Raw genomic sequence first — 56834 nt, 5'->3', positions numbered from 1 at the left:
TGAAACAAATTCTTCTGGTATTTATGATTTGGGTTCTGCCACCACTCACTACTCATACGACGCCACTCTTAAAAAAAAGCGAGCCTCTCGTCTGGACAGAAGAGAGACTCGCAAACAACAATGACAGAGATAACAGTGAACCGTTTAAACCAAGAGAATACATCCGCAAAAAATTATATCAGCAAGAGCCGCAAGAGAAGTAAAGCGGGTAATTACCTTCATTACAATCGTCCATTTTATTTTGCAAAGAGATTTGTTTTCTTCTTCATAATTACTACCTGGGTACAAGCTGTTGTTCAACATTTTTTCCTTGTTTATGTCACTTATAAGAGTTGTTATCATCTCAATGCTTTGTTCTCAATTGTATAACAACTGATGAACCTCTCCCCCCTGTACTCTGTTTAGAAGGGAACCTTCTCGGAAAAAGTGTTAAAACAACGTTCTTTGTATATGTAAGCAATTTTCCAAAATCCCAATTATTTATTTATCATGTTAAAAAGCCGAGTTAACACATTGGACAATTCATTAAACGGAACCGGTTTGCTGAAATAATAGCCCTGCATTTCGTCACAACCTTTTTCTAACAAATAACGAACTTGTTCTTCGGTTTCTACCCCTTCTGCCGTTACCCGCAAATTCAACTTATGGGCAAGCAAAATCATCATTTCAACAATTTCCGTTCCTTTACGGTTTTCACTTAAATCACGAATAAACGAACGATCAATTTTAACCGCATCAATTGGAAAACGGTTTAAATAATTTAATGAAGAGTAGCTAACCCCAAAATCATCAATGGCAATGGTAATATTTTTTTGTTTTAATTTTTGCAATATCTCAATCGTCTCTGTTGGATCTTTCATAATCGTTGTTTCTGTAATCTCCAGTTCAAAACAACTCGCATCGGCATTAAATTTCTTAAAAATCTCAGAAACAACCTTCTCCAAATTGCCTTCATTAAACTGTTTTGCGGATAGATTCACAGCCATTTTTATATTGGAAAATCCCATTTGTTCTAATTTCTTTACATCTCTGCATGCTTGCTCGAGTACCCATTTGCCAATATCAACAATTAAGTTCGTTTCTTCAGCAATCGGAATAAATTCTGCAGGACTGACCATGCCTAATTGGGAATGTTCCCATCTCAACAGAGCTTCTAAACTAATTGAGTTCGAGCGAAAATTAATTTTTGGCTGATAGAAAAGAGAAAATTCGTTTTTCTCTAATGCCGTTTGCAAATCAGTTTCAAGACGAAGTTTTTTGGCAAAAATATCGTGAATTTGTGAATTATACTCAACAGCAAGGTTCGTTCCATTCATTTTCGCATAATAAACCGCTTTATCTGCATTGCTTAATAACGTCTCAACTGACAAATTTGCATCCGAAGAGCGGCTGATGGCAATACTCGTTGTAATATTCAACTTTTCTCCGGCAATAAAATAAGGTTCATTTAAAACATCGCTGACACAATTTAGCAGATTTTTGAGCTCTTCTTCATTTACATAAGTATATGCTACGACAAATTCGTCACTGCCAATGCGTGATAAAAATACATCTTCCGAATCGAGCGTTCTTAACCGTTCAGCTACTTCACGCAAAACTAAATCTCCATTAGAATGACCGAGCAAATCGTTAATAAACTTAAACCGATCAATATCAATTAATAAAATCGCTAGCTGTTTTCCGTTGTGAGAAAACAGCTGCTCATTTAATTTTTCTTTTAAAAAGGTACGGTTAGGAAGCCCTGTTAATGCATCATATTGCGCCATAAATTTGATTTTTTGGTCTTTCGTTTTTTGTTCCGTGAGATCACGAATCACAAGAATTTCTGCCTGTTCATCATTATATTGAATCTTTGTTCCTTTTACTTGAACCTCTTTAAACTCTCCTTCTAATGTCTTTAATAGCCATTCATCATCGGCACCATCAACTTTTTTAATAAATTCGTTTAGGTGCCGTCCTTGAACGACATTTTGGTTGGCGGCTCTAATCATATCGATCCCTGCTGGATTCATATACAAAATGGTACCATTCATATGAATGACAACCATTTCGGGAAAAAAATCAATAACTTTTCGATATAACTCTTCGCTTCGCCGCAATTGTTCGTGTACTTTCATAAAATCAGTTAAATCCCGAAGCAGAGAAAGTCCGGCAACTGCATTTCCGTTTTTATCAAAGATCGGAGTAATATTTGCTGATACATAAATAATGCTTCCATCTTTACAAATTTGCGGCATGCGAATCGATGTCACACTCTCGCCATTGGCTATTTTCTTTATACTATTTTTAAATTTTGAACGATACTCTGCTGGAAGAAAAGGGATTTCTTTTCCAACCAACTCTTCCTCCTTCCACCCTAAAAGACGCTCCCACTCGCGATTGACACAAAGAATTCGTCCGTTTAAATCAAACAAAACGAAAGCATCATGAGAATGTTCCATAAATGAATAAAACAGCTGGTTAATTTCCTGCAGACGTTCCTCTTGCTGTACAATTTCTGTCACATCTCTCGTAAAGCAAAGGATGTAGCTAACATTCCCATTCTCATCAGCAATCGGAACAAGAGTCGATTCAGCGATGCGGAAAGAATCAGCTGTATTCATTCGATCTCTGGAAACAACAACACTTTTTGTTTCAAGCACTTTGCGATATTGTTCATTTAAATGAGCAGCGATTTCAGGGGAATAAATATCTTCAATGCACTTTCCCATATCCTCTTCAACTAAATTGGCTAAATGAAGAGCGCTATTGCTTACACGAACATAGCGAAATCTCGGTCCATCTTCCACTTTCATTAAAAATACAATATCAAATAACTTATTCATAATCATAAATAATAGATGTTCATCAATAGTAAACTCACTTGTAAACCCGGTCCACCTCATACTATCAATTCCTTTGTAAGTAAAGATCCGATAGTGGGGTTCTATAACAACTTCCCAATTTCAATATATTTCAAGATAATAATAGATTTGTTTTTTATCACTATATTTAACATATTTAACAAAATTGAATGCTTAAAACTATATTACTAACATTTGAATAAAAACTTCAATAAGCTGATTTACCTAACGAAAACCCATAAAATAGAACAAATGGATTATATATTTCGTTTCTTCTATAATTATTTACTATTTATGTAAAAATTATCATCAACAAACGTAATTAAATCATTAGCAATTTTTCTTTAATAAAAATAACGAACCAATGACAAAAGCATGATAACTGCCACAATTGCCATTACAATAGCAAGCCTTTTCTCTAGTTTATCAAACAATATGAATCCCTCACTTTCAGCCAGTTTATTTACTTGGATGACGCGCGAAAGAATAGGAAAGAAGCATATACTCCTTTTTTTCGACAAATATAGATATGATTCATATTAAATATAACATGCTTTTAATAAAAAAATCCTTTCCTAAAAATGGAGGAAAGGACCTTTAATTGATTGGCGGAACTCATTCATTTCTGCTATACAGCATCGATATTCCTTTTTCCATCTACTTATCATTTTTCCCTTGTAGCTCTCTCCTTCATGCTATTTTTGCACATTCGCCACTATTGCCTTTATTGTGATACATTTCCTTTATGTTCGGCTAATTGATGCGGTAAATTTTGAATGGATTCAATAACACAATCTAATTTTGCTTCAATTCGATGCAAGAGATAAAACGTAACAACAATTGGAAATCCAACATCTGATATCAAAGAGACATACGGTTCCAATTTTTTCTCTCCTTTAACATAAACACTACAAACATAAGTGTTATAAGAAAATATTTCTTCAATACCGAAAAGAATTTGAGAATATTATATTAAGAAGGTCAGCTCGTGGATTTGAGCTAACCTTCTTTTTCGCTTAAGCTAATACCAATTCTGTTACTTCACTTGCGAGCAATCTTGCGCCTTTTTTGGCAACTAAATCACCGCCGCTTGATGTAAAGACATTTGCTGTAATAATTGCATCCATGGCTGCCGAAATAGCTGCTTCATTAATTGGTTCAATCGGATTTTCAATGAAAAGGCGAACAATTTTTCCTTCCTGATTAAAAAACTGAAGTTCTAGAGTTTTCTCCATCATCCCACCATCTTACCTCCTTTTTAGTTCGTTAATAAATGTTTGTCGTTTCGCTCAACTTGTGTTAATGGGTAGATTTGTAATGATGCAATAGCTTGAGCTACAGAGAGAAGCTGTTCAGCTGTTGCGCTCGTTTTAATGTTGTTGAAATTTTTATTCTTATATTTCATTTTGCCGTTCTCATCTGTGCCAAGCTCAAATATTAAACGAAGCTGTGAATTTTGAATCAATGTTTGTGCCATTTTCTCTTCACCTCCTCTCACCTTAACTATCGCTGTGAAATGTAAAAAAGATACCCACAACTTTTTTTCTCGTATGTTCTTCCCATACAAAGTCATATCGATGAACTTCTCCCACCTATACTTCGCTTAGAGGTGGGAGACTTCTCGGTGAACATGTTAAAGAAATAAAAAAGAGCTGACCAAAAGAAAAGTGTCAGACCCAGCAACGCAATATATAGGACATAACGTTAGACAAACGAACGATATATCGCGAAATGCATGTATGGTGAGACACTTATCGGTCAGCCCTTTTATTTAAGTTGTATCCTTATAAATCGGCAGTGTAACATACACCGTCGTACCTTTACCAACCTCGCTATCAATTTTTAAAGTTCCTTTATGTTCCTGAACAATTTTTATACTTGTTGTCAGACCCAGTCCCATTCCTTTCTCCTTTAGCGTAAAAAACGGTTCGCCAATTTTGGCAAGACGCTCTTTTGAAATGCCAACACCCGTATCCTTTATACAAATTTTTCCGAAATTCTCTTCTTCAGTAATTGTTATATCAACAAAGCCCCCATTTGGCATCGCTTCAATTGAGTTTTTAATAATATTAATAAATACTTGGATAAGTTGATTTTTATCCCCATAGATCATTGAATTTAAACCATTATTATTTAATCGAATGGTTACATTATTAAGCATTGCCTCATGCCCAATTAAATTGATAACGTACGCCATTGCCTCGTTCAGCGGGAATGGTTTATAACAAGAGATTTGCGGTTTTCCTAATACTAACAGTTCACTAATAATTTGATTAATCCGTTCGAGCTCGTCCAAAACAATTTCAATATACGGCTCTTCCACCCGTTTTGTCTCTCTCATCATTTGGATAAATCCTTTGATAGAAGTGAGCGGATTACGTACTTCATGAGCAATGCCAGCTGCTAATTCCCCTAAAACAGAAAGTTTTTCTTTTTTTAAGAGGAGGGATTCCGCAAGCTTTTGCTGCGTAATATCCCGGCCAATCGTTAAAATCCCTTTCCGTTCACCATTTTCATAAAAAAGCGGCACTTTAATTACATCGAATGTTTTCGTTTCTCCTTCTAGTGTCACAAACGATTCTTCAAATCTTGATAATTCCCCAGCTTTCCATGCCTCTTCGTCTGTTATCATGCAGTAATTGAAAACTTCTCTAAAAAATGGTACGATTTCTCCAAGTTCTTTATCGGTTTTTCCGAAGTAATCAATGTTCTCCAATTTATAAAGCTTTTGACCAAAGTCGTTCACTTTCAGCCAACGGCCTTGACTATCCTTAAAACAAACAAAATCAGGCATTGAATTGATTAACGTAGACATCAACTCTTCTTCCTCTGCAATTTTCTGCAGCTGTTCTCTTTTTTTTAACATCATATAAAGAAAAAACGCTGAAACAGCAATAAATATACTTCCTTTTCCTATTTCGATGATTAATTTCCCGAAGCCATCGACATTCAAAAAATAAACAAGTGTATCTGTTAAGGTAATCCAAACAACACTAAAAATAATATATATCCGCACAATATTGCGCTTTGTAAACAATTCATCATCGAGCTCCTAACGTGTTTAATATGATTTGTTTCTAAGTAATGAGAAAAGAGCTGACCCAATGCCAAGTGTCGAACCCCACAACACAATATATAGGACATTACATTGGAACAATGAACTATATATTGTGAAATGCACGTGAGGTCAGACGCTTATAGGTCAGCCCCCTTTTCATCTACGTCAGACACCATTACATTTCACGGACCCAATACAAAATTTTCCTAGATAGCTGTTCTGCCTTTTCCTTCGATAATATTCTATCCAATGAAAGAAGAAGGCGTTTTTCCAATTCTTCTGTCTCTTCTTCATAACGGATTAGCTGCGACCACTCTATATCTGGAATCGCGACTACTCTATATTCCTCTTTCTTATTTTCATAAATATAAACATTTGTAACTACTTTCTCGTCTAAAATATTGGCCTTCCGTATCTTCATGCTTATTCTCCCTCTTAAAACTCAATGCAATAAAGCAAAGTTACATATTTCATTTTAGCAACTTTCAATAAAACGTTCAATTTTCAAAATGATGGAAACAGTCATTTTATCAATTGGTTATAAAGTCTAATAAAAATAAATATTTTTTGAAAATTCTGTTGATTTATAGCGATGAAAGTGCGAAAATATAATAAAAAGGAAGTGAGTACGATGAAAATCATAAAAAACATGCTTATGTCTTATTTAACCGTCATTATGATTCTTGCGCTGCTTCCTGCTTTTTTAATTACAAATGATATCAGCTTAATCGAAGAAATGATCTCCTCAATGAATCGATAAAATAAAATACTATCTCATTATACAAAAGCAGCCGTTTTACAAAGGCTGCTTTTGTATGAATCAAACAATAGCTTGTGAAAAATCCGATTTTTATTCGAATTGAATAAGCTATGCTATCATTAAAACAGCATATTTCCAAAAAATAAACGTATACAAGATCGATTAAGTTGACTCCAGCTGCAACCATACAAATTTCACGCTTATATTTCCTTATTTAACATTTTAAAGAATCGTTCTTCATAATAATTCGGAAGTTCATCTGAATCGAATACACCGCTTTTCGCAATCGTCCTCGTCAAGCTTCCAGGTTTCTTGATTCCACGCATCGTCATACACATATGCTCCGCTTCAACTACACAAATGACGCCAAGAGGGTTAACGACTTTTTGAATGGTATTGACTATTTCGTTCGTGATGCGCTCTTGAACTTGCGGCCGGCGTGCAAATACATCGACTAATCGTGCAAATTTACTTAACCCGACAATTCGTTCATTCGGAATATATCCAATATGCACCTTCCCAAAAAATGGAACAAAATGATGCTCACAAACACTGTAAAAAGGAATATCTTGAACAATCACAATATCTTTCGTTCCTTCTGCTGGAAAGGTTTTTTGCAGAATTTCTTCTGGATTTTCATGTAAGCCGCTAAAAATTTCCCGATACATTTTTGCAATACGCTTCGGCGTTTCAATCAACCCCTCACGCTCAGGATCTTCCCCGATTAGTTGAATAATTTCGTAAAAATGACGTTCTATCGGATCATCAGCTACGGACTGGTGTTTTAATTTTGTATTCATAAATTTTTTCTCTCCTATTCTAATGTTTCAATTTTGTACAAACATGTTATCATAATGTATCATTTTTCGCCAAGTATTAAGATATTCGGAAATAAAAATACTTAATATGCAGCATAATAAGAAAGAGGCCGACCTAAAAAGAAAAGTGTCAGCCTCGCAAGTATATAGGTACATCTTTAGTGAGTATGTGGTTATTGTACGTGAGCTTCAGACATTGATGAGTCATGAGTCCCTTACTTGGCAAATACGTGATTTCCAATAACAACCGTTACTTGTTTGGAGCGCAGCCACTGGCTTTTCGCCGTTTTTGGATTATAAAAATATAGCGAACCGTTTCCTAAACCGCGAAAAGCAAGAGCTTCTTCAACGGCACGATATGCTTCACGGTCTGCTGGTTTGTTAATCTCCCCGTTTTGCACTGGAGTGAAAGCATAATAACCGCCAGAGCGCTCATAAATCACTTCTTTAATCGTATTTGGAAAATCAGGGTGATCAACTCGGTTTAATACAACTGTTGCTACCGCCACTTTTCCGGCAAACGGCTCCCCTTTTGCCTCAGCATGGACAAGTCGTGCAAGCAAATCTTTTTCCGCAGCTGAAATGGTGCCAGGTATACGCAAAGTTTCTCCAACGAATAACAAGTCGCTCTGTTTATTATTTGTTCTCTTTAATTCTATTAAAGAAACTCCGTAATCTTTTGAAATCGTCCAAAGCGTTTCTCCTTGTTGCACTTTATGAACGGTTGTTTTCGCCTCAGCCTCTTGTTGGGTAAACATCACGGCGGTGAAACATACCGAAGCTAATGCTAGTGCTTTTAACTTTTTCATAAAATTCCCTCCTAGTCATTCGCTCGTTACTAGACTAGCAAGGATTTTTCATTCTATCATTATCTAAATAATGGAAAATCGCTATATCCCTTGATATTGCAAGTTTTATAGACCGGCTGGAAATTTTTCCGGAGCATCTAAAATGATGAAAAATTCCATTTTTTACATTTTAAAAACAAGTAAATAAGCTATTTTCCGTTTGCTGTTTTCCTATTTTTGCAAAATCAAACCCTCATTTTTCTAATTTCTTTATTTGCTCTGTTTATTTTTCTTCTTTATGTTAATAGTACCGCGGAATACGCAAAAGCGCGCTTTTGGAAAGGAATTTGGAAGTGAAGCAAGCTTTTGAAGAGCTGGTTACTGCCTATCATCCGATGATTATCAGCATTATGAAAAGACTTCATATTACGAAGGAATTTGATGAATATTATCAAATAGGGCTCATCGCCTTATGGGAAGCTTATGAGCAATTTCAAAAGGAAAAAGGAAATTTGTCATCATTTATTTATAAAAAAATATATTGGAAAATCGTTTCCCATTTACGGAAACAGCTAAATACCAAGGTAAATGAATGCACATTTACAGATGAGATGACCGAAATTTTAGCCGCTTCTCCTATTCAGCGGGAATTTAGCGAAAAACAACTAGAAACGATGTTCAAAGATTTAAGTCCGTATCAACGAAAATGGTTAATTGCTTATATATTTCAAGGAAAAAATTTAAAACAAATCGCCTTTGAAGAAGGAGTGTCGATCGGTGCGGTCAAACAATGGCGCGTTAAAGCATTACGAAAACTTCGGCGAAGATGGCATTTGTATGAAGATTTATTTATAACTCCATAACATACATGCAGAAGCTTCAATCCATGTTTAAAAAACCGACTCTATTTCAACGAATAGAGTCGGTTTTTTATCAGCTAGCTGCGCGGCTCTTTTAAGTATTGATAAATGATATCTCCGCCTCGCTGGGCAATGCCGCGGAAATGTTTAAAATCCTCCCGCTTTACAAGAGCGGGGCGAAACGCCAGAAAATCCTCTTTTTTGATTCGCAGCTCAGAAATTTCACCATCGCGCAGCTTGTTCAACAGCTCAGTTGCCAGTTTTTCATCCATCGTTACTCCACCTCATCACTTTGCCGTATAATGTGATTCATCAAATAAAGGAAGAGTAATCGTAAAGGTTGTTCCTACATTTACCTGGCTGGAAACAGAAATGGTGCCGTGATGATTCTGGACGATGTTATACGTAATCATTAAGCCAAGTCCTGTTCCTTCCTTCTTTGTACTAAAGAAAGGCTGTCCGATTTTTTCCAGATGTTCCTCCGGTATGCCGCATCCTTGATCAATAACAGAAATATCGACAAATTTTTCATCTTTTTCTATATTAATAAAAATATGTCCGCCATTTGGCATCACTTCAATGGCATTTTTAATTAAATTAACAAACACTTGTTTTATTTGTACTTCATTACCGTAAATAACAATTTCCTCGTCCGGAAAATGCTTGTCGATAATAATATTATGCATAATTGCCTGTGTTTCAAGCAATAAAGATACTTCCTGAATCAATTTTTTCAATGAAATCAGCTTTAATTCTGTCGAACGAGGTTTAGCAAGAAATAACAATTCATTTGAAATAGTTTCAATCCGCTCAAGCTCAGATTCCATAATATCCCAATAATCATTTTTCGTTTTTAAATCTAATTTCATTAGCTGCAAAAATCCTTTTAACGCAGTCAGCGGATTGCGGATTTCATGAGCAATTCCTGCTGCCAACTGTCCCGCCATTGACAGCTTCTCGGCTTCAATTAATGTTCTTTCCGTGTTTTTTCGTTCTGTAACATCTCTTATGAGCAATTGAAACGCTTGCTTTCCCTTAAAATTCGTAGGAATGATAATCACTTCTGATTGGAATGAATTTCCACATACTGTTTTCCATACGAAATCAACCGGACCAACAGCTTGTGCACTTTTCATATATTCACTTTTCCATATTTCATAATGAACGGGGTGTAAAAAATCATAAATGGATTTTCCGATAATTTCTTTTAAATGATCGGCCTTAAATAAACGCGTGCTTGCTTGATTGGCAAACACAATTTGGTCTCCACATACAATAACTACCGCTTCTAATAAATGATTGACCAACGTTTCATATTGAGCTAATTTCTCATTATACAACACCTCTAAGTCACTTTCTTGAGCAGTTGTTTCCCGCATGACAAGGAGTAATCCTTCTGTCTTATGATGAAACGCGTTTCGCAAGACAGTAGCAGCTACTTGCACATTTTGAAACTTACCAATCTTATTACGAATTCTCAGCTCCAATTCAAAATAATCTTCATTTGCTGCTATAACACTTTCTAATTTCTGCATAAAATGATTATAATCACCAAAATAACAATAATCTTTAAAACAAGTCTGCACTACTTCATTTTGACGATAACCGAGGAGTTCATGAATATGTATAGAAGCATATGTAATATAGCAATCATTTGTTAGACGAAGTAAGTATGGGAGATTAGCTGTCAGTGGAAATGATTGTCTGTTATTGTGTACAAACGTTGTAAACCTGTCTTGCATATGGTTCCCTTCTTTAATTAGATGCTCATTTTTCACATTTGTATTGTAACTTACATAAAAAAAATGCGCTAGTATTTTTCTGACAATTTTTTCTTTATCTTTATTAAATACGCTGTTTCCTTTTGTCCACAAGTGGATAAATACCCAATTTTTCTATGTTAAAACACCATTTTCATTCGTAAACATACAATATGGATGGGTATGTGCCATAGGCCGTATTCACTAAAAAGTAGAAAAGAAAGGAAGATAAACATGAATAGTTGGAATCCTTATATGCACCATCAAATGCCTTATAACGAAAACTTTCATATCGATGAAGATTGGGATGTGCCTCGCAATGTTAACGAATCAGCACAAAATATCGAGCTGTCGACAATGATGGAGAACGTTCCAATACCGACAATGCCATCAGCTTATCCCCAAATGGCACCAATGATAACAATGCCAACAGCTTACCCGCACACGGCTCCAATGATGCCAATGGATTGCGGCTGTTATTATCCATCTGGACATCACTATCCAATGTTCACATGTCCAGAAAGTGGCGTGCCGTGGACCACTCCGATGTTTCCAATGCCGAGTATGGCTGGAACGATGCCAAGTATGACATCTCCGGTGGGCGAAACAGCAATGCCTATGATGGGACCAAACATGCCAGCACCGACAACAAGTTATCCTGCAGCCCCTTCCATGCACGGTCATTTTACTCCAAGTCCTTCTCCGATGATGGAAAGCGGATACACTCCTTACTATCCGTATCGATAAAATCAAGTTACATTAGTGGGGGCTCCCCCACTAATGTTCGTTAATTTAATCATTATTAGAAAAATCAACCATATTTTATGTTCATCACATGAAACTCTAACCTACATAAATAGAGGGATTCAGTAAAAAATGTCCAAAAATTTTTTGAAAATAGGAATAATCCCTCTTTACGAATACAGAAAAATCATGCAGACTATAAAAAAGAGTTTTTTTATAAAAAATGAAGGAGAGAACCAATGAAAAAAGCAGAAGTAGGAAACATTATTGAATTTAAAAACGGATTGCGCGGAATCGTTGAAAAAGTAAATGAAAACTCTGTCATCGTTGATTTAACGTATATGGAAAACTACCGAGAACTAGATTTACAAGAACGCACCGTAGTAAATCACAAAAATTATAAAATTATTGAGTAAATAAAAGAGACTGACCTAAAATGTCAAACCTCACAACACATATATCAAGAATAACACTGGATAAAATAAACGATATATTGTGGAATGTGCGTGAAGTCAGACATTTATGGGTCAGCCTTTTTTCTAGTTCGCTCAATACAATGGCGCAAACAAACGAACTCAGTCAATACCCACTAGTCTTATGGACTCTTATCTATTATCTACTTTTTCTGGATATAAATCATGGTTCAGCAGACGATATTCCGCCATCTTTTCATATTTTGTTCCAGGACGCCCCCAATTGCAATAAGGATCGATAGAAATACCACCGCGCGGCGTAAATTTGCCCCACACTTCAATGTAGCGTGGTTCCATTACTTTAATTAAATCGTTCATAATAATGTTGACACAATCTTCATGGAAATCACCGTGATTGCGGAAACTGAACAAATACAGTTTTAATGATTTGCTTTCCACGCATTTTTTATCAGGGATATAGCTGATATAAATCGTCGCGAAGTCCGGTTGTCCGGTTTTTGGCATCTGTTTCGAAAAACAGGTGGACTATATCATATTCTTATTCAACTGCGATATTGAATAAGAACCCTCGCGCTTCCATCATAACGATGTACTCTACTCTCTTCCTCCAACACTACTTTTACTCGCTTCATGTTGGAGTGATTTCGATAGTCTCTGCACCTTCCTCAAATTTGAGTCATGTTGGAGTGCTCGATCGTTCTGCACCCTCACCAAATTCGAGGCTTGGCTCAGGGTTGGGGAAATATGGTTTCAAGAGATAAAGAAGCTGGTTTTCCTCCTGAATTCTAATCGCATAGCTATCTTGTTTATGAATATTTTGATGACAAGAGGGACATAAGCATTTATAAATTTTTTCGTATCGTTTATTTTTATACATAATCTCCGCTTTCTTCTTATTCGAAACCGAATATCTTTGTTTTTTTCTTGCTACAATGTTATTCCAAACTTCTAAACCAAAGATTTGAATAATTTTTTCTTTTTCAGAATGTTTAGGAAATCCATGAATTTTGCGCCATCTTTCAAGGCTGGACCAATCAATATTTCAATTCTTTGCATAGTTCATTAATGCTTTTTCCCTCATAAATAAACTGACTGGCAAACCAACTTTTATCTCGCCATGGGAATTCTAACAATACAAGTACACCCCTAACAAACATCTGTTCTTTATACTTGTATGATACATGAATCCCCTAATATATTCCATAATTCCCTTTCCCTGAATTCACGAGGTTTAATCGACAGTGTCACCACTGAAGTGTGCCCTTATTGACACAAACTTGTAAACTCCGGACAATTGAACTTCACGAAATAATCACGATCGGGGTGCTTGTTATCAAATACTTCTAAAACTTCTGGACTGTATTCAAACAAATATTTTGTTCCTTGATTGCCTAATAAAGTAATCCCTTGTAGTTCTTCATCTTTTCTTCCTGCCATGTCCCTCTTCCTTTCTTTAGATTCATTTATTTTCATTTATTTAAACGCCGCGTTTGTTGCCCCACACAAGCGCGTGCAGCTGCGGTAAAACGCGTGCGTCGTTCATTTCCTTTGTTTGTACTGTTTTTTCAATAAGCCATTCTAACTTCTCGAGTAACTTTGTTCTTAATGTAAGATCATCTAATTCGGTAACATCATCATTTCCTACTTGCAAATAAAACGGGATATTCGGATAACGAGCATGAACAAATTTCGCATAAGCAAAATCTTTTTCGTCAAATACGACGACCTTTAAGCTGACATTTGCCACACGTCCCCTTTTGTTTAAGCGCTCAATAATATCATCGAGAACAGCAAAGTCCGTATTCATCTCTGAGCTTGGCGGCTTTGGGGAAATCGTTAAATCATCAATATCGTAAAACCAGTCTTGCCAGCGGCTTCCCTGCGTCTCTAAAGCAACGCGAATCTTATTTTCCTTTAAAAGAGAAATCAACTCATCCAACGCTTTAATTAATGCGGGGTTGCCGCCGGAAATGGTCACATGGCTAAAACGGTCTCCGCCAAGCTCGACAAGGCGGTGCCAAACTTCTTCCGCTGTCATCTGGCGAATTTCCTCTTTTGCCGAGCCGTCCCATGTAAAAGCGGAATCGCACCAGCGGCACGAATAGTCGCATCCAGCTGTGCGCACAAACATTGTTTTTTGTCCGATGACCATTCCTTCTCCTTGAATCGTCGGACCAAAAATTTCAAGAACCGGGATTGTTTTTGCCATTATTGTTTCCCCGCTTTCGGACGATACACGACATAGCTTGTCGGTGTTTCCCGGACAAACACTTGCAAGCACTTCGGTTGATTCGGCAGCGTATCAAGATAATTTTGTACAATTTCCCAAATTTTCCGCGCAACGACCTCTGTCGTCGGAAAATCACTGCTGTTTTGATGATTAAATAGTTCCTTATGATCATTCATTAACGTATGATCAAACTTATCATGCACCAGCTTTTTTAAGTGCTGAAAATTGACGAGGAAGCCTGAATCATCTAATTCATCACCGGCAACCGTAATATTAACAAAATACGTATGCCCATGAATGTTTGCACATTTTCCTGCCGCTTCATGCGGAATAAAGTGAGCTGCGGCAATTTGCATATCTTTATTTAGCTCATATTGAAAATGGTGAGACACTTGCGGATAAATTTGCTGAAGCATTATGCATTCCCCCTTTCCTTTTCAGCTAAATATTGTTCTAGGCCGCGTTTGCGCAAAATACATGCCGGACATTCACCGCAACCGTCAGCAATAATGCCGTTATAGCATGTTAACGTTCGATTTCTTACAAACTCAAAAGCTCCGAGCTCGTCTGCTAATTTCCACGTTTCCGCTTTATTGAGCCACATTAATGGCGTATGAATGACAAACTGATAGTCCATTGCTAAATTAAGCGTCACGTTTAACGATTTTATAAACACATCGCGGCAGTCAGGGTAACCGCTGAAATCTGTCTCACACACACCTGTAACTAGATGACGCGCACCGCTTTGTTTAGCTAACACGGCAGCAAATGATAAGAACAATAAATTTCGCCCGTCGACAAATGTCGATGGAAGCTCTCCTTCTTTATGTTTAATCTGTATATCACTTCTCGTTAATGCGTTTGGAGCTAATTGATTTAACAATGACATATCAAGAACAGTATGCTTAATTCCTAAATCTTTGGCAATGGAAGCAGCAACTTCAATTTCCAGTTTATGTCGTTGGTTATAATTAAATGTGACTGCTTCCACTTCTTTAAAAGTTTTTAACGCCCAAAACAAGCAGGTTGTACTGTCTTGACCGCCGCTGAAGACAACAACAGCTTTTTCATTTTTCATCAACAATCGCTCTCCTTTCTTTTTGATAAAAGAAGAAAGAGCGTTCTAAAACAAAAAAACTATACCCTCTAAGGATATAGCGTTCCCTAGTTTTTTATAGAGGGTTGTTCTAGAACCTCTCCCGCACAAAGCTGTACGGATTTCTTCTTCCATTTTTCCTTAGCTAATATATCATACTTCTTATGTATGTACTAGTAAAAAGTGATTCTTATAAAAATTCCTCGAAAACATTTTTCAGTCTGTTTATAAGAAAAACAGCATAAACTTACTTTCCCGCTGTGAGAACTTCAAGTATAAAAAATGTAAACAAATTTAATCAAAACTATAAACATTCTTTATACGTTTAACAAATTGTTTATTTATAATGACGATAATAATTGCATATCCTTTTACATATCCTTTTACATATCCTTTTAGACGAAAAAACAATCGTAACAAGCTACATCCAACAAGGAGGGATGGCGGATGAATACTCGCCCAAGTTTCGATGCTGCTTTACAAACTTTAAAGAAAAAGTTAATGCAAATGGTTGCATTATCACAAGAAGCGCTCAATGCGGCAATGGAAGCATTACAGCAGCAAAATCTGGAAAAAGCAGATGAAATTATTGCAAATGATAAAAGAATTAATCAAATGGAAAAAGAGATTAATGAGCTTGCTATTACGATGATTTTACGTCAACAGCCTGTTGCTTCTGATTTGCGCCGCTTAATTGTTGCGTTAAAAATTTCATCGGATATTGAACGTATTGGCGACATCGCCGTCAATATCGCGAAATCGGTTAAATTTATCGGCAGGACGCCTCATGTTAAGCCAATTGTCCATATTCCAAAGATGGCAAGCATCGTTCAGCAAATGCTTCACGATGCACTTCATGCCTTTCATGATGAAGATATTCAAGAAGCCCGGCGAATCGCGCAAATAGATGATCGCGTTGATGAACTACAAGGACAAATCATTCAAGAACTAGTCGAGTTAATGAGTCAAAAGCCTGAAGCCACCCAGCAAATTACACAGCTATCATTTATTACACGAAATTTAGAAAGAGCGGGAGACCATATAACAAACATTGCCGAAAATATTTTTTATATTGTTAAAGGAGAACGCGTCGATTTAAATTACTAACCGCCAAAAAGCTGACCCTAAAATAAAATGTCAGACTCCACCACCATATATAATGCACTCGAAGTCAGACACTCATGGGTCAGCTCCTTTTTCATCGCAGTTCGCTAAGTAAAAAACTAAAGCGCAACGCATGTTCAATCTCATCTGTCATGGCCAGAAAAAACACATCGCGAATGACTTGATCCTGCGTTGCTAAATATGCATCCCGGTAATCTTCATATGCTTCCAATTCATCTTTCCGCGCAATATTAAGCCCTTCTTTAAATGTGTTAAAAGAAACCGCTTTTGTTTTATATACGGGACGTTTTCCTGTAAGCATCACATATAAATCTGTAAACTGTTTTAAATGCTTTCTCTCATCTTCCAAGGCATGCTGCACATCTTCCCTCGCCTTCTCATTCGGAGCAGCGTTCATGAGCTGTTGATAAAACTGCACAGCCGATGCTTCCCCCTTAATTGCCTCGAGAAGCGTATCCGTAATTTTTTTGTATTGTCCATTATCCCGGACTAATACTGGATAAAAAGGAATGACATACTGATGTTGGTGCGGATAATGGCCAGTGGATGGATAGACGTAGTACATAAAAAACACCTCACCTATGTTTAGTCGTTGATATTATATGCCACAACTAAACAATAGGTGTTTCACTCATACAAAGAGTTTGGTTTGCTTTATTGATCTAATGTCCCCGCTATAACTCGTTTCTTATAATAAAGCAACAAACAGCAAACACCGATGAAAAAAAACGGCGACAAATAAATGTAAGAAAAACCGCCAGAAAACATAATAATAAATGAAAGAACAGCGGTTAGCACAATCGGAGCGGAAAAATCTTCTTCTCCAAATATTTGCCATTCAAATAATCCGAATGCCATTCCAAGAAAATAAAGAGAGCAAACAAAATGGTCTTTTCCATCGCCTAATAATAAATTTCCTAACGAAAGAGACAATCCACCTGGTAACAAAAGAAAAGCCATATCCTTTGGAGAACCGCTCAAAAAATAAAACACATGAATGGAAACTCCTAATAAAAACATGAGCAACGGCCATAAATTTGCCCAATACACATCCACTATACGGAACGTTTCTAAAGCGAAGAACACTCCTATTGCGAGCAAAATGAAATATTTCCAAAAGTTCCCCACAAACATTTAACCTCCAGCACCAAAAAATTTCAATCTTTTCAACATAACAAATTCTTTTTATGTAAATGGTTGAAATATAAGGAGTGTTCACCACACGATAAAAGGATTTCCGATAAAATCTCCCTTCACCTTTGATTATGTGAGGAATTTTCGATAAGGTCAATATACTTTATTACGGAATTTTACAGCATACTAAAAAAATAAGAAACAAAATGCTTATATAACCGAAAAGCGGATATAAAAATGACAATAACGAACTGTAATCGACAAGGCTAATTACATACACAATCAGCAAAAGAACAAAAAGCAGAACGATATTCGAAATGGAAAAGTAACTGTGCAGCTGTCTTTGCAATCCAAATATTCCGCCAATCAATGACGTAAAAATTTCTCCGTAAATAACAACAATGTATAGCCAATAAAAAGAAATGAAAAACGTTTTTACCACTTCTGCCATTGGAATGTCATATTTTAACACATCAGGCAGAACTGATAAAGAAATATGGCTGCTCACCAATACAATAAATAATAATATTCCTCCTAAAACAGAGCCTCTTTTAACGATTTGTTCATCTTGAATTTCGCTGGCAAGCGGAACAAGGACCATTTGTGCCATCGCTAGGTTGAAAGCAACATAGGCAAACGGCGACAAGACCCATTTAAAAGAAGAAGGATAAACAATCGCATCCGTTATTTCTAAATCAAATAAAGCGATTGCTGAAGTGGAAAGGCTAAATAGAAGCAGCATTGGAACAATCACGACATTGACGCTGAACAATCCTTTCAAACCAAAAAGCATGACAACAAATGTCAACAAAATTGTCGCAAAGACGCCAAGCTGCTTCGAAATTCCGAGCTGCTCCTCAAAAACCGCTCCAGCCCCTGACAACATCACTGATGCCGTTCCTAATGCAATGAGCATCATCACAAATGTCACAACTGAACTGATTGTTTTCCCAAACAAATAGTCGTTCAATTCTTTATAAGAAGACGCTTTTATCCTGCTGGCAATCAGCATCATCCGCATGCCGAGCCAAATAAATAAAAAACCGCTAATCAATATGCCAAGCAGCCCAAACGGTCCGTATTGCGTGAAAAATTCGACAATTTCCTTTCCTGTCGCAAACCCCGCTCCCACGACCGTCCCTACATAAACCGCCGCTACTTGTATAGCTCCCGACCATTTTGTTATTGCCAATTTGCTCACTCCATTCCTTGTCCTGCATATAGCCATATATATGAAGAAAAGGAGACGGAAAGACGAGCATAACGAAAAAACTGCCTCAAAAACAAAAAGACTGACACCTCAACGACCATATTTATGGACCAATAAGCCATAAATATTGGAAACATTCGAGGGAGTCAGTCCCTGACAAAATCATTATTGTACAACGATTTTTTCAACTTGATGTTCGTGAATATCTCCTTTTTGCACATGAATTTTTACAAAATAAATTCCCGCCTCAGTGAACTTTTTTACTGCCTTATACTCTCCATTTCCTTCCTCTTTCGCATCAATAAATTCATGTTTTTCCGCATTTTCCTTCCAAACTTCAAATTTTACTTGTGCTTCCGATAAAGGTTGACCGTTAAGCTGAATGTTGGCAATCAGAGCTGTATCGGTATTGAGTTGATAAGTTTGTTCGTTTTGAAGTGCAATCATAACATTCGAATGATGGTGGCCATGGTGTTCCCCTTGATGCTCATTTTTATCGTTTGAACTATTTTCAGAATGAGCTGTTTCGTTTCCGTCTACCGTAATTTCTTTCTTTGGCATATTATGCATGCTTCTGGCAGTAACATGCGCAACGATTGAATAAGTTCCAGGTTCAGTAAATGTTTTCTTAACGGAATATTTCCCTTCTCCGCGATGCTCGCCTAGCAACATTTCATGGTCTTCTTCTCCGTTTTTCCAAATTTCAAATTTCACTTCATCAGCATCGGTTACTTTCTCTTTTCCATATGTAACAAGGCAGGCGATTTCTGTTTCTTTATTTAGTTCAATTTTCTCTTCTGTTTGTATTTTTACATCAAGAAACGCCAATTGCTCCGCTTTTTCATTTTCTTCATTCTTTTGAGCGCAGGAAGATAAAATCCCAATGACAATCATCAGAACAAATGCTATAAGATAACTCTTTCTGTTCATGACTTTCTCTCCTTCTATATTTTTCTATCCTTCACTATATCATATTGTCCTTCTTTCCATTTCCACTTTCACAAATCGTTCAAAAGAATTTCTCATCTTTTTCACAAAAAAATTTTTATAAAGTACTTGAAAGTCAAAAAAGGTCAAAGTATAATAAAGTCAGAAAGGTCAAAGATAGTCAAGGTCAAACAGAGGAGGTTGAGACTTATGCTTTGCCAATCTTGTCAACAAAACCAAGCTACAGTGTTTGTAAATCTACAATTTAACAACGAGAAAAAACAAATGCACCTTTGCCGTGCATGTTATGAGAAACAAAATATTGAAATTCCATCCGGCTTTGGTTTCAGCGGCTTTTCACATTTTCCATTTGACGAATTGTTGAACGGGTTTGCTGAACCAAGCTTATTCGAAGTAAAACAGCCAACTTCTCCACAAATGCAGCATGGAAAAGGCGGCGGCTTTTTAGATAAATTCGGCCGCAACTTAACACAGCTTGCTAAAGCCGGTCTCATCGACCCTGTTATCGGCCGTGATAAAGAAATTGAACGTGTCATTGAAATTTTAAACCGGAGAAATAAAAATAACCCTGTATTAATCGGCGAGCCAGGTGTTGGTAAAACCGCGATTGTTGAAGGGCTTGCATTAAGAATTGCTGAAGGAAACGTGCCGGCGAAACTTTTAAACAAAGAAGTATATTTGCTCGATGTGGCTTCCCTTGTCGCCAATACCGGCATCCGCGGGCAATTCGAAGAACGCATGAAACAATTAATTGCGGAGCTGCAACATCGTAAAAATATTATCTTGTTTATCGATGAAATTCATCTGCTTGTCGGTGCCGGTTCAGCGGAAGGCTCTATGGACGCGGGCAATATTTTAAAACCTGCGTTAGCGCGCGGCGAGCTTCAAGTAGTCGGCGCAACGACATTAAAAGAATATCGCCAAATCGAGAAAGACGCTGCGCTTGAACGACGCTTCCAGCCAGTGATGGTACACGAGCCAACAATCGAACAGGCAATTGAAATTTTAAAAGGTATTCAAGAAAAATATGAACAATTCCATCAAGTAAAATATACAGATGAAGCGATTAAAGCGTGCGTCACATTATCACATCGCTATATTCAAGACCGCTTCCTGCCTGACAAAGCGATCGATTTATTAGATGAAGCAGGTTCTAAAGTGAACTTGCGCACCGGTCCAACGGATGAAAAACAAATTCAAGAGCGCCTTGCTCAGCTGGCGAAAGAAAAGGAAAAAGCTGCGAAAGAAGAAAACTACGAATTGGCAGCAAAACTCCGTGATGAAGAATTGAAGCTGGAAAAACAATTAGAAAATAAAGCAGAAGCAGAAAAAGCCATCGTAGACGTAGCCGACATTCAAAAAATCATTGAAGAAAAAACAGGCATTCCTGTTGGTAAACTTCAAGCAAGTGAACAAGAAAAAATGAAAAACTTAGAAGAAAACCTCGCCAAGAAAGTAATCGGACAAAAAGAAGCGGTGAAAAAAGTGGCAAAAGCGATTCGCCGCAGCCGCGCCGGACTGAAAGCAAAAAATCGCCCAATCGCTTCATTCTTATTCGTTGGACCAACTGGTGTCGGTAAAACAGAATTAACGAAAACACTTGCCGAAGAATTATTCGGTTCTAAAGACGCAATGATCCGCCTAGATATGAGCGAATATATGGAAAAGCACTCCGTATCTAAATTAATCGGTTCACCTCCAGGCTATGTCGGCCATGAGGAAGCTGGTCAATTAACAGAAAAAGTGCGCCGCAATCCTTACAGCATTATCTTGTTAGACGAAATTGAAAAAGCGCATCCTGATGTGCAGCACATGTACTTGCAAATTTTAGAGGACGGCCGCTTAACAGACAGCCAAGGGCGCACCGTAAGCTTTAAAGATACCGTCATTATTATGACAAGCAACGCAGGGGTAACAGACAAAAAGATTACCGTTGGTTTCGGCAAAGAAAACGAAAGCAGCCGGACAAGCCTTCTTGATTCATTAAGCTCTTACTTCAAACCTGAATTTTTAAACCGCTTTGATGCGATTATCGAATTTAAACCGCTTGAAAAAGAACATATGTTGCAAATTGTAGAGCTTATGCTTGACGAACTAAAAGCAACATTAAAAGAAGAAGGCATTGAAGTTGATATTTCTCAAGAAGCGAAGGAAAAACTTGCAGAAATCGGCTATCATCCTGCATTCGGCGCTCGTCCGCTTCGCCGTGCGATCCAGGAACATGTCGAGGATCAAATTGCTGATTTGCTTCTTGAACAAGAAGAAGTCAAACATATTCACATTGCCGTTGAAAACGACCGCATTGTTGCAAAAAAGCAGAGATGAACTAACAAAAGAGGCTGTCTCAAATTCCAGGGTCAGATCCCACAACACAATATATAGATCATATATTGGAATAAATGAACTATATATTGTGAAACAAGTATGAGGTCAGACCCTTATGAGACAGCCTCTTACTTTTTCGTTAATCCATGCATAAGAAATTGAATCGTCCGCTCCATTTCACTCTCATCGTCCCATTCCTTTTTAGGCAGAAATAAAACCCGGCAATCGCCGTAATGGTCATGCGACTGAATATGTTCTCCTTTAATTTGCATGAATCCATCAAGTTAATCATCAACAATCGTTTTTTGACGCTATAACTTTTATATCTTTTAATCGCTTCATTAAGGCGTCATCAGTATTGACAATATCTAATTACGGATTCTCGGCTGCTTTTTCATCATAAACTAAAAATATTATTGTATAAAAATACCGTTGACGAAGCTTTCTAAAACATGTATGATTATGACGGCAATTGAATAGTTTTTCTTTCTCTTCAACTAAGATGAGATAGAGGCTGCAATGAGTAAGAGTAATTTGAAGGAGATTCAGAGAAATCGATGATCTCAAATGAAAGGATTCATTGCCGAAGTTTGCAATGGACTCTGACGTTGCAAACTGGGACTGTCTCCGAATAGGAACAGGACTGTCATCGTTTTGATTAAACGATGGAGAACTATCAGTCTTAAGTTTGATGCGGATGTTTATGCACCCGTAGAAAACTTAGGGTGTATTTTTTTATGCAAAATCGTGCATTGAATCGCAAGAAAGGAGATTGAACGTTGCAACAAAATAAACTAGGAATTTGGCTTCTAACAGCATTAGTCGTTGGCAACATGGTAGGTTCTGGAATTTTTATGCTTCCCCGCACACTAGCTGAAGCAGCAAATCCTGCCGGCGTAGTTTTAGCATGGCTGCTAACGGGAGCAGGAGTGCTTATGACGGCTCTCGTGTTTGGAAGTTTAGCGATTCGCAAACCGGAGTTAAACGGCGGGCCGCAAATTTATGCGAAAGAGTTATTCCCAAGAGGTTCAAATACCTCCACATTGTCTGGTTTTATGTCTTCATGGGGATATTGGATTGGCAATTTTGCCGGTAACGTAGCCATCATTACGACATTTACGAGCTATTTGTCAACATTCTTTCCGGTTTTAACGAGCAAACAGTCGTTATTTATGATTGGTTCTCTAGATTTGAAGCTTGGAAATTTCTTGACATTTATTGTATGTACTCTTTTGCTATGGGGAATGCACTTTATTATTTTGCGCGGCATTGAAGACGCCGGAAAATTAAACTTTGTTGCCACAGCGGCAAAAGTGCTAGGATTTTTCTTATTTATTGTCATCAGTTTGTTCGCTTTTGAAAAAAGCAATATCGGTCCGTTTACTGCGCCGCGGTATGACGAAACAGGCCAAGCAATCGGACTTTTAAGCCAAGTAAACAATGCAGCTGTAACGACATTGTGGGCATTTGTTGGTATTGAGTCGGCCATCGTATTTGCTTCACGCGCTCGAAAACAATCAGATGTAAAGCGGGCAACGATTCTTGGACTTTTCATTGCCCTTGCCATTTATATTAGCATCAGCATACTTGTTATGGGCTTGCTGCCGCAAGAAAAGCTGATTCAGTCAGAAAAACCGCTTGTTGATGCGATTGAAACAATTTTGGGCCCTAGTGGAGCTTACATTCTTGCCGGACTTGGTTTAATCAGCCTTTTAGGTTCAACGTTAGGCTGGGTATTGTTGAGTGCCGAAGTTCCTTATCAGGCGGCAAAGCAAGGACTCTTTATGCCAGCCTTTTTAAAAGAAAACAAAAAAGGAATGCCGAAGTTTTCATTGATTGTTTCCAATGTCCTGGCACAAATCTTTATTTTTTCAACGATCTCTAATTCCATGTCAGCAGCATTTGATTTTGTTATTTATATCGCGACATTGGCATATCTTGTTCCGTATTTAATTTCCTCTTTGTTCCAGTTAAAACTTACGATTACTGGAGAAACGTATGAGTTGTCCAATAAAGGCAGAGTTACTGACGGCATTATTGCTGCTTTGGCAACCATTTATTCCATTTGGGTCATCATCGCTGGAACAGCTGATTTAAAAACGTTTATGCTTGGCGTTGGTTTGCTCGCAAGCGGAATTTTCTTCTATCCACAAGTAAAAAGAGCCAGCCAAGAAGAAACGAATACAAAAAAGCTGTCAGCATAACGGCAAAAGAGAAAACTGCCTCATAATTTTGCCAAAAAATAAGCGGCCGCTTATGAAAGCACCGCTTATTTTTTGGCACTATATCCTAATTTTTTAAGCAATTCGATCAGCTGGTCTTTCTCCTGAACCGTAAGTCCTGAGACAATTTCATGAATCGTTTGTTCATGCTCAGGAAATACCTTTTCAATAAATTGCTTCCCTTTCTCCGTAATCGAAGCGTAAGTAACCCGTCTATCCTTTTCACAGGCTTTGCGGACAATCAGCCCTTTTTGTTCGAGCTTATCGATTACATATGTAATGCTGCCGCTGGCAAGCAAAATTTTTTCGCCGATTTGCTGAAGCGGCTGATCGCCTTTATGATAAAGCAGCTCTAGTACAGCAAACTCTGTCGGATTGACACCAAAACTATGAATGGATTTATTTACTTGATCGTTTACCGCCCGATATGCCCGCGATAAAACAATAAACAATTTTAGCGATTGATCCAAGTCTTCTCTTCTTGTCATTCGTATCAAATCCTTTAATCTCGAATTCAAAATAATTCTACTGAAAACATCATATTTTGTCAATAAAGCTCATTTATGATGAGAGATTTTGTAATTAAACCTATATCTATTAATGACTGATTCATTTTTATTATATTATAATGTATAGTATGAGCAATGATTGTTCTAAGGAGAAATAGCTAATGAAACAAAATAGGTTCAAAAATCTCACATTATATATCGTAGTTGTTATCATTCCTTCTATCATAGGAATTTTTTATTTTACGCATGCAAAATATAATGACTTAGTTCATGAGAACATAAATGAAACGAAAAAAATGGTTGACCTTCATAAAAATCATATTGAACAGTTTATTGGAGAAACCGTTACAAGCTTAGAGATGCTTTCTCTTGTACTTAGCAGCGAAAATCAGCTGCTTTCAAATAATCAGTACATAAAAGATATATTAGTAAAAACATATTATAAAGACCCGCGTTTTTTTAGTATTTATTTAGCAAGCTCCAACGGTGAAATCATAACGGGAACGAGGGATGCTCAAGAAGGAACGGCAATTTTTTCCCGTAGTTATTTCCAAACAGCGCTGCAAACGCGGAAAACTTCCATCTCTGAAGCATATTATAATGAGAAAAACGATCAATATATCGTAACAATTGCCAGCCCTGTTTTTAATCAGGCTGATGAAATTCAAGCATTTTTAGTCGCTGATTTACGTCTTGATTATATTGAAAATATCATTAAACTTGTAAATCCAGATTTATCTTTAAAAATTTACGATATGAACCATGTTGTGATCGCTAAAACGAAACAGCAAGAAAATGATGATGATAAAAAGTTTTCTGTTACAAGCTACCTTAACAATGTACCTTGGATGATTGCCGCAAAACCACTGCCGCTCGACTATCAAAAATTGCTGTCACTATCGATTGTATATATTTTGCTTATTCTAGTAATCACTCATATCATCTTTTTATTCATTAAGTATATATTACTTAAACGCAAAACAACGTATGAACGCATACAAAACGAAGCACAAAAATTAGAGTTAGTCGGCACATTAGCAGCGAGCACAGCTCACGAAATTCGTAATCCGCTTACAGGGATTAAAGGTTTTATTCAGCTGCTAAGTGAAAAATACAAAGATGAAGAATCTCAACTTTATTTTTCCGTTATTAAGAAAGAAATAAATCGAATCAATCAAATTGTCAGCGAGTTTTTAATGCTAGGAAAACCGACGGTACAAAAATTTGAGCGTCACGATTTGCGGGAAATTATTGAAGAGCTATCACCGATTATCGATTCGCAGGCTCATTTGCATAACGTCGTTTATCAAACGTTCATCGAGCCTGCTCCATTAATCGTTCTTTGCTCGAAAGACCACATTAAGCAAGTGATTTTAAATTTAACAAAAAATGCTCTTGAAGCGATGCCTTTAGGAGGCGTATTAACGATTTCGTTAAGCAGGGAAAACGATAGTTGTAAATTAGAAATCTCTGATACTGGTGAAGGAATACCGGAAGAAGCTCTTTCCAAAATTTTTACACCATTTTTTACAATGAAAGATACAGGAACAGGGCTAGGTCTTGTCGTATGCCAACGAATTGTTCATATGCACAAAGGAAAAATTGAAATTAAAAGCAAAGTAAATGAAGGAACCGTTGTATCTATTTGCTTGCCGATTAGTAAAGAATAAATCAAAAAATTGATTTTAGAGGGAGCGATATGGAACAAGTATTAGCTGGAAGCGTATTGTCTGCTCTTTCCACCGGTTTAGGAGCCATTCCAATTTTATTTTTTTCGCGCTCTATTACCCATCATGGGCGCGACCTTTTATTAGCATTCACAGCTGGGATCATGATGGCAGCTTCCATGATGGGATTGATACCGGAAGCATTGCATGCAGGCGGCTTTTTTTCTGTTGCCATTGGGCTTTTTTTCGGTGTGTTAACATTAACAACTCTTGAAAAAACAATTCCTCACATTGACTTACAACACTCAAAAGAAGGAATTCAGTTTGATGAAAAAGCGATGTTGATTATTGCCGCCATCACTTTACATAACATTCCAGAAGGATTGTCTGTCGGTGTTAGCTACGCTTCCAATGTTTCTGACACCGGCAATCTCATCGCTCTTGCGATTGGATTTCAAAACGCTCCGGAAGGCTTTTTAGTTGCATTATTTTTGATTAAACAAAACATCGGAAAATGGAAATCGTTCATCATTGCAACATTAACTGGAGCGATTGAAATTGTTGGATCACTCTTCGGCTTTTATTTAACAGCCATTTTTGAACGTCTCATTCCTTATGGCCTCGCATTCGCTGCCGGGGCGATGTTATTTATCATTTATAAAGAATTAATTCCAGAAAGCCATGGCGACGGCAACGAACGAACAGCCACCTATGCCTTTATTCTCGGATTGTTGACCATGATTTTTTTGATGGAAACTTTTTAAGCAGAGTGCCCAGAAGCAAAGTATCAGACCTCGCAACACAATATATAGTATGCCTGAGAGCAATTAAATGGGTCGGCCTCTTTTTTATCTCAATGAACATTTGCAAACAGAATTATTTTTGTTTTACTTGAACATATTAATGTCGATTTTTTAATCTAAACTTATAATTCGATAAAATGATAGATTGGGATGAAACATATGGAACAGCAGGAAGAATGGAAATATTACTTTCTATTATTATTTACGAGCTTTTTATGGGGCGGCAATTTTGTTGCCGGAAAATTTCTTGTTGGGTATGCCTCTCCTCTTGTTTTAACAGAAATGCGCTGGCTTTTGGCGATCGCTTGTCTTCTTCCATTTGTTTGGTGGAAAGAAAGACGCCTTTCTTTTCCGAAAATTGCGCTATTGCCGCTTATTTTTATGGGACTGACGGGTGTGCTTTTATTTAATTTGTTCCTGTTTAAAGCTTTGGAATATACAACCGCTGATAATGTCGGGCTTTTATCGACGCTTAATCCGATTTCCATTGCGATTGTTTCTTACTTCGTTTACAAAGAAAAATTAACAATTCGCCAGTGCATCGCAATGGCTATTTCTTTTATTGGGATTTTAATCGTCATGATTCACGGTGATTGGCGAAAGCTTGTTCATCTTCATTTTAACATCGGAGATTTATATATGTTAGGAGCTGTCGCGATTTGGGGATTATATTCTGTCTTTGCAAAAGAGGCAATGAAATTTGTCTCTGCTTTTAAGGCGACACTTTGGTCGGGAATTTTCGGTGCCATCATGATTATTCCGTTCATCTCCTCCTATACAATAACAGAACCTAATCTTTCATTTTGGAGTGCGCTCATATATACAGGTGTAGGAGCAACCGTATTGGCGATGATTTTTTGGAACATCGGCATTCAAAAAGTGGGCAGCACGAAGTCCGGGATGTTTTTGAATTTCAATCCGATTTTTACCGCGCTGCTCGCTTATATATTGTTAGGGGAAAAAATGTATACTTCACAATTGCTCGGCAGCATCATTGTCATCAGCGGACTTCTCCTTTTCACATCAAAACCAAAACAGAGAGAAAATAAACGATTCAAACAAAAGATTAGTTAGAATACGAACGTTTTATAATTCATGTCTTAATACTCTTTTGCACGACTTCTTCAACCGACCTGCACTATTAGTTGAAAAAGAAAACCAACAACGTTATTATATCTTTAAACGAAAATAAAGAAAGAAATGAAAAGCGTAGAAATCAACGAATGACCTCTACGCTTTTTCATTGTTTTACTTATTTAATGACTTCTTCTTTTTCTTCATAAGGATGTGCAACCCAGCCTGATGGATCAATGAACAAACGAACGGCTACTACTTGGCGGTCTTCCATCAATGTGAAGAAATGCGGATTGCCTTCTGGTACAGAAATAACATCACCCGCTTCTAGCTCGACATCAAAATAACCTGTTTGCTCATCTCCCTTGATAATAAAAATACCGTGACCTGCTATGATCGCGCGGACTTCGTCTTCCGTATGAATGTGTACTTGTTCGAACTTCTTCAGTAACTCATCCAGATTCGGAGTAGCATCTGATAAAGCTACCACATCCCAAGCTTTATAGCCTCTTCTTGCCGCTAAATTTTCAATCTCTTCTTTGAAGGTTGCTAAAATCTCTTCCTTTTCTCCATCAGTAAGTACAAACTTTTCTTTCAAACGATCCGGCAATTTATTAATATCCCAATGCTCATAAAGAACTCCCTGCTTTTCTAAGAAACGTAATACATTCTCTTCACCTTTAATGATTTCCCCTGTCTTTCTGATTTTAATGACTGCCATTTTGACTTCTCCTCCTTATATTGATTTGTTTGATAATCTAAATCTTTTACGTAGAAGCAGTTTTTATTCTGCCAGCCTGACCGGTTAGTTGAAGAAGAATACGAATGTCAACAGAAGCATCGTTTCAAGCATCTAAACTGACATGATGGCACGCTTAAAAGCTAACAATTTCACATGATAGCTGAATAAAAATTCCCACGCTTCTAAAAACTTCTTCGCTTCAAATGCGTCGCGTCCCCATACGGTAATTCCGTGATTGCGGATGAGAACCGCTCCTGCATCGTCTTTTACATGCTTCGAAAATTCGTCAGCCAACGTTGGAATATGGGCGTAATTTTTAATAATCGGAATGCGAACAACAGCATCTTCTTCCCATAAACCAAATGCTTTAATAATCTCCTGCCCGGTAAATGTCACTTCCTTCGCATCACCGTAAAGCTCGGAAATCACATTATTGTCAATCGTATGAACATGAAGAACACAACCAGCGTTTGTTTTGTTATAGATCTCCACATGCAAAAGCGTTTCCGCAGAAGGTTTCAAATGTGTTGGTTCTGCCGGTTTTCCGGACGCATCAACAAGAAGAAAATCTTCCGCTGTCCGCTTTCGCTTATCCTTGCCGCTTGCCGTGACAAGAAATGTCAACGGTTCATCGGTTACTTTAATGGAAAGATTGCCGCTTGTCGCAAAAAACCAATCTCGTTTAGCCAGTTCATCTTTAACATCCGCTAACTCTTCCCATTTTTTTACTAGCAAGCTCATACATTCACCTCCATCCCCTCTAACAAATCAATAACATCAAAAAATGTAGAAAATGGCGTATGGGAAAGACCTAGTTCCTTGCATTTTTCAAGAAGAAAATCGCGGGCAATCACATGATCAGCCAGCTTTGCCGCCTGCAAATCGGTAATCGAATCGCCAATGACAATCGTGAATGGTTCATTTTTTGCCAGCTTTCTTAAGAGCGACGGCTTGCAGCAGCCGCATTCGTTGTGACAGTGCTCATCGCAAGAGTACGGCCATAAAATTTTAATCGTCTCCCCGCTAAAATCAGAACCGTTGCAAAAAATTTTCTCTTTTTCTACCAATCCTTCAAGGAGCGGATAGACAAAAAAATCGATTCCGCCGCTGACAATATAAAGCGGGATATCGTTTTGTTTTGTATAGGCAACAAATTCAGAAAACCCATCACGAATAACAGCATTTTTTAAGATAAATTCCGTAATCTCATCTTTCCGGTGTGACGGAAGCAGGGAAAACATCCTGCCTACTCCCTCTTGAATGGATATGCGCTGCGCCAGCACATCATCCTTAATCGCTTCCCATTCGGGAGGAGCAAATTGTTTCATAATGGCAATAATGTTATCGCTGTTTGTAATCGTTCCGTCAAAATCGCAAAAAATGATTGGCTTGCTCATACGTTCACCTCATGTGCTCCCCATAAAGCAATCGCTTTTTTAAGAGCCTCATTTTCCTTTGCCGCTTCCTGCAGTGACCGTCCTGATAAAACGGCAGCAACTGCAGCACGGAACGCTTTTCCGCCGCCAACTGCCCCATCCGGATGACCGTGTACGCCGCCTCCCGCGTTAATGACACAATCATTGCCAAAATCACGGACTAACAACGGTACTAATCCTGGATGAATGCCAGCTGATGGTACTGGGAACGTTCTTTTCAGCTGCTCATCTTCTTTCGTCAGTTCGTCAGCAATGCTCTGCGCCTCATTCTTATCAAGGGCAACGCTGCCGTATGGCGACGGGAATAATGAAAAATCAGCCCCTGCCAAACGGAGCAGTTTTCCCAGCAGAAGCGGACTGGCAATGCCGTAAAATTCAGAAGGTGTAAGTGCACCGCTAACAGCCGGATGAGCCATAATCGGAATCTCAATTTCTTTATCTTCGCGTAAACCTTGCAATACATCCAGACCATAAGCAAAAACGTTGAATAACAATATGTCAGCGCCAAGTTCCACCGCTCGCTTCGCCTTTTCCTTCAACTCGAATGTTTTACCGGATAAGTTAACAGCATATAACGTTTTCTGCCCCGTCTTCTCATAAACTTCCTGCAGTACTTTTTTTCCTACGGCGATCCGCTTTTCAAACGGCGTTCGTTCATTTTCAAATAAAATCTCATCGTCTTTAATCAAATCCACCCCGCCAAGCGCCTGCTCTTTTAACTGTTCAGATAAATACTGTAAATTGCGGCCGATGACACCTTTAAAAATACTCATCACAAGCGGGCGATCGTAAACTCCTAATTTTTCCCGAATTCCTTCAATGCCATAGCGCGGACCTGGAAACGCTTGTTTCAGTTCAGCAGAAAACTGTAAATCTATTAATTTCACTTCCCCATCAAGCGAAAGTTTTCCAAACACCGTCGTTAAAATCGCCGGCAAATCAGCGCTGAAATTAACGCTCGGATAAGCAATTTTTACAAGCGCACGATGGACTTTTTTACCGAGATATTGATTGACTCGTTCATTCTCCTCAAGCGGTATAATGCTGACAACAGTCCCTTTATGCTTGCGAAGCTGCTCTTGCTCTAACAGCGGCAAATCAGTCCAGGAACCGACTGTTAAACCAAGAGCAATCCCTTCCGCTTTTTTCGCTAAATCTTTCACATCATGAATGAGATAGGTAGCAATTACTTGACTCATTGTTGAACCCTCTTTCCACGCTTTTCAATAAAAAAACCTCTTCATAAGAAGAGGCTAGTCGTTCGCTCTTCTTATCTCTCAGCGTATCGCTGCAAGAATTAGCACCGTGCTTAAAGCTAGTTAAGCCGGTTGCCGGGCTTCATCGGGCTCGTCCCTCCGCCTACTCTTGATAAGAATGCTATCTTAAATATTCAATTTTTCAGAATTTTTATTTTCGCAAATTTAATTCGAATTATGACAGGAATTTTTTGTTGTGTCAATTATTTTTTATACTTTATCATGAAAAAGATTGAGCTTGGCGATTCGCTCAGCTGCTTCCTCTAAACGCTCTTGGCTTGTCAGCAAACCTGCACGCACATATCCTTCCCCATATTCGCCAAAACCAATTCCTGGCGCAACAACTACATGCGCTTTTTCAAGAAGCAAATCAGCAAACGTTTCTGACGTGAATCCTTTTGGAACAGGAAGCCACGCAAAAAACGATCCTGCCGGAGCAGTGACGTCCCAGCCAATGTCTTTTAAAGCACGAATAAAAACATTGCGCCGCGATTCGTATAACTCAACAAGTTCATTCACACAATCCTGCGGTGCTAAAAGCGCATGTGCTGCCGCTTCTTGTATCGCACCAAAAATGCTCACGTAAAGATGATCCTGCAATAGATTGAGCGCCTCGATGACGTTTTCATTTCCAACAGCAAAGCCGACGCGCCAACCAGCCATATTGTATGTTTTTGAAAATGTATAAATTTCAATTCCAACTTCTTTTGCTCCATCTGTTTGCAAAAAGCTCAGCGGTTTTTGACCGTCAAAACCGATTGCACCGTAAGCGAAATCATGAACGACACATATATCATTTTTGGCCGCAAAAGAGACGGTTTCCGCAAAAAACTCCTTTGTGGCAATCGCTCCCGTCGGATTGTTCGGATAGTTCAAAAACATTAATTTCGCGTTTTCTGCTACGTTTAAAGGCAGCTCCTTATAGTCAGGCAAAAAGCCGTTTTCCGCCCTTAAAGGCATCATTTCCATTTTCGCTCTCGCAAGCGCAATACCAGACCAATAATCAGGATAGCCCGGGTCAGGAACGAGAACAACATCTCCCGGATTGACTAAACATTGGGGAATTTCAACAAGTCCGGCTTTTCCGCCAAATAAAATCGCCACTTCCTTTTCCGGATCAAGCTTCACGTTATATTCCCGCTCATAAAAGGCTGCCACCGCCTCTTTTAAAAAATGATAGCCGCGAAATGGCGAATATTTATGATAACGCGGATTAGCTGCCGCTTTTTGCAGCGCTTCGACAATATGCCCGGGAGTCGGCTGGTCCGGATTCCCCTGTCCGAGATTAATGACATCGTGCCCTTGGGCAATCACTCTTCCGACTTTTTCAACGAGCGAAGCAAAAAACTGCTTCGGCAAGCTTTGTAATAAATCTGATTGCACAAAATTTTTCATCGCTTACACCTACTCAAAAATTTCTTGAAATTCTAGTCACAAATCATATATCGTAAAAATCAAATTGTAAAGTTAAATTTTTCGAGGTGAAAAAATAATGTCTTTAAAAATTGCTTGTATTCAGCTTGATATTGCGTTTGGCCATCCTGAAGAAAACAAAAAAAGGGTTCGCACTGAAATTGAAAAAGTGATGCTGCAGCAGCCGGATATTATTGTTCTTCCTGAATTATGGTCAACAGGATACGATTTAACACGGCTTGATGCCATTGCTGATGAAGATGGTTCCGATACAAAAGCATTTATTAGCGAACTTTCCCGTCTGTACAATGTCCATATTGTCGCAGGTTCCATTGCCAAAAAAACGGATACAGGCGTTACGAACACGATGTATGTCGTGAACCGTCACGGAGAAATTGTCTCGGAATATAGCAAACTTCATCTTTTCAAACTAATGGATGAGCATTTATATTTGCAGCCTGGAGAAACAGAAGGACTGTTCACTCTTGAAAACACATTATGCGCGGGAGTAATTTGTTATGATATTCGCTTTCCGGAATGGCTTCGCGTTCATACAACAAAAGGCGCAGAAATTGTTTTTGTTGTTGCCGAATGGCCTCTGCCCCGCCTTAACCATTGGCGTGTGCTGCTGCAGGCGCGGGCGATTGAAAATCAATGCTACGTCATCGCCTGCAATCGCGCTGGAAAAGATCCGAACAACATCTTTGCCGGACATTCGATGGTGATTGATCCATGGGGAGAGATTATTACCGAAGCGGATGAAAATCCTTGTTCCATCGTGGCACAAATTGATTTAGATAAAGTGAAACAAGTGCGTAAGCAAATTCCGATTTTCGCTGATCGCCGCCCTGAACGATATACGAATTAAAAAATTTTTTTCAAAAAAGGTATTGACAAAAATTCTACTTTCCATGTATGATTCGAATCAAGTGAAAAACGAAATAATTTTCGTTTGATTCAAAAAATTAAGAACAATCAAATATACTGGTTCAAAACTCTTATCAAGAGTTGGCTGAGGGAATTGGCCCAATGAAGCCCAGCAACCGGCCGTAATACTATCGTGAGATAGGGCGCATCATTCGCGCCGGAAAAAAATTCCGCAAGGTACGGTGCTAAGTCCAACAGAAAGAGAAACTCTTTCTGAAAGATAAGAGGTGAGAAGGGAAATCTTCAAGCCTCTTTCCATATGCGAAAGAGGCTTTTATTTATGTGTATGTGTGAACTACCCGCTGCTTCACCTCGTATGAAGTGAGTTATATGTAAAAAATATTAAGGAGGCGTTATCACATGGCGATTTCTAAACAGTCCGTATATGAACCGTTAACAGAAAGCACAGCTATTTCTCTTGCCCTTCGTCTAGGGTTGTTTCCTGAAGGTACACCGCTTACATGCCGTGAAATCGGAGACGGCAACTTAAATCTTGTCTTTCACATCGTTGACCAAAATACGAACAAAGGAATTATTATCAAACAAGCATTGCCTTACGCGAAAGTTGTCGGGGAAAGCTGGCCGTTGACGTTAAAACGAGCCGTCATTGAAAGCAACGCCTTGCGTACATTTGCCAGCTATGTCCCGGAGTATGTCCCGAAAGTTTACTATTCCGATGAATCTTTAGCGGTTACGGTGATGGAAGATTTATCTCATTTGCAAATCGCCCGCAAAGGACTTATCGAAGGAAAAACATATCCGCTTCTTTCACAACATATTGGCGAATTTTTAGCGAAAACATTGTTTTATACGTCTGATTTCGGGCTTAACCAGCAGCAGAAAAAGCAGCTGGCACAAAGCTTTGTAAATCCGGAATTATGTAAAATTACTGAAGATCTCGTGTTCACTGATCCATTCTTTGACCATGACACAAATAATTTTGAAGAAGAGTTGCGCGATGATGTGGAAGCACTTTGGAACGATTCAGCATTAAAGCTTGAAACAGCAAAACTGAAAAGAAAGTTTTTAACGGAAGGCGATGCGCTTTTACATGGTGATTTACATACAGGAAGCATTTTTGCAAGCGATGAAGAAACGAAAGTCATCGATCCGGAGTTTGCCTTTTATGGTCCGATTGGCTTTGACCTCGGACAGTTTTTTGCAAACTTGCTCTTAAATGCGTTGTCCCGAAATGAAGAAGAAAGAGAACCTTTATTTGTTCATGTTGAGAAAACGTGGAAAGTGTTTCGAGAAACGTTTTCCGAGCTTTGGGAAAATCACAATGTAGAAACTTATGCAAAAGTTCCGGGATTTTTGCAGGAAGTATTAGACAAAGCGTTTACGGACGCCATCGGGTTTGCCGGTTGCGAAATCATTCGCCGCACGATCGGGTTAGCACACGTCGCTGATCTTGACGGCATTGAAGAAAAGGAAAAACGCCTAAACGCCAAACGCCATGCACTTCGACTCGGAAAAACGCTAATTTTAAAGCGCGAATCAATTAGCGAAATCCAAGAAATTCGCGAACTTTTCGCACAAACAGCTGAATAAGGAGAGAGCTTCAATGAATGAAACCGTAACAATTCCACGCTCAGTGGAATGGAATGAGACTCATATTACAATTTTAAATCAACAAAAGCTGCCATTAGAGACTGAATATTTAGAATTAAAAGAGATTAAGGATGTATGGGAAGCGATTTTCTCACTAAAAGTACGTGGTGCTCCTGCCATCGGCATTACAGCAGCATACGGACTTGCTCTGGCAGCACAAAGTTATCAAACTGAATCCATCATCAAGTTTAAACAGCTTTTACAAAAAGACCGGGACTATTTAGCAAGCTCGCGGCCCACGGCTGTTAATCTTTTTTGGGCCCTTGATCGCTTGCTTTCCAGCGTCGAAAACGTCTCTTCCGTCAATGAAGCAAAAACAACGCTCATTCATGAAGCGATTTGCATTCAAATTGAAGATGAGGAAGTTTGCCGGCAAATCGGCGAACACGCTTTATCACTTTTTAAAGATGGTGACAAAATATTAACGATTTGTAACGCCGGCTCCATCGCTACCGCCAAATATGGCACTGCGCTTGCCCCTTTCTATTTGGCGAAAGAAAAAGGCATTGAGTTAAAAGTATTCGCTTCTGAAACGAGACCTGTATTGCAAGGAGCAAGATTAACAACATGGGAGCTTATGAAAGCCGGAGTGGATGTAACACTTATTACAGATAATATGGCAGCCCAAACGATTCTCACAAAAGGAATTAACGCTGTCATCGTCGGGGCGGATCGCATCGCCGCTAACGGTGATACAGCAAATAAAATCGGCACATTCGGGCTCGCCTTGCTCGCTAAAGCATTTAACATTCCGTTTTATGTCGCTGCTCCCCTGTCAACGATCGATTTAAAAACAAATACGGGAGCCGACATTCCAATTGAAGAGCGAAACGCAGATGAAGTTACCCATATTTCCGGAACTCGTATCGCTCCAGAGGGAGTAAAAGTATACAACCCTGCCTTTGATGTAACACCAAACGAACTGATTACTGCCATTATTACAGAGAAAGGAATTATTCGCGGAAATTATACAGAAGCTCTTGCAAATTTATTTTAAGGAGGAACAATCGTGAAATTGTTAAAAAAGTTGTTCATTTCAGCTGCTTTATTCAGCTTGATTCTTGGCGGCTGCACAAATGAGCAGGATGCCGTCAGTCAGCCAAAACAAGAGCAAGCTACCTCACAAAAAACAGAAGCAAAATCGGCAACAACCGAAAACGCAGAAATTCCGGAAAAATTGAAAAAACCAATAAAAATTGCTGCGATTATGCAAATGTCCATCGGTACATTCTCCTCGCAATATATTGCAGGAGTAAAAGAACAAGTTGAAAAGTTTGGCGGTGAAGTGCAAATTTACAACGCTGACAACGACTTATCAAAAATGGCTTCCTATGTGGAAACCGCGATTACACAAAATGTTGATGCCATTCTCTTAGACCATGGCCGTGCCGATGCGTTGCAAGCTCCTGTGGAAAAAGCCGTCGCTAAAGGAATTGCTGTCGTTGCATTTGATAACGATTTAAACGTGCCGGGCGTTACCGTCATTGATCAAGATGATTACAGCTTAGCATGGAAGACATTAAAAACACTTGCGGAAGATTTAAACGGTGAAGGTGAAATTGTGACAATTTGGGTTGGCGGATTCACGCCAATGGAGCGCCGTCACATCATTTACGACGCATTTAAAAAGCGCTATCCAAATATTAAAGAAGTAGCAAAGTTCGGTACAGCAAGCGCCAATACCGCACTCGATACACAAGCGCAAATGGAAGCCATTTTGAAAAAGTATCCAAACAAAGGGGATATTGATGCTGTTTTCGCGACTTGGGATGAATTTGCCAAAGGCGCTGTCCGCGCGATTCAACAAGCCGGACGAAATGAAATTAAAGTGTATGGTATCGATTTAAGCGATGAAGACTTGCAAATGATTCAACAAAACAACAGTCCTTGGGTAGCGACAACAGCTACCGATCCTGCGGAAGTCGGAAGAGTGCAAGTCCGCTTTGCATATCAAAAAATGGCCGGAGAAAAAACGCCAAATATTTATTCGCTTGAGCCTCATTTAGTGAAAAAAGCTGACTTGCCAAACGAACAAATTTCAATGAAACAGCTTGGCGAATATATCGAAGGCTGGGGCAAATCAAATGTTGCCGTCTCTCCATGGATGAAAGCATTGGAAGAACAGGTGAAAAAATAATGAATGAGTTGCAAATGTTGAACATCTCTAAATCATTCGACAAAGTAACCGTACTAAACGGCGTGAATTTCCATGTAAAGCAAGGGGAAGTTCACGCCCTCTTAGGAATGAACGGGGCTGGAAAAAGTACATTAATGAAAATTCTTGCAGGCGATTTTCCTCCTGATGACGGAACAATTATGATTGATGGGAAACAATATACGTTTTCCTCCCCTCTCGATGCAAAAAAAGCAGGAATCGGCCTTGTTGCCCAGGAGGTAGATACCGTCCTTTTTCCCGCCCTATCCGTCTGTGAAAATATTATCGCCAATGAAATCATCGACACAAAGACATCTCCGTTTCTCTCATGGAACAACCAAAAGCAGCGGGCAAAGGAATTATTGCGCCAAGTCGGTTTGGAAATGGACGTCAATAAGCTTGTCTATGAGTGCAGTCTCCATGAAAAACAGCTGATTTTACTGGCGAAAGTTCTGTCTTCTTCCGCCAAATATATTATTTTAGATGAGCCGACAGCTCCTTTAAGCACCGCAGAAACAAAGACATTATTTCAAATTATCCGGAAGCTAAAAGCAAAAGGTGTTTCGTTTATTTATATTTCTCATAAACTGGGAGAAATCAAAGAGATTTGCGACTGTGTTACGATTTTACGCGATGGTAAAGTAGTTCACAGTTCACCTATATCAGACATTACAATCGAGCAAATGGTTGAACACATGATCGGCCGTACTTATAAATCCGCCAAAAAAGAAAAAAGAACATTGGACGAAACAATCGCTTTCGAAGTAAAAAATTTATTCATTCCAAAAACAAAAACAACCGTAAATCTACAAATTCGCAAAGGCGAAATCGTCGGAATTGCCGGTCTTGTAGGGGCCGGAAAAACAGAACTGGCTCATAGTTTGTTTGGATTAGAAAAAACAAGCGGACAATGGCGGATTAACGGAAAAGAATATACCATTTCTTCCCCCATCGAAGCGATTGAGGCAGGGATTTCCTACATCCCTGAGGAACGGCGCAAACAAGGATTATTTATGAACGAGAGCGTCCAAAAAAATTTAACCGTTCGTCTCCTATCTTCACTGACAAACTTTCAGTGGATTCATAGACAGAGAGAAGAAAAGCTTGCATTAAATTTAATTGAGTCTTTAAAAATCCATCCTTCTTTTCCAAAAATAACGGTGAGACATTTAAGCGGCGGCAATCAGCAGAAAGTAGTCATTGGTAAATGGTTGAGCACAAATAGTGAAGTGTTCATTTTCGATGAACCGACGAAAGGAATCGATGTAAACGCTAAAGCAGAAATTTTCTCCATCATTCAATCACTTGCAAAACAAGGGAAAGCAATTCTGTACTTGACGAATGAGTTTCAAGAATTGCTCGATATCGCAGATACGATTCATGTCATGGTAGATGGAAAGTTTGTTAAGACGTTTTCCGCTGAGGAAGCAACGCATGAAAAACTGGTTTATTACAGTAGCGGAGGTGAAACTTCGTGGCACAAACTGCCGTCGTAACAAAAGAGAAACAACGAAAAACTTCTCTTCTGCAAATTTTATATAAACACGGGACATTGCTCGCTATTTTGGCAGTGATTACTTACTTCAGCATGACAATTGAGCAATTTTTTACGTATGAAAATTTCAGCGATATTTTGCGCTCGATTTCCATTGTGACGCTTGTTGCGATTGGCATCACCTTTTCCTTAATTGTTGACGGATTTGATTTATCGGTTGGCTCTACGGTCAGCTTATCAACGATTGCCAGTGCAGCTGCGCTTGTATTATATCGCCAAGAAATTCTTGTTACATTGCTTGTACCTATTTTATTAGGCATCGCAGTCGGACTTTTAAATTCGTTGCTGATTGTAAAATTAAAACTTCCTGATTTACTCGCCACATTAGCAGTGATGTACATCATTAACGGCATACAGCTTACTTACACAAAAGGTTTTTCGATTTATAATGATATGCCGCTTCCTGAGGGCGGAACAGCGCCGGGAAAATTTATTCCTTCCTTTTTATTTATCGGACAAGGCGAGTGGCTTGGCATTCCATTTTCTGTATTGTTAATGCTCTTTTTAGTTTTTGTTTCTCATCTATTTTTGACGTACACAAAACCGGGACGTCTCTTTTATATGACAGGCGAAAATCGCGAAGCTGCCCGGCTTTCTGGAATTCCTGTTAACCGCTATCGCACATATGCTTACGTTATCAGCGGCTTGTTTGCCGCCATCGCTGGAATCGTTCTTGCCTCCCGAATCGGTACAGGACAAGTTTCAGCAGGCGCACCGTTATTAATGGATGGGGTTGCTGCGGCTTTTATTGGTATTTCCGTTTTCGGCATCGGAAAGCCAAATGTCATCGGAACGATGTTCGGCTCCATTTTAATCGGTGTGTTGCTGAACGGATTAACAATGATGAACGTGCCATATTACGCTCAAGATATTATAAAAGGCGGAATTTTAGTCGGCGCCTTGGCGTTATCCCACATACAGAAGAAATGAGAACAAATCCAAGCTGTCTCAAAAAAGGGTCAGACCCCCTCTAAACCGCAGGTCAGACCCTTATGAGGCAGCTTTTACTATTTTCTTTTTCAAGTTCAAGCAGTTTTTCTTTTACATCGATTCGATTCCCTGCATATCCAACTAATTTTTGATTTTTTCCAATCACCCGATGGCATGGCACGATAATCGCAAGGTTGTTTGCGCGATTCGCCTGCCCGATGGCCCTTACTGCTTTCGGATGACCGATCTTTTCTGCAATATCCGCGTAACTGACCGTTTCCCCGTACGGAATTTCACACAATGCCTTCCACACTTTCTCTTGAAAAGCGGTTCCTTTCCATTTAATCGGCAAATCAAATGCTTTTCTTTTGCCGGCAAAATATTCCTCCAATTGCTTTACAGCACTGTGTAACAACGGGGAATCACTTTTTATCATTCGGTGTTTTTGGAACAATTGCTGCCAATTCTCTTCAAAAAGCTCAATACGGACAATTGCTTCTCCATCGGAAACAACATAAATTGGTCCAAACTGCTTTGACATATAAACGCTATATTCCAAGTTCATCGTACTCCTCTTTCTCCCGCTCTGTCGGCAATGTAATATAAAACGTCGTGCCAACTCCTACTTGGCTTTTCACTTCTATTTTTCCTTGATGCTCTTCAATAATTTTATAACTTACCATTAAGCCAAGTCCAGTTCCTCTTTCCTTCGTTGTGTAAAACGGTTCCCCAAGCTTTTTAATTTTATCTTCAGGAATTCCGCATCCTTGATCCGTAATGGAAATTTGAATATGCTGCTCATCGAGCGGTTTAATTGCCACTGTAATCGTACCGCCTTTTGGCATGACTTCAATGGCATTTTTCAGCATATTAATAAACACTTGTTTTAATTGGTTAGGCTCACAATAAATGAAAGGCAGCTGTTCGCTGTATTTGGCGATAATTTGCACATTATGCATCATTGCCTGCGCACCTAACAAATCAATCGTATCCTGCATAATTTTTCTTACGTCATTTTGTTTATACTGAACAGCCTGCGGTTTTGCCAAAACGAGAAATTCGGTAATAATCGACTCGATGCGCTGCAATTCTGATGTGATCACATTGAAATACATCGAATAATCTTCTTTAATACTGTTTTGCAACAGTTGGATAAACCCCTTTAAAGCTGTCATCGGATTGCGAATTTCATGGGCAATTCCCGCCGCAAGTTCACCTACAACATTTAATGTATCAGATTTTCGCAATCGTTCCTCTAATTCTTTTCGTTCCGTCACATCACGAAGCATCATCATGCTGACACCGGGAATAATTTCCCGCTTTAACGAAAATTCAACGATTTTTTGCTTTTTGCCATCAGAACTTAAGCTCATTTCTGCATAAGCTTCCCCGGTGCGTTCACACTGTTTAAGCAATTTGTAAAAGTTTTTCCTTTCTTTCTCCGAGATAAATTCACAGACGGGTTGATAAAGCAACTGTTTCTTTGAGGCATTGAAAATTTCGCATGCAATCGGATTCACATCAATAATTCGATATTGATGGTCCCATAAAAGGATGCCATTCATTGCATGATCAAAAATACTGCGGAATTTTTGTTCGCTCTCCCGCAATACTTTTTCCATTTTTCTCCTTTCGCTGACATTGCGGAAAATCGTCAAATGGTGCCCGTCAACAACTCCACGCTTTGATGTAAATTCAAGCTGCTTGTCTTCTCCATTCGGCATATGGAAAGTAAGTTCATCGCGAATTTCTCCAGTCTTAAGAAAATCCCTGATCATCTTTTTGACTTTTTTATCTTTATAGTCAAAAAAGTTTTTTAAATTGCATTTTACAAGCTGTTTCAGCGGCAGCTCAAACGTCCGGCTCGCTGCCGGGTTTGCGTTTAAAATATTTCCTTGATTATCACAAATAATAATCGCTTCATGCGCCTGTTCAAAAATAGCACGAAACCTTTCTTCGCTTTTTTGCAGCTTAACCTCCATATTTTTCTTATCTGTTACATCGCGCATAATCGCCATATAAAAACCGCTGTATACATTTGAAGTTGTCGTCAGCTCAAACATTTTAACGGTTCCATCCAAAAGAACTAGAGAAAGCTCTCCTTTTGCCGTTCCCTTTTCCTTTAATTCACGCAAAAGTTTTTCGAAATCTTCTTTATATTCGCTGGCAATAAACTGTTGAAATGACAAGCAGAGCAGTGTCGCTTTGTCAAAGTTTAAACTCATACAAAAAGCCGGATTTACATCGATAAAGCGTCCGGATTCGTCAAAAATAACAATCCCGTCTACGGCACGATTAAACACATCTCTGAACAAAAACTCATTAATGGTTCGTTCTCGTTCCAGTGCTTTTCTTGAGGAAATGTCCCTCATAATCGCTAAATCAAAATTATTGAATGCATCTTTCTTAATCGAAAACTCAATATGTTTGATTTTTCCATTTTTCAGTTTAATAATGAGTTCATCGCTAAATGAACCGAATTTATGTAACATAGAACGTTGAAATTGCAATATATCAGGCGGAACAAGATCGAGGAATGTTTTAAAGTTTTGACCGATAAGCTCTTCTTTTTCCATTTCGAACAATTTACATGCTGCCTCATTTATTTCAACAAATTCACCGTTTTGATTAAAAATCATAATCGCATCTAAAGACCGTTCAAAAATAATAGAATAGCTGTTTAACTGTTCCTTCAGCCACTTATTTTCTTCCTCTAGCGCTTTCACATCGATTTGCTGTTTTTGCTCTTCGCGAGGAGAAAGGCTGCTATTCATTAGTTCCCCTCCTCCTTTTCTTAGAGGATTTCCGAAGTTTATCATTTTTATATTCTCTATAAAGTTTTCTTAATCCTTCCTGAATTTTTTAAAAAATTTAAATTTTTATGTTAAATTACGAATTTTACCGTAATATACCATAAATACAATGAAGTTTCCAGTTTATTATTTGAGATGGATAACAGAACTTTTATTTTTTAACGGCTTTTTGTCCAAAATGTGTTATAATAAAATGTTGTTTTCAAACAAATACACTCTTTAGGAAATAAAGGAGTTTTGTATAAATGAACATTATTTGTACCACGTTAAACGCGAAATATATTCATACAAATTTAGCGATTCGCTATTTAAAAGCATATGCTCAACCTGAGTTTGATATACAACTTGTCGAGTACACCATTAAGGACCCGGCGATGAACATTGTCATTGATCTTTATCGAAAAAAACCTCATGTTATCGGGTTTAGCTGTTATATTTGGAACATTGAAGAAACGATTAAAGTCGTTAAAATGCTAAAAAAAATCGATCCTTCCATCATTATTGTCGCCGGCGGCCCGGAAGTTTCCTATGATGTGCGTGAGTGGATGGAAAAAGTGACGGAATTTGATTTTATTGTTATTGGCGAAGGCGAGGAAACGTTTAAACAATTTTTATTCCAACTGCACGATAAGAAAGATTTTGAAAACGTACACGGCCTTGCGTTTCGTAAAAATGGAGAAATCATCATTAATCCGCAGCGCAATAAAATCAATTTGGCAGAGATGCCGTCGCCGTTTCGCTTTCCGGAAGATCTTCCGCATTTATCAAAGCGCGTCACATATATTGAGACAAGCCGCGGCTGCCCATTTAGCTGTCAATTTTGTCTGTCTTCCATTGAAGTAGGGGTACGCTATTTTGACCGCGAAAAGATTAAGGACGATATTCGCTATTTGATGAAGCATGGAGCAAAAACGATTAAATTTGTCGACAGAACGTTTAATATAAGCCGCAGCTATGCGATGGATATGTTTCAATTCCTTATCGAGGAACATGTTCCAGGCACGGTATTTCAGTTTGAAATCACAGCCGACATTATGCGCCCTGAAGTCATTGAATTTTTAAATAAGGAAGCGCCGCCTGGTCTTTTCCGCTTTGAAATTGGCGTCCAATCAACAAATGACGAAGTAAATAAGCTGGTGATGCGCAAGCAAAATTTCGAAAAGTTAACCCGCACCGTCACAATGGTAAAAGAGGGCGGAAAAATCGCCCAACATTTAGATTTAATCGCCGGACTGCCGGAAGAAGATTATACTTCATTTAGAAAGACGTTCAATGATGTGTTCGCACTCCGCCCGGAAGAATTGCAGTTAGGCTTTTTAAAAATGCTGCGCGGCACCGGCCTTCGCCTTCGTGCCAAAGAACACGATTACGTCTTTATGGACCATGCACCTTATGAAATTTTAAGCAACAACGTTCTTTCGTTTGAAGAGATTATTCGCATCAAACAAGTTGAAGATGTGCTTGAAAAATATTGGAATGCCCACCGAATGGATGAGACGATTGAATATTTAGTATCTCATATATTCCCGACCCCGTTTGATTTCTTCCAAGAATTCGGAACGTATTGGGATGAACAAGGTTGGGCGCGCATCGGCCATCAACTGGAAGATTTATTCCGGCGCCTTTATCAATTTTTACAGAAAAAAAATATTGCGGATCTCCCAATCATTGAAGGATTGATGAAATACGACTATTTACGCAATCAAAAACATAAGCCGCGCAAACCGTGGTGGGAGGAAAAAACAGATAAAAACTTACGCTCAAGCATTTACCAGCAGTTATTAGAAAAACCAAGTCTGCTCGGTGAGGAATTTGCATCGCTGCAGTTGAATGAGAAAGAACTTTTTAAACATACAGTAATGGAAATTGTGCCGTTTGACTTGCAGCAATACATCAAAACAAAAGAAGTACAGCCAACTTCAACCGTCATGATTATTTATTTTGACCCGGTTCATTTAATCGCCAAAACGTATTTTGCTCCATTATCCTTTTTTCAAGTCCGTAATAATAACATGAAGCTCGCTTAACAAGTAAAGAGGCTGTCTCATAAGAGTCTGACCTCAACGTGCGTTTCACAAAAATATATATTATGTTCTATATATTTATGTTGCGGGATCTGACTTTGGCTTTGAGACAGCCTCTTAATAAGTTAATCTTTTTTTTGTCTTCTCTTTGCTTCTTCCATTAATTCCATCATCTTATATGAATTGAAATCGCCTGTTTCTGTTCCAAATTCTTCGCGTAGAATATCGCCTGAAATTGGGATAGTATGCCCAATTTCTTTATTTTTCGCCGTTTTCTTTGTCATTGTTATTCCCCTTGTCTGCCTTGCTTTGAGTTTCGATTTGCACCGCGAATCATATCTTCTCCACCTGCATATTGTGCAGTAACTTCATCATGCGGTAAACTTTCTGTTGGTGTTTGATTGTTTGTTTTGGCTGCATCGAAACCCGCTTTTCGTTTCATAAAAAAGCCCTCCTTCATTTTTATCACGTTATTAATCTGTTCCAACAACTACTTAATCATGAAAGGAATTTTGTTCATTTGTCATTTGTTTCTTTACGTTGATATACAATCAATACAAATTCCTCGCCTGTTTCTTCACGCAATGTTTTCTCAAATTCCTGCACTTTCAGAAGCGTATCTCCTTCTAAATTCGCAACTGGAAATAATGGATTTTTCAACTTTCCCCCTCCTCTTTTTTCTTAATGTCATTCAAAATGAATTTTTTTATTCATAACAACCACCGCCACGGACAAACTAAAATCGAGGTGATAACAATGGAAAAGAAAAAAGAAGTGATACAGTCACCCATCTTAGATGAAACACAGCCGCACCAAATTGCTGCTCCTTCCTTTAAAAGGACAGGCATAAAAATGCAGCCACCATTTGTTAATAAATATGGAGTGGTTATCGGTGATAGTAAATACAATTCCCCGAACTCCCCGCTCAATCAATGGAGCGAAGATACTGACCCAAGCGTTATGTCTGGAGACGAATGGGTGCATCCGACAAACGATATTGGTTGGAATACGGAGGAAAACCGTAAACTTATTGAAGAGAAAAAACGTCCAAAAGGGGCTCCGTTCATGCATCCAAGCAAAGATGTAAGCTATGGTCAAGATTAAAAAGATAAGGCTGTCTCACTAGGCACGTACTTTTGTAAATAACGCCCATTTCTTTGAATAGCGGCATTGCAGAGGGCGAACTGTTTAGAGACAGCCTTTTCTTCCATCAAACATATTCACTTTCTTTGTATTTCTTCTAAATGTACCCTGCCTCTCACATTATGAATATAATTTTGTATTTTTAATAAGATGTATGGATAAGTTTTATCATCAAGATGCAGCCGCCGCTCTTGTTTCTCTTCTTTTGTCACTGAATAATAAAGAGTCACTCCATAGAAAATGCTTGCTTTTATGTCGACAATTTCAATGAATTGGCTATCGGTTACAACAAGAACAAACAACGCCCCTTCATATGTATAGGAGACAATTTTCATCTCTGTGCGAGATACAAAAGGTAAATTTCGCAACGGCTTCAATAAAAATAACAACCGTTTACGGAGTTTCTCATCGATTTCCTCTAATATTTAACGGAACAAAACTTGGCTTGCTTACTCTGTATTCCCGATGCATTGAAAAAGAAATCGCAATAATCGGAAAAAGAATTAACAGCAACACAAATATTCCTATAATGTTTTCCAGCATTTCATTCCTCTCCCTCATTTTCACTAAAAAAGGGCTGACCGAAAAGTGTCTGACCTCACGCAAAACCCATCATATATAGTGTTTTCATTCGACGTTATGTCCTATATATGGTGGAGGGGTCTGACACTTTGTTTTAGGGTCAGCCTCTTCCGCTTCTCATTTTACTATGGCTTCAGCACAACTTTAATGCAATTGTCTTTCTTTTCATCAAAAATTTCGTAGGCGTGCGGTGCCTCTTCTAAAGGCAAGCGATGCGTAATAATATCGGTCGGATCAAATTTTCCTTCAACAATCCACTCGTACAGCTTTGGAATGTAATGAATGACAGGAGCTTGTCCCATTTTCAGCGTAATATTACGAGCAAAAAAATCGCCGAGCGGAAATTGATTATATCTTGTGCCGTACACGCCGACTAGCTGGACGGTTCCGCCTTTTCTCACCGCCTGTGAAGCTATAACGATAGCTCCCATTGCCCCACCGTGTATTTTTAACGCTGAACCAATCATTTCAAGTGCGGTCATTTTCCCATCTAAACCGACACAATCAATGACGACATCTGCCCCGCCACCTGTTATTTCCTTTATATATTCACCGACATTTTTGTATTGTGTAAAATCAATGATTTCTACATTGTTCACTTTCTTGGCATGCTCGAGCCTATATCCAATGTAATCGACAGCTATAACGCGTTTAGCTCCTTTTAACCAAGCAAATTTTTGCGTTAACAGCCCGACCGGACCGCATCCTAAAACAACAACAGTATCGCCGTCCTTAACACCGCTACTGTCTACTCCCCAAAAAGCGGTTGGAATAATATCAGATAGAAACAGTAATTGTTCGTCTTCCAGTTCACAATCCTCCGGAACGACAAATGGCATAAAATTAGCAAACGGAACACGTAAATATTCTGCCTGACCGCCTGGATACCCGCCGAACGTCTCCGAATAACCAAAATATGCACCGCTTTCTCCATAAGGATTAGAAGTGTCACATTGGCTTTCTAAATCATTTTGACAGTACCAACATTGCCCGCATGCAATCGTAAACGGCACAATGACACGATCGCCTTTTTTCACTTTCGTTACACCTCGCCCTACTTCTTCGACAATCCCCATCGGTTCGTGACCGATAATAAAATCGTGCGGCATATTTGGAATCATTCCATGAATAAGATGCAGATCGGAGCCGCAAATAGCCGTACTCGTAATTTTTACAATAATGTCATCATCCTTTAAAATCGAAGGGGCGGGCACATTTTTTATCTTTACATCTTTCATTCCTTGATATGTCACAGCTTTCATGCTGAATCACTTCCTTCCTGCGATGGTTTTATCGCTGTTAAAATCACAATGCTGGCTAACAAACATAAGCCGGTTAATAAATAAAACATAATATTTGTTGATTGCTTCATTAATAAAGCGATTATTGGCGGTCCTAAAGCAACACCGATAAAGCGCATGGAACTGTAAATAGAAGTAATCGTACCTCTTTCTTTCTTCTCAGTCCCTTCTGTAATGAGCGCATCTAAACATGGTAAAGCAACGCCAATACCGATACAAACGTTCTGTCCATTCCATATCACATTCCTACCTTGATTTATTAATGTAAGTTTTCTCGTACCGGTACACATGCTTTTGTTGTCTCACTTCCTGAAAAATGAATGCGCGGAATAAGCAATTAAAAAGCCATTTTTTACAATTACCACTCATAACAGTCTCGGTAATTTTATTCGTAATTTATCATTTCCTTAAGCTTTATTGTCATTCTGTAAAATAATAACAAAAAGAGGCTATCTCAACAGTCAGGGTCATCCCCTTATGAGGCAGCCTCTTCGTTTATTTTCCTCCAGCAAATGAAATTCCTTTACTTGAACTACTCCCACTTAGCACCCTTACATGTCGTTTGAAGCGGGAGTCTTCTCTGCTGTTTATGATAAATATAAAGTGTTTTCTTTCGACTTCTACAGATTCTCGCCATAAAATATAGGAGGATGCTTTAAAAACATCCCCCTGATTTATTTAATTTGACCGTTGTTCAAGCCAGTTCCCAATCGTTGGATAAGTGATTTTCACCGCTTTTGGTCCAAACACGACAGAGACATGACCAGTTTCCATTAAAACATATTCTTTATCTTCACTTGAAATAGCATCCATTAAAGCTTCAACCTGATGCGGCATGGCGATATGATCACGGCTGGCAGCAATATTTAACACATTCGCCTTAATATTTTTTAAATCAACGCGGCGCCCGCGAATGAATAATTCCCCTTTTATCAGCTTATTTTGTTGATAAAACTCGCGAATCCATTGGCGGTATGCTTCTCCAGGGAACGGAATTCCGTCAGTCACCCACTTTTGCATTAACTTCCAGCTTTCCACAAATTTTTGGTTTTCTGAACGATCGAGCAGCGTGACATACGGTCCGTAAAAGTTTGTCAACGGCTTAAGCATCTTATTGCCAAAATCAATCATCTCACCAGGAATAATGCCAAATGTGTCTACTGCTTTATCTAAGTTAAAGTAACGTTCATCAAGGAATACACCATATAACCCTGTATCGGAAAAATCAAATGGACTTGTTAAAAAGATGAGGTTGCGAATCGGCAAGTCTGGATGCAGTGCTGCAAAAATAGAAGTCATCGTTCCGCCCATGCAATAGCCTAAGATTGAAATTTCTTCCGCCTTAGCAGTCTTCAGCACTTTTTTCACGGCACGAGGGATATAATCCAAAATGTAGTCATCTAATTTCATCTTTCGATCTTCTAATCCCGGTGTTCCCCAATCAAGCAGATATACATCAAAACCGCGATTCACTAAATATTCAACTAAGCTGTTTCCAGGTGTTAAATCGAGAATATATGGCTTATTAATTAAAGCATAAACAAGCAAAATTGGCACTTTATGAAGTTTTGTCTGTGTCGGAACGTAACGATATAACTTTGTTTTGTTTTTTTTCCAGATAATCTCTTTAGGTGTAAGTCCGACTTCTGGTTCCGCTTCAATCATAACAATTTCTGCTGCTCGTTTAAAACGATTATAGGAGCCTTTCAAATTGTCGGGCATGGCATCTAAAAGTTTCTCCCACTCTTTCATCAATGAAGAAGTTGAAAACATCCGCTTTCACTCCCTTTCTTTGCATGACATCTATTACCTACACCTAAACGATTACATATATAAACCGCCGTTAATATTTAATTGTTGGCCTGTAATATACTCGCCGTCCCGGCATAAATATAGAACACCGCGCGCAATTTCATCGGCATGTCCAAAACGGCGCGCCGGAATTTTTGCTTTAATTTGTTCCCGAATATTTTCCGGCACTTCTGCCAGCATATCTGTCTCAATAAAACCTGGACAAATCGCGTTAACAGTTACCCCTGTTTTCGCTAGTTCTAACGCTAATGATTTCGTAAAGCCGATCATTCCTGCTTTAGCTGCTGCATAATTCGTTTGTCCAAATCCACCGGCTTGACCGATAATCGATGAAATATTAATAATTCGTCCGGCATCTGATTCCATAATATAAGGAAGCGCTGCAGCCGTTGTATGATACACGCTATTCAAATTAACGTTAATGACTTCATACCATTCTTCGCTTGAAAGCTTTTTAAATGTACGGTCGCGTGTAATTCCTGCATTGTTCACTAAAATATCGAGTCTGCCGTATTGCTCAACAGCAGCATGAATCAGCTTATTTGCGTCCTCCTGTGAAGACACATCAGCCTGAACAGCGATTCCCTCACCGCCGTTCTCTGTAATTTCCGCGATGAGCTGTTCAGCTGCTTCGCGGCTTTTGTTATAGTTCACAACAACTTTGACGCCGTTGCGCGCCAATTCTCTTGTGATTGCCGCTCCGATTCCTTTGCCGCCTCCTGTAATGACTGCTACTTTCCCCTCTAATTGAACCATCAAACATGCCCCCTAATTTCACTATTTTTTACGCAAAACTATTTGTATGCTTATAACCGTAAAAATATTTCTGTTTTCTATTGTTCACTGTTTGGCATGCGTTCTTCCTTTTCCAAGAGAGCCAACAGCTTGTCTATTTTTCCTTCTAAACGTTTTATGTCGCTCTTTAATTTTGTTATTTCTTTTTTCATTCCATTTGCATGATCTTGCTGTTCTTCAAGCAAATCCCCCATATCTTCAACTTTTTCTTCAACATTGATAACGAGCGAAGCAACGTTTGCTACATCCTCTTTCGATGGCATATTTGCCTGCCAAAGAGTGCGTTCGGCTGTTTCTTTAATGATTTTTTGAAGCTGAAGATTAAAATTGAGCACACTCCCCATCCATTTGGAAAAATCTTCACTGCTCATTGTTTCCCCGAGCATTTTCCCCATGTAGCTTTCCGCTTTGTCGTACATTTCCTTCCATGCTAAAAATGGATCAAACACTTTTTGCTCATTCATCAAGCTATCCCCTCCATAAAATTCGTTAATTAGTAAAAATTACATCTAATTATTATTATAATGAAACAAAATATTATTCAACAATTCTTAATTTTCGATCTATTCATACATATGTTTTAAATGAATGTCATATTTTGTTGAATACCATCTATTGACACAATCGATATATAAGTGTAAACTACATATATATAAAAAATGCATATCAATGAGGTGAGCACGTGACAAACAAAGAAAATAAACAGCCATTGCACGAAAAATATCCTGCCGGTGCTCCAAAAAACTTTATTGTCCCATTTTTACTGCTCAGTCTGCGCGACTTCAGTCTTCACGGCTATAAGCTGATTGAACGTCTCAGCCAATTCGGATTCCAATCGATAGACCCCGGCAACATTTACCGAACGTTGCGGCAATTAGAAAAGGAGCAATTAATTACTTCCGTATGGGATACGTCTTCAGGAGGACCTGCAAAGCGGATTTACTCACTTACAAAAACGGGAGAAAAGTATCTCGAAGTATGGGCAGCCTCGCTTGAACAATACCAGCAAATGATTGACACTTTTTTTTCGATGTACACAAAAATGTTATTCCCTTTTAACGAGAGAAGCAACTCCGAAAAAACAACACCAAATAAGCCGGAAGAAGGAAGCTAGACTGAGTAAATAACAATATTTTTAAGGAGGAAGAGCAATGAAAGAAAATGTTACACAAGTAATCGATACTGTATGGGATGGCTGGTTTAAAGGAGTAGATTTGTTTTTTCATTCCGGAAAACAAGTGGAACAAGCAGTTATGGAGCATTTAGAGCGTCAACAACAGTGGATCGCTCAAGCGTCAGAAAATCTTGGAAAAGCAAGAAGTGAAATGAAGCAACAACTTGAACAATTCCGCAAACAAACAGAAACAGAACTGCGAAATACATTGGGAGACGAGGCAAGTCAAACAATCGCTAAATGGATGACACAGCTGGACGAAATTGCCGAGCGGTTCATGCAAATCGCTCTTACCCCAAGCAAAGAGTTTTTTAATGTTTCTCAAGCTTTTTATCAGCAGACTGCCAATTTATTCAAACAATTTTTTTCACAACAACAATCGAACCGAGAAGAAGCGGAAAAATTTTTAAAATCCTATTTCGAACAAATAAAAGAATCACAAAAAGCCTTCATCGAGAAAGCAGTTGATTCTCCTTTTTTCAAATAAAAACGGCTAAGGAGAGTGATTTGCAGCTCTTATCCAAATTAGTTCCTTCTGTTCCATATCAAGAGATTCAAATCGGTGATTGTCGTTCAATTACGAAAACAATTACGAATGAAGACATTATCGCCTTTGCAAAATTAACCGGCGATGTCAATCCGATTCATCTCGATGAAGAATATGCGCAACAAACACGCTTTAAAGAACGAATCGCTCATGGGCTTCTGACAACGAGTTATATTTCTACTGTTATCGGAACGAAGCTGCCAGGGAAAGGCACGATTTATTTATCACAGTATGTGCGGTTTAAGGCGCCGGTTAAAATCGGCGATACACTTACGATCACCGCTAAAGTTATTGATAAGCAAGACGATAAAAAAATCGTTACTTTAGAAACAAACGTTATCAATCAACATCATCAGTTAGTTGTTGAAGGTCAAGCTGTTATTATGAAAATGGATTAGCGATATGGCTGCGGCTGCCAGAAAATTGCGGTATCCTCTGTAATTACCATTATAGATGAACGATTGAAATAACATAATAAACTTACAGGCTGTTATTTCAATAAAGGAGGAAGTCAAAAATGGCTAGAAGCAGCAATAAATTGCTTGTACCAGGTATTGAACAAGCGCTTGACCAAATCAAATACGAAATCGCCCAAGAATTTGGCGTACAACTAGGTTCCGATACAGCGTCCCGCGCAAATGGCTCTGTCGGCGGAGAAATCACAAAACGTCTAGTTGCCCAAGCGCAAAGCCAACTTGTCGGAACAAACAGAACTCAAGCATAATAAATCGAGAGGCTGATCGATAAGTGTCTGATTTCACCTTCCCACAATATATCACTCATGTACGATATATTGCGGGAGCCTTGACACTTTGCTTCGGTCAGCCTCTTTCCTAATTATTATTTCTCCTCTGGTGTAAATGTTCGTTTCGCGAATTCATTATCAAGCATAAATAAAGCATTATTATCATTTTGAATTCGCTTTAGCTTTTGAATAATGCTATCGAACATATCTTCTTCCTCAACTTGCTCATCAATAAACCATTTCAGAAAGTTAATCGTTGCATGTTCCCGCTCATCCCACGCGATGTCAGATAGCTTATAAATTCGTTTTGTTACTTCTTTTTCTTGAGCAAGCGCCTTCTCAAAACAATCGAGCACGGAAGCAAATTCATTATTCGGTGACTGAAATCCGGTAATAATCGCCCGTTCACCGAGCGCATTGATAAAATGATAAAATTTCATCGCATGAAATCTTTCTTCTTCCGCTTGCACTAAAAAGAAGTTGGCAAAGCCGTCCAACCCCTCTGATGAGCAGTAGGCAGCCATTGCCATATAAGAGTGCGCCGAAAAAAATTCAAAATTCATCTGCTCATTTAAACTTTGCAATAACTTCTCACTTAACAATTTCGTCACCTCTTTTTTATATACTCTTCCCTATTATAACAAGAAAATCCAGCGCACCATAGCACTGGATTTAATCTTCCTCTTCATCTTTATGGCCATGCTTTTTGCCATCATCATCATCTTCATCTTCATCTTTATATTCATGCTCTTTGTCATCATCTTCCCTTCGCTTCTTTTTTTCCTTTTCCTGTCTTCGTTCAAGCTTCTTCTCTTTCTTTTCTTGCTTTTGCTCAAACTTCTTCTTTTGCTTTTCTTGACTTTTCTGTTCTTTTTCTTCATATTTTTCCTGAAATTTATCTGGATGATGGGAAGAAGACGCTGGAACTTTTGGAAGCTGCTCCTCTTTTTCTTCTATATGAGGAGGCGCTTGCTGGCTTGGATTCCATTGTTCCTTTTGTTCCTTCGTATCATGAGATGAAACTGTATCTTTTGTTTGCTCTGTTTCATCACCGATTGGCACAGCCGGTGCTTCTTTCTGCACTTCGTCCCCCGATGGTAATGGCTCTTGATTTGACCCGCTCTTTTCTTTTGCTTTTTCTGTTAAACGCAAATATTTTCCCGTAGTAAATCCCTTTTCAACTGCCTCTTTTCTTACCTCTAATGTGCTTGTTTGTGTTGTGACAATAATATCTTTTGCTTCATAAGATTGTTTTACTTCATTTAACTGTTGCACTAATTGCTGCGAAGAAGAACGGCTTGTTTCCTTTTTGACGGTGGTAATGAGAACTTCTTCTCCCTCCTGCAAATAACCGTTTTTTATACTTAGCTCAATAATTTTCTTAGCAATGTCAATAAATGGTTCCCCCTGCCAATCAGATAGACGGGTAACAATCATTTTTCCATCTTGGTTATACCCCTTTATTTTGACAACTTTTAAATCCTTATTTACAGCAATTTCAATGCTCGGGTTAATATCAATTGACAAATAAGCATACACCTTATTAGATGTTGAACTAGAAAACATCGCAAAAATAAGGAGACAAACGGCAACCATGCTTGTTAACGCGATTTTAAATGAAGAAAAACGAAAAAACGTTTTTTTCATTCTTTGCCGCTGCATCGGTAATTTCCCGATTTCTTCGCCGATTTGATAAGCTCCTTCTTTCTTGACTTGAATAAATTCTCCTTCAGGGGTCAATAGTGTGACGAAATCCTCATCAACCTCTAATACAATCCCTTTTCTCATTATTGAAGCACCCCTTTAATATAGTCTTTCAAATATACATAATCACCTGTTAAAACAATCGTAATCGCAATAATATACTTGCGGTTTCTTTCTAATGTTTTGCGGCTTAAATGAACCATGCTCTGCAGCTGTTTAATCGGCAATTGCTTTTTCTCGAACAGCTTTGTGCAAAGTTCACGATTCTCCGCCAGCAGCTTTGCTACTTTAATGGCATTCAGACGGGCATCAAAATGCTTTGGAGACTGTTCCACTAATTCTTGAAAGCTAATTCCGAACTCCTTTAATACTTTTTGGTAATGGATAATCTCTTCACGGCGCTGTTCTTGCTCTATTTTTTTATAAAATTCTTCCATTGACAACTTCGTATCTAAATAGGTCTGAGCCGTATCTTTTTCCTCTTCCTCTTCGATATGAACCGTTCTTAATTTTGCCTCTTTTCGAATGTAATCGATCACTCTTCTTTTAATTAACAACTCAGCAAAAGCAATAAACGAACTTCCTTTATCAATCGAGTATTTTTCAATCGCTTCATTAAAAGCAATTAATCCGATGCTAAATTCATCATCACCTTCATTAATAAATCGTTTACATACACTGGAAACGGTTTTCGCAATAAACGGCTTATAATCATGAATGATTCGATTTTGCAGATCCGTATTTCCTTGCTGAATTTCGGAAATCTCCTGTTCAATCGTTCTCTCTTTTTTAAATTTCAATAATATGCTAAGCATCAACTTCACCTCGTTGTAAAAGAGACCGAAACTTAATTTTCTCAAAATATTATTCGTACATCATAAAAAACTTTTGTCGGTAGCTCAAGCGGTAATTTTATACATGTGTAATCATACTAAACAAAAATATCCGTTGAGATGAAGGAGATGGCTTACTATATTTGTACGTATATAAAGAAATGCATTTAACCGTCAATATCAAAATAAAAAAGAGCTATCCCAAAAAAGAAGGGTCAGACCCCCCTCCCCCATGATACATCGTTAACATATCATGGATGGTGCATGTGGTCAGACCCTTATGAGACAGCGTTTTGTGAAGTTTAGTTTAGCTAACCTTCTCTTCTACATCTTTCATATTGTTAAGTGTACTATTCTTGCGCCCATATAAGAAATAAATGACTAAGCCAATTAATAACCATGCCGCAAAGCTAAGCCATGTTGTTGCCGGCAATTGAAGAACTAAATAACCGCAAAATGCAACAGCCAACAAAGGAATGAGCGGAACCATCGGAACTTTAAATGCGCGTTTTAAGTTTGGTTGTGTTTTCCGTAAAATTAATACGCCAATGGATACAGTGATAAAGGCGAATAATGTTCCGATGTTCGTTAATTCCGCAAGTTTGTTTAAAGGAATGACTCCTGCAAAAAACGCAACGAGCAACCCCGTTAACCATGTGTTTACAAATGGAACTTGTTTTTCTTTGCTTACTCTAGAAAATACTTTTGGTAATAACCCGTCACGGCTGATGGCATAAAACAAGCGAGTTTGTCCATACATCATTACAAGCAGTACGGTTGTAATACCTGTAATTGCACCCAATGAAATAAATCCGGCTACCCAGTCTTGATGAATGTAGCTCAATGCGAAGGCAACAGGATTTTTTACGCCTAATTGATCATACGGAACAATCCCTGTTAGCACTAAAGATACGGCAATGTATAAAAG

General features: G+C 38.5%; 62 protein-coding genes, 3 pseudogenes and 4 riboswitches (1 of these 69 running past the window's edge). Of the genes and pseudogenes, 23 read left to right on the top strand and 42 right to left on the bottom strand.

Going from position 1 to position 56834, the window contains the following annotated elements:
* On the top strand, positions 1-203 hold the 3' portion of the coding sequence (locus B0I26_RS00470; RefSeq protein ID WP_111643512.1) for a hypothetical protein. It extends 1 nt beyond the left edge of the window; the window shows 203 of its 204 coding nt (coding positions 2-204); the start codon is cut by the window's left edge — 2 of its three bases fall inside, at positions 1-2; its stop codon occupies positions 201-203.
* A gap of 273 nt (positions 204-476) precedes the next feature.
* On the opposite strand, the gene B0I26_RS00465 is transcribed toward B0I26_RS00470, so the two are convergent.
* The 6 genes from B0I26_RS00465 to B0I26_RS00440 form a co-directional block, all read right to left on the bottom strand.
* On the bottom strand, positions 477-2885 hold the full coding sequence (locus B0I26_RS00465) for an EAL domain-containing protein (RefSeq protein ID WP_111643511.1): 2409 nt from the start codon (positions 2883-2885) through the stop codon (positions 477-479).
* Positions 2886-3567: 682 nt separating this feature from the next.
* Positions 3568-3726, bottom strand: coding sequence for a YvrJ family protein (locus B0I26_RS00460; protein ID WP_111643510.1), 159 nt, complete (start codon positions 3724-3726; stop codon positions 3568-3570).
* A 133-nt stretch (positions 3727-3859) separates the two neighbouring features.
* A complete protein-coding gene (locus B0I26_RS00455; protein ID WP_111643883.1) occupies positions 3860-4078 on the bottom strand; it encodes a DUF2922 domain-containing protein in 219 nt (72 codons plus the stop codon).
* 23 nt (positions 4079-4101) lie between these two features.
* Complete coding sequence (locus B0I26_RS00450) at positions 4102-4320, bottom strand: DUF1659 domain-containing protein (protein ID WP_111643509.1); 219 nt, start codon at positions 4318-4320, stop codon at positions 4102-4104.
* A gap of 294 nt (positions 4321-4614) precedes the next feature.
* The gene (locus B0I26_RS00445; RefSeq protein WP_245934684.1) at positions 4615-5880 is read right to left on the bottom strand and encodes an ATP-binding protein; all 1266 of its coding nucleotides are present in this window, start codon (positions 5878-5880) and stop codon (positions 4615-4617) included.
* Between the two features lie 196 nt (positions 5881-6076).
* A complete protein-coding gene (locus B0I26_RS00440) occupies positions 6077-6322 on the bottom strand; it encodes a YueH family protein (protein ID WP_111643508.1) in 246 nt (81 codons plus the stop codon).
* Positions 6323-6532: 210 nt separating this feature from the next.
* Here B0I26_RS00440 and B0I26_RS18800 point away from each other — a divergent pair, with 210 nt between their 5' ends.
* Positions 6533-6661, top strand: a complete 129-nt coding sequence (locus B0I26_RS18800) for a hypothetical protein (protein ID WP_281268660.1) — start codon at positions 6533-6535, stop codon at positions 6659-6661.
* Positions 6662-6861: 200 nt separating this feature from the next.
* On the opposite strand, the gene folE is transcribed toward B0I26_RS18800, so the two are convergent.
* Together folE and B0I26_RS00430 are read right to left on the bottom strand one after the other, a co-directional pair.
* Complete coding sequence (gene folE / locus B0I26_RS00435; RefSeq protein ID WP_111643507.1) at positions 6862-7461, bottom strand: GTP cyclohydrolase I FolE; 600 nt, start codon at positions 7459-7461, stop codon at positions 6862-6864.
* A 233-nt stretch (positions 7462-7694) separates the two neighbouring features.
* Positions 7695-8288: a cell wall hydrolase gene (locus B0I26_RS00430; protein WP_111643506.1), complete on the bottom strand. Its 594-nt coding sequence runs from the start codon at positions 8286-8288 to the stop codon at positions 7695-7697.
* A 332-nt stretch (positions 8289-8620) separates the two neighbouring features.
* On the opposite strand from B0I26_RS00430, the gene B0I26_RS00425 reads away from it, so the two are divergent.
* Positions 8621-9130, top strand: a complete 510-nt coding sequence (locus B0I26_RS00425) for a sigma-70 family RNA polymerase sigma factor (RefSeq protein WP_111643505.1) — start codon at positions 8621-8623, stop codon at positions 9128-9130.
* Positions 9131-9204: 74 nt separating this feature from the next.
* On the opposite strand, the gene B0I26_RS00420 is transcribed toward B0I26_RS00425, so the two are convergent.
* Both B0I26_RS00420 and B0I26_RS00415 read right to left on the bottom strand, forming a co-directional pair.
* A complete protein-coding gene (locus B0I26_RS00420; protein WP_111643504.1) occupies positions 9205-9399 on the bottom strand; it encodes a hypothetical protein in 195 nt (64 codons plus the stop codon).
* A 15-nt stretch (positions 9400-9414) separates the two neighbouring features.
* Positions 9415-10869 (bottom strand): PAS domain-containing sensor histidine kinase, encoded by a 1455-nt coding sequence (locus B0I26_RS00415; protein WP_146612790.1) that lies wholly within the window; start codon positions 10867-10869, stop codon positions 9415-9417.
* Positions 10870-11121: 252 nt separating this feature from the next.
* Between B0I26_RS00415 and B0I26_RS00410 the strand changes: the two genes are divergently transcribed.
* Positions 11122-11634 carry a hypothetical protein gene (locus B0I26_RS00410; protein ID WP_111643502.1) on the top strand — a complete coding sequence of 171 codons (513 nt, stop codon included), beginning with the start codon at positions 11122-11124 and terminating at the stop codon, positions 11632-11634.
* Positions 11635-11870: 236 nt separating this feature from the next.
* Positions 11871-12047, top strand: coding sequence for a YkvS family protein (locus B0I26_RS00405; protein ID WP_111643501.1), 177 nt, complete (start codon positions 11871-11873; stop codon positions 12045-12047).
* Positions 12048-12236: 189 nt separating this feature from the next.
* Here B0I26_RS00405 and queF read toward each other — a convergent pair.
* The 5 genes and pseudogenes from queF to queC all read right to left on the bottom strand — a co-directional run.
* Positions 12237-12581: pseudogene (queF, locus tag B0I26_RS00400) on the bottom strand (preQ(1) synthase); the annotation flags it as partial.
* 753 nt (positions 12582-13334) lie between these two features.
* Positions 13335-13502: pseudogene (locus B0I26_RS00395) on the bottom strand (preQ(1) synthase); the annotation flags it as partial.
* A 40-nt stretch (positions 13503-13542) separates the two neighbouring features.
* Positions 13543-14274 (bottom strand): 7-carboxy-7-deazaguanine synthase QueE, encoded by a 732-nt coding sequence (queE, locus tag B0I26_RS00390; RefSeq protein WP_111643500.1) that lies wholly within the window; start codon positions 14272-14274, stop codon positions 13543-13545.
* Positions 14274-14711, bottom strand: coding sequence for a 6-carboxytetrahydropterin synthase QueD (gene queD, locus B0I26_RS00385; RefSeq protein WP_111643499.1), 438 nt, complete (start codon positions 14709-14711; stop codon positions 14274-14276). Before queD ends, queE begins: the two co-directional genes overlap by 1 nt.
* Positions 14711-15400 carry a 7-cyano-7-deazaguanine synthase QueC gene (queC, locus tag B0I26_RS00380; RefSeq protein WP_342767114.1) on the bottom strand — a complete coding sequence of 230 codons (690 nt, stop codon included), beginning with the start codon at positions 15398-15400 and terminating at the stop codon, positions 14711-14713. The genes queD and queC overlap by 1 nt, the downstream gene beginning before the upstream one ends.
* Before the next feature lie 53 nt (positions 15401-15453).
* A riboswitch (PreQ1 riboswitch) is annotated at positions 15454-15498 on the bottom strand.
* A 340-nt stretch (positions 15499-15838) separates the two neighbouring features.
* On the opposite strand from queC, the gene phoU reads away from it, so the two are divergent.
* Positions 15839-16498 carry a phosphate signaling complex protein PhoU gene (gene phoU, locus B0I26_RS00375; protein WP_111643497.1) on the top strand — a complete coding sequence of 220 codons (660 nt, stop codon included), beginning with the start codon at positions 15839-15841 and terminating at the stop codon, positions 16496-16498.
* Positions 16499-16589: 91 nt separating this feature from the next.
* Here phoU and B0I26_RS00370 read toward each other — a convergent pair whose 3' ends face one another.
* The 4 genes from B0I26_RS00370 to B0I26_RS00355 form a co-directional block, all read right to left on the bottom strand.
* The gene (locus B0I26_RS00370; RefSeq protein WP_111643496.1) at positions 16590-17081 is read right to left on the bottom strand and encodes a ferritin family protein; all 492 of its coding nucleotides are present in this window, start codon (positions 17079-17081) and stop codon (positions 16590-16592) included.
* Positions 17082-17170: 89 nt separating this feature from the next.
* Complete coding sequence (locus B0I26_RS00365; protein ID WP_146612789.1) at positions 17171-17644, bottom strand: hypothetical protein; 474 nt, start codon at positions 17642-17644, stop codon at positions 17171-17173.
* 172 nt (positions 17645-17816) lie between these two features.
* Positions 17817-18878 (bottom strand): YkvI family membrane protein, encoded by a 1062-nt coding sequence (locus tag B0I26_RS00360; protein ID WP_181502650.1) that lies wholly within the window; start codon positions 18876-18878, stop codon positions 17817-17819.
* 147 nt (positions 18879-19025) lie between these two features.
* On the bottom strand, positions 19026-19790 hold the full coding sequence (locus B0I26_RS00355) for a FixH family protein (RefSeq protein WP_111643493.1): 765 nt from the start codon (positions 19788-19790) through the stop codon (positions 19026-19028).
* A gap of 207 nt (positions 19791-19997) precedes the next feature.
* Between B0I26_RS00355 and B0I26_RS00350 the strand changes: the two genes are divergently transcribed.
* Positions 19998-22133 carry an ATP-dependent Clp protease ATP-binding subunit gene (locus B0I26_RS00350; RefSeq protein ID WP_111643492.1) on the top strand — a complete coding sequence of 712 codons (2136 nt, stop codon included), beginning with the start codon at positions 19998-20000 and terminating at the stop codon, positions 22131-22133.
* Between the two features lie 128 nt (positions 22134-22261).
* Here B0I26_RS00350 and B0I26_RS00345 read toward each other — a convergent pair whose 3' ends face one another.
* A complete protein-coding gene (locus tag B0I26_RS00345) occupies positions 22262-22405 on the bottom strand; it encodes a hypothetical protein (RefSeq protein WP_245934683.1) in 144 nt (47 codons plus the stop codon).
* A 228-nt stretch (positions 22406-22633) separates the two neighbouring features.
* Positions 22634-22817, top strand: a riboswitch (Lysine riboswitch).
* A 95-nt stretch (positions 22818-22912) separates the two neighbouring features.
* Between B0I26_RS00345 and B0I26_RS00340 the strand changes: the two genes are divergently transcribed.
* On the top strand, positions 22913-24337 hold the full coding sequence (locus B0I26_RS00340; protein WP_111643491.1) for an amino acid permease: 1425 nt from the start codon (positions 22913-22915) through the stop codon (positions 24335-24337).
* A gap of 65 nt (positions 24338-24402) precedes the next feature.
* Here the strand turns inward: B0I26_RS00340 and B0I26_RS00335 are convergent, their stop codons facing one another.
* Complete coding sequence (locus tag B0I26_RS00335) at positions 24403-24843, bottom strand: MarR family winged helix-turn-helix transcriptional regulator (RefSeq protein ID WP_111643490.1); 441 nt, start codon at positions 24841-24843, stop codon at positions 24403-24405.
* A gap of 182 nt (positions 24844-25025) precedes the next feature.
* Here B0I26_RS00335 and B0I26_RS00330 point away from each other — a divergent pair, with 182 nt between their 5' ends.
* The 3 genes from B0I26_RS00330 to B0I26_RS00320 all read left to right on the top strand — a co-directional run bounded on the left by B0I26_RS00330 (position 25026) and on the right by B0I26_RS00320 (position 28408).
* A complete protein-coding gene (locus tag B0I26_RS00330) occupies positions 25026-26534 on the top strand; it encodes an ATP-binding protein (RefSeq protein ID WP_111643489.1) in 1509 nt (502 codons plus the stop codon).
* Between the two features lie 29 nt (positions 26535-26563).
* Complete coding sequence (locus B0I26_RS00325) at positions 26564-27295, top strand: ZIP family metal transporter (RefSeq protein WP_111643488.1); 732 nt, start codon at positions 26564-26566, stop codon at positions 27293-27295.
* 198 nt (positions 27296-27493) lie between these two features.
* Complete coding sequence (locus B0I26_RS00320; protein WP_111643487.1) at positions 27494-28408, top strand: DMT family transporter; 915 nt, start codon at positions 27494-27496, stop codon at positions 28406-28408.
* Between the two features lie 178 nt (positions 28409-28586).
* Here B0I26_RS00320 and B0I26_RS00315 read toward each other — a convergent pair whose 3' ends face one another.
* The 5 genes from B0I26_RS00315 to B0I26_RS00295 form a co-directional block, all read right to left on the bottom strand.
* Positions 28587-29129, bottom strand: a complete 543-nt coding sequence (locus B0I26_RS00315; RefSeq protein ID WP_111643486.1) for a 1,2-dihydroxy-3-keto-5-methylthiopentene dioxygenase — start codon at positions 29127-29129, stop codon at positions 28587-28589.
* Positions 29130-29261: 132 nt separating this feature from the next.
* Positions 29262-29891 carry a methylthioribulose 1-phosphate dehydratase gene (locus B0I26_RS00310; protein ID WP_111643485.1) on the bottom strand — a complete coding sequence of 210 codons (630 nt, stop codon included), beginning with the start codon at positions 29889-29891 and terminating at the stop codon, positions 29262-29264.
* Positions 29888-30547 (bottom strand): 2-hydroxy-3-keto-5-methylthiopentenyl-1-phosphate phosphatase, encoded by a 660-nt coding sequence (locus tag B0I26_RS00305; RefSeq protein WP_111643484.1) that lies wholly within the window; start codon positions 30545-30547, stop codon positions 29888-29890. Before B0I26_RS00305 ends, B0I26_RS00310 begins: the two co-directional genes overlap by 4 nt.
* A complete protein-coding gene (mtnW, locus tag B0I26_RS00300; protein WP_111643483.1) occupies positions 30544-31785 on the bottom strand; it encodes a 2,3-diketo-5-methylthiopentyl-1-phosphate enolase in 1242 nt (413 codons plus the stop codon). Before mtnW ends, B0I26_RS00305 begins: the two co-directional genes overlap by 4 nt.
* Before the next feature lie 68 nt (positions 31786-31853).
* A riboswitch (SAM riboswitch) is annotated at positions 31854-31961 on the bottom strand.
* Positions 31962-32052: 91 nt separating this feature from the next.
* Positions 32053-33237 carry a pyridoxal phosphate-dependent aminotransferase gene (locus tag B0I26_RS00295; protein ID WP_111643482.1) on the bottom strand — a complete coding sequence of 395 codons (1185 nt, stop codon included), beginning with the start codon at positions 33235-33237 and terminating at the stop codon, positions 32053-32055.
* Positions 33238-33334: 97 nt separating this feature from the next.
* Here B0I26_RS00295 and B0I26_RS00290 point away from each other — a divergent pair, with 97 nt between their 5' ends.
* From B0I26_RS00290 to B0I26_RS00265, 6 genes are all read left to right on the top strand, one after another.
* Positions 33335-34123: a carbon-nitrogen family hydrolase gene (locus tag B0I26_RS00290; protein ID WP_111643481.1), complete on the top strand. Its 789-nt coding sequence runs from the start codon at positions 33335-33337 to the stop codon at positions 34121-34123.
* Positions 34124-34250: 127 nt separating this feature from the next.
* Positions 34251-34409, top strand: a riboswitch (SAM riboswitch).
* A 133-nt stretch (positions 34410-34542) separates the two neighbouring features.
* Positions 34543-35733, top strand: coding sequence for an S-methyl-5-thioribose kinase (gene mtnK / locus B0I26_RS00285; protein ID WP_111643480.1), 1191 nt, complete (start codon positions 34543-34545; stop codon positions 35731-35733).
* Between the two features lie 13 nt (positions 35734-35746).
* Positions 35747-36790, top strand: a complete 1044-nt coding sequence (gene mtnA, locus B0I26_RS00280) for an S-methyl-5-thioribose-1-phosphate isomerase (RefSeq protein WP_111643479.1) — start codon at positions 35747-35749, stop codon at positions 36788-36790.
* Between the two features lie 12 nt (positions 36791-36802).
* Positions 36803-37930: a sugar ABC transporter substrate-binding protein gene (locus tag B0I26_RS00275; RefSeq protein WP_111643478.1), complete on the top strand. Its 1128-nt coding sequence runs from the start codon at positions 36803-36805 to the stop codon at positions 37928-37930.
* Entirely contained in the window at positions 37930-39444 is a 1515-nt protein-coding gene (locus B0I26_RS00270) for a sugar ABC transporter ATP-binding protein (protein WP_111643477.1), read from the top strand. Before B0I26_RS00275 ends, B0I26_RS00270 begins: the two co-directional genes overlap by 1 nt.
* Entirely contained in the window at positions 39423-40433 is a 1011-nt protein-coding gene (locus B0I26_RS00265; RefSeq protein WP_111643476.1) for an ABC transporter permease, read from the top strand. Before B0I26_RS00270 ends, B0I26_RS00265 begins: the two co-directional genes overlap by 22 nt.
* Positions 40434-40485: 52 nt before the next feature.
* Here the strand turns inward: B0I26_RS00265 and B0I26_RS00260 are convergent, their stop codons facing one another.
* Both B0I26_RS00260 and B0I26_RS00255 read right to left on the bottom strand, forming a co-directional pair.
* Positions 40486-40998 (bottom strand): methylated-DNA--[protein]-cysteine S-methyltransferase, encoded by a 513-nt coding sequence (locus B0I26_RS00260; protein WP_111643475.1) that lies wholly within the window; start codon positions 40996-40998, stop codon positions 40486-40488.
* The gene (locus tag B0I26_RS00255) at positions 40982-43207 is read right to left on the bottom strand and encodes a PAS domain-containing sensor histidine kinase (protein ID WP_111643474.1); all 2226 of its coding nucleotides are present in this window, start codon (positions 43205-43207) and stop codon (positions 40982-40984) included. The genes B0I26_RS00260 and B0I26_RS00255 overlap by 17 nt, the downstream gene beginning before the upstream one ends.
* Before the next feature lie 284 nt (positions 43208-43491).
* Here B0I26_RS00255 and B0I26_RS00250 point away from each other — a divergent pair, with 284 nt between their 5' ends.
* Positions 43492-45273 carry a B12-binding domain-containing radical SAM protein gene (locus B0I26_RS00250; protein WP_111643473.1) on the top strand — a complete coding sequence of 594 codons (1782 nt, stop codon included), beginning with the start codon at positions 43492-43494 and terminating at the stop codon, positions 45271-45273.
* A gap of 122 nt (positions 45274-45395) precedes the next feature.
* On the opposite strand, the gene B0I26_RS18140 is transcribed toward B0I26_RS00250, so the two are convergent.
* The 3 genes from B0I26_RS18140 to B0I26_RS18130 form a co-directional block, all read right to left on the bottom strand.
* A complete protein-coding gene (locus B0I26_RS18140) occupies positions 45396-45554 on the bottom strand; it encodes a hypothetical protein (protein ID WP_181502648.1) in 159 nt (52 codons plus the stop codon).
* Positions 45555-45556: 2 nt separating this feature from the next.
* Positions 45557-45712 carry a hypothetical protein gene (locus B0I26_RS18135; protein WP_181502647.1) on the bottom strand — a complete coding sequence of 52 codons (156 nt, stop codon included), beginning with the start codon at positions 45710-45712 and terminating at the stop codon, positions 45557-45559.
* Positions 45713-45786: 74 nt separating this feature from the next.
* Positions 45787-45930: a hypothetical protein gene (locus B0I26_RS18130; RefSeq protein WP_181502646.1), complete on the bottom strand. Its 144-nt coding sequence runs from the start codon at positions 45928-45930 to the stop codon at positions 45787-45789.
* Between the two features lie 96 nt (positions 45931-46026).
* Here B0I26_RS18130 and B0I26_RS00245 point away from each other — a divergent pair, with 96 nt between their 5' ends.
* Positions 46027-46374 carry a DUF3905 domain-containing protein gene (locus tag B0I26_RS00245; RefSeq protein ID WP_111643472.1) on the top strand — a complete coding sequence of 116 codons (348 nt, stop codon included), beginning with the start codon at positions 46027-46029 and terminating at the stop codon, positions 46372-46374.
* A gap of 116 nt (positions 46375-46490) precedes the next feature.
* Here B0I26_RS00245 and B0I26_RS00240 read toward each other — a convergent pair whose 3' ends face one another.
* The 7 genes and pseudogenes from B0I26_RS00240 to phaR form a co-directional block, all read right to left on the bottom strand.
* The gene (locus B0I26_RS00240; RefSeq protein ID WP_146612788.1) at positions 46491-46790 is read right to left on the bottom strand and encodes a hypothetical protein; all 300 of its coding nucleotides are present in this window, start codon (positions 46788-46790) and stop codon (positions 46491-46493) included.
* A 28-nt stretch (positions 46791-46818) separates the two neighbouring features.
* Positions 46819-46956: a hypothetical protein gene (locus tag B0I26_RS18125; protein WP_181502645.1), complete on the bottom strand. Its 138-nt coding sequence runs from the start codon at positions 46954-46956 to the stop codon at positions 46819-46821.
* 164 nt (positions 46957-47120) lie between these two features.
* Entirely contained in the window at positions 47121-48257 is a 1137-nt protein-coding gene (locus B0I26_RS00235; RefSeq protein ID WP_111643470.1) for a zinc-dependent alcohol dehydrogenase, read from the bottom strand.
* Positions 48254-48511 (bottom strand): annotated as a pseudogene (locus B0I26_RS00230) (MFS transporter); the annotation flags it as partial. The pseudogene B0I26_RS00230 and the gene B0I26_RS00235, both read right to left, overlap by 4 nt.
* A 463-nt stretch (positions 48512-48974) precedes the next feature.
* A complete protein-coding gene (gene phaC, locus B0I26_RS00225) occupies positions 48975-50069 on the bottom strand; it encodes a class III poly(R)-hydroxyalkanoic acid synthase subunit PhaC (protein ID WP_111643468.1) in 1095 nt (364 codons plus the stop codon).
* 51 nt (positions 50070-50120) lie between these two features.
* Positions 50121-50864: a 3-oxoacyl-ACP reductase gene (locus tag B0I26_RS00220; protein WP_111643467.1), complete on the bottom strand. Its 744-nt coding sequence runs from the start codon at positions 50862-50864 to the stop codon at positions 50121-50123.
* A 77-nt stretch (positions 50865-50941) separates the two neighbouring features.
* Positions 50942-51367 carry a polyhydroxyalkanoic acid synthase subunit PhaR gene (gene phaR, locus B0I26_RS00215; protein WP_111643466.1) on the bottom strand — a complete coding sequence of 142 codons (426 nt, stop codon included), beginning with the start codon at positions 51365-51367 and terminating at the stop codon, positions 50942-50944.
* Positions 51368-51585: 218 nt separating this feature from the next.
* Here phaR and phaQ point away from each other — a divergent pair, with 218 nt between their 5' ends.
* The 4 genes from phaQ to B0I26_RS00195 all read left to right on the top strand — a co-directional run bounded on the left by phaQ (position 51586) and on the right by B0I26_RS00195 (position 53348).
* Entirely contained in the window at positions 51586-52017 is a 432-nt protein-coding gene (gene phaQ, locus B0I26_RS00210) for a poly-beta-hydroxybutyrate-responsive repressor (RefSeq protein ID WP_111643465.1), read from the top strand.
* A 37-nt stretch (positions 52018-52054) separates the two neighbouring features.
* A complete protein-coding gene (locus B0I26_RS00205) occupies positions 52055-52564 on the top strand; it encodes a hypothetical protein (protein WP_111643464.1) in 510 nt (169 codons plus the stop codon).
* Between the two features lie 20 nt (positions 52565-52584).
* Entirely contained in the window at positions 52585-53022 is a 438-nt protein-coding gene (locus B0I26_RS00200) for a MaoC family dehydratase (protein ID WP_111643463.1), read from the top strand.
* Positions 53023-53141: 119 nt separating this feature from the next.
* Positions 53142-53348, top strand: coding sequence for an alpha/beta-type small acid-soluble spore protein (locus tag B0I26_RS00195; protein ID WP_111643462.1), 207 nt, complete (start codon positions 53142-53144; stop codon positions 53346-53348).
* A gap of 116 nt (positions 53349-53464) precedes the next feature.
* Here the strand turns inward: B0I26_RS00195 and B0I26_RS00190 are convergent, their stop codons facing one another.
* From B0I26_RS00190 to B0I26_RS00175, 4 genes are all read right to left on the bottom strand, one after another.
* Positions 53465-53971: a ferritin gene (locus tag B0I26_RS00190; protein ID WP_111643461.1), complete on the bottom strand. Its 507-nt coding sequence runs from the start codon at positions 53969-53971 to the stop codon at positions 53465-53467.
* A gap of 70 nt (positions 53972-54041) precedes the next feature.
* Positions 54042-55157, bottom strand: coding sequence for an anti-sigma factor domain-containing protein (locus B0I26_RS00185; RefSeq protein ID WP_111643460.1), 1116 nt, complete (start codon positions 55155-55157; stop codon positions 54042-54044).
* Positions 55157-55897, bottom strand: coding sequence for an RNA polymerase sigma factor SigI (sigI, locus tag B0I26_RS00180; protein ID WP_245934693.1), 741 nt, complete (start codon positions 55895-55897; stop codon positions 55157-55159). The genes B0I26_RS00185 and sigI overlap by 1 nt, the downstream gene beginning before the upstream one ends.
* Before the next feature lie 316 nt (positions 55898-56213).
* Positions 56214-56834 (bottom strand): APC family permease (locus B0I26_RS00175; RefSeq protein ID WP_146612792.1); only part of this gene is annotated, 621 nt, incomplete at its 5' end.

The sequence above is a fragment of the Paranoxybacillus vitaminiphilus genome (assembly GCF_003259935.1).
In the GTDB taxonomy this organism is placed as follows: domain Bacteria; phylum Bacillota; class Bacilli; order Bacillales; family Anoxybacillaceae; genus Paranoxybacillus; species Paranoxybacillus vitaminiphilus.
This window is presented reverse-complemented; position numbering and strand designations above follow the sequence as displayed.

What these genes read in the sequence shown, in the direction of transcription:
- B0I26_RS00465 (WP_111643511.1), bottom strand. Translation starts at nt 2,885, where the DNA reads ATGAGGTGGACCGGGTTTACAAGTGAGTTTACTATTGATGAACATCTA.
- B0I26_RS00455 (WP_111643883.1), bottom strand. Translation starts at nt 4,078, where the DNA reads ATGGAGAAAACTCTAGAACTTCAGTTTTTTAATCAGGAAGGAAAAATT.
- B0I26_RS00450 (WP_111643509.1), bottom strand. Translation starts at nt 4,320, where the DNA reads ATGGCACAAACATTGATTCAAAATTCACAGCTTCGTTTAATATTTGAG.
- B0I26_RS00440 (WP_111643508.1), bottom strand. Translation starts at nt 6,322, where the DNA reads ATGAAGATACGGAAGGCCAATATTTTAGACGAGAAAGTAGTTACAAAT.
- B0I26_RS18800 (WP_281268660.1), top strand. Translation starts at nt 6,533, where the DNA reads ATGAAAATCATAAAAAACATGCTTATGTCTTATTTAACCGTCATTATG.
- folE (WP_111643507.1), bottom strand. Translation starts at nt 7,461, where the DNA reads ATGAATACAAAATTAAAACACCAGTCCGTAGCTGATGATCCGATAGAA.
- B0I26_RS00430 (WP_111643506.1), bottom strand. Translation starts at nt 8,288, where the DNA reads ATGAAAAAGTTAAAAGCACTAGCATTAGCTTCGGTATGTTTCACCGCC.
- B0I26_RS00420 (WP_111643504.1), bottom strand. Translation starts at nt 9,399, where the DNA reads ATGGATGAAAAACTGGCAACTGAGCTGTTGAACAAGCTGCGCGATGGT.
- B0I26_RS00415 (WP_146612790.1), bottom strand. Translation starts at nt 10,869, where the DNA reads ATGCAAGACAGGTTTACAACGTTTGTACACAATAACAGACAATCATTT.
- B0I26_RS00410 (WP_111643502.1), top strand. Translation starts at nt 11,122, where the DNA reads ATGAATAGTTGGAATCCTTATATGCACCATCAAATGCCTTATAACGAA.
- B0I26_RS00405 (WP_111643501.1), top strand. Translation starts at nt 11,871, where the DNA reads ATGAAAAAAGCAGAAGTAGGAAACATTATTGAATTTAAAAACGGATTG.
- queE (WP_111643500.1), bottom strand. Translation starts at nt 14,274, where the DNA reads ATGGCAAAAACAATCCCGGTTCTTGAAATTTTTGGTCCGACGATTCAA.
- queD (WP_111643499.1), bottom strand. Translation starts at nt 14,711, where the DNA reads ATGCTTCAGCAAATTTATCCGCAAGTGTCTCACCATTTTCAATATGAG.
- phoU (WP_111643497.1), top strand. Translation starts at nt 15,839, where the DNA reads ATGAATACTCGCCCAAGTTTCGATGCTGCTTTACAAACTTTAAAGAAA.
- B0I26_RS00370 (WP_111643496.1), bottom strand. Translation starts at nt 17,081, where the DNA reads ATGTACTACGTCTATCCATCCACTGGCCATTATCCGCACCAACATCAG.
- B0I26_RS00360 (WP_181502650.1), bottom strand. Translation starts at nt 18,878, where the DNA reads ATGGCTATATGCAGGACAAGGAATGGAGTGAGCAAATTGGCAATAACA.
- B0I26_RS00355 (WP_111643493.1), bottom strand. Translation starts at nt 19,790, where the DNA reads ATGAACAGAAAGAGTTATCTTATAGCATTTGTTCTGATGATTGTCATT.
- B0I26_RS00350 (WP_111643492.1), top strand. Translation starts at nt 19,998, where the DNA reads ATGCTTTGCCAATCTTGTCAACAAAACCAAGCTACAGTGTTTGTAAAT.
- B0I26_RS00345 (WP_245934683.1), bottom strand. Translation starts at nt 22,405, where the DNA reads ATGCAAATTAAAGGAGAACATATTCAGTCGCATGACCATTACGGCGAT.
- B0I26_RS00335 (WP_111643490.1), bottom strand. Translation starts at nt 24,843, where the DNA reads ATGACAAGAAGAGAAGACTTGGATCAATCGCTAAAATTGTTTATTGTT.
- B0I26_RS00330 (WP_111643489.1), top strand. Translation starts at nt 25,026, where the DNA reads ATGAAACAAAATAGGTTCAAAAATCTCACATTATATATCGTAGTTGTT.
- B0I26_RS00325 (WP_111643488.1), top strand. Translation starts at nt 26,564, where the DNA reads ATGGAACAAGTATTAGCTGGAAGCGTATTGTCTGCTCTTTCCACCGGT.
- B0I26_RS00320 (WP_111643487.1), top strand. Translation starts at nt 27,494, where the DNA reads ATGGAACAGCAGGAAGAATGGAAATATTACTTTCTATTATTATTTACG.
- B0I26_RS00315 (WP_111643486.1), bottom strand. Translation starts at nt 29,129, where the DNA reads ATGGCAGTCATTAAAATCAGAAAGACAGGGGAAATCATTAAAGGTGAA.
- B0I26_RS00310 (WP_111643485.1), bottom strand. Translation starts at nt 29,891, where the DNA reads ATGAGCTTGCTAGTAAAAAAATGGGAAGAGTTAGCGGATGTTAAAGAT.
- B0I26_RS00305 (WP_111643484.1), bottom strand. Translation starts at nt 30,547, where the DNA reads ATGAGCAAGCCAATCATTTTTTGCGATTTTGACGGAACGATTACAAAC.
- mtnW (WP_111643483.1), bottom strand. Translation starts at nt 31,785, where the DNA reads ATGAGTCAAGTAATTGCTACCTATCTCATTCATGATGTGAAAGATTTA.
- B0I26_RS00295 (WP_111643482.1), bottom strand. Translation starts at nt 33,237, where the DNA reads ATGAAAAATTTTGTGCAATCAGATTTATTACAAAGCTTGCCGAAGCAG.
- B0I26_RS00290 (WP_111643481.1), top strand. Translation starts at nt 33,335, where the DNA reads ATGTCTTTAAAAATTGCTTGTATTCAGCTTGATATTGCGTTTGGCCAT.
- mtnK (WP_111643480.1), top strand. Translation starts at nt 34,543, where the DNA reads ATGGCGATTTCTAAACAGTCCGTATATGAACCGTTAACAGAAAGCACA.
- mtnA (WP_111643479.1), top strand. Translation starts at nt 35,747, where the DNA reads ATGAATGAAACCGTAACAATTCCACGCTCAGTGGAATGGAATGAGACT.
- B0I26_RS00270 (WP_111643477.1), top strand. Translation starts at nt 37,930, where the DNA reads ATGAATGAGTTGCAAATGTTGAACATCTCTAAATCATTCGACAAAGTA.
- B0I26_RS00260 (WP_111643475.1), bottom strand. Translation starts at nt 40,998, where the DNA reads ATGAACTTGGAATATAGCGTTTATATGTCAAAGCAGTTTGGACCAATT.
- B0I26_RS00255 (WP_111643474.1), bottom strand. Translation starts at nt 43,207, where the DNA reads ATGAATAGCAGCCTTTCTCCTCGCGAAGAGCAAAAACAGCAAATCGAT.
- B0I26_RS00250 (WP_111643473.1), top strand. Translation starts at nt 43,492, where the DNA reads ATGAACATTATTTGTACCACGTTAAACGCGAAATATATTCATACAAAT.
- B0I26_RS18140 (WP_181502648.1), bottom strand. Translation starts at nt 45,554, where the DNA reads ATGACAAAGAAAACGGCGAAAAATAAAGAAATTGGGCATACTATCCCA.
- B0I26_RS18135 (WP_181502647.1), bottom strand. Translation starts at nt 45,712, where the DNA reads ATGAAACGAAAAGCGGGTTTCGATGCAGCCAAAACAAACAATCAAACA.
- B0I26_RS00245 (WP_111643472.1), top strand. Translation starts at nt 46,027, where the DNA reads ATGGAAAAGAAAAAAGAAGTGATACAGTCACCCATCTTAGATGAAACA.
- B0I26_RS18125 (WP_181502645.1), bottom strand. Translation starts at nt 46,956, where the DNA reads ATGCTGGAAAACATTATAGGAATATTTGTGTTGCTGTTAATTCTTTTT.
- B0I26_RS00235 (WP_111643470.1), bottom strand. Translation starts at nt 48,257, where the DNA reads ATGAAAGCTGTGACATATCAAGGAATGAAAGATGTAAAGATAAAAAAT.
- phaC (WP_111643468.1), bottom strand. Translation starts at nt 50,069, where the DNA reads ATGTTTTCAACTTCTTCATTGATGAAAGAGTGGGAGAAACTTTTAGAT.
- B0I26_RS00220 (WP_111643467.1), bottom strand. Translation starts at nt 50,864, where the DNA reads ATGGTTCAATTAGAGGGGAAAGTAGCAGTCATTACAGGAGGCGGCAAA.
- phaR (WP_111643466.1), bottom strand. Translation starts at nt 51,367, where the DNA reads ATGAATGAGCAAAAAGTGTTTGATCCATTTTTAGCATGGAAGGAAATG.
- B0I26_RS00205 (WP_111643464.1), top strand. Translation starts at nt 52,055, where the DNA reads ATGAAAGAAAATGTTACACAAGTAATCGATACTGTATGGGATGGCTGG.
- B0I26_RS00195 (WP_111643462.1), top strand. Translation starts at nt 53,142, where the DNA reads ATGGCTAGAAGCAGCAATAAATTGCTTGTACCAGGTATTGAACAAGCG.
- B0I26_RS00185 (WP_111643460.1), bottom strand. Translation starts at nt 55,157, where the DNA reads ATGAGAAAAGGGATTGTATTAGAGGTTGATGAGGATTTCGTCACACTA.